The organism is Shewanella marinintestina, from assembly GCF_023283845.1.
In the GTDB taxonomy this organism is placed as follows: Bacteria; Pseudomonadota; Gammaproteobacteria; order Enterobacterales; family Shewanellaceae; genus Shewanella; species Shewanella marinintestina.
This window is the reverse complement of the sequence record NZ_JAKILC010000019.1, coordinates 1-57,671: the sequence shown is the minus strand read 5'-3', so window position 1 is coordinate 57,671 and position 57,671 is coordinate 1. Positions and strand designations below refer to the sequence as shown.

General features: G+C 42.6%; 43 protein-coding genes (1 of these 43 running past the window's edge). 27 read left to right on the top strand and 16 right to left on the bottom strand.

The features are described 5' to 3' along the window. On the top strand, positions 1–957 hold the final stretch of the coding sequence (locus tag L2747_RS17820; protein ID WP_249000356.1) for an efflux RND transporter permease subunit. Its footprint begins 2,190 nt before the window's first position; the window shows 957 of its 3,147 coding nt (coding positions 2,191–3,147); its start codon lies beyond the left edge, outside the window; it ends in the stop codon at positions 955–957. Positions 958–1,725: 768 nt separating this feature from the next. On the opposite strand, the gene yiaY is transcribed toward L2747_RS17820, so the two are convergent. From yiaY to ettA, 8 genes are all read right to left on the bottom strand, one after another. Continuing rightward, positions 1,726–2,874, bottom strand: a complete 1,149-nt coding sequence (gene yiaY / locus L2747_RS17815; protein ID WP_249000355.1) for an L-threonine dehydrogenase — start codon at positions 2,872–2,874, stop codon at positions 1,726–1,728. A 779-nt stretch (positions 2,875–3,653) separates the two neighbouring features. Beyond that, positions 3,654–4,127 (bottom strand): LabA-like NYN domain-containing protein, encoded by a 474-nt coding sequence (locus L2747_RS17810; protein ID WP_249000354.1) that lies wholly within the window; start codon positions 4,125–4,127, stop codon positions 3,654–3,656. A 281-nt stretch (positions 4,128–4,408) separates the two neighbouring features. Further along, on the bottom strand, positions 4,409–4,618 hold the full coding sequence (locus tag L2747_RS17805) for a hypothetical protein (protein ID WP_249000353.1): 210 nt from the start codon (positions 4,616–4,618) through the stop codon (positions 4,409–4,411). Positions 4,619–4,862: 244 nt separating this feature from the next. Beyond that, entirely contained in the window at positions 4,863–7,976 is a 3,114-nt protein-coding gene (locus tag L2747_RS17800; RefSeq protein ID WP_249000352.1) for a multidrug efflux RND transporter permease subunit, read from the bottom strand. Next, the gene (locus L2747_RS17795) at positions 7,977–9,089 is read right to left on the bottom strand and encodes an efflux RND transporter periplasmic adaptor subunit (protein ID WP_249000351.1); all 1,113 of its coding nucleotides are present in this window, start codon (positions 9,087–9,089) and stop codon (positions 7,977–7,979) included. Between the two features lie 422 nt (positions 9,090–9,511). After that, positions 9,512–10,606: a metallophosphoesterase gene (locus tag L2747_RS17790; RefSeq protein ID WP_249000350.1), complete on the bottom strand. Its 1,095-nt coding sequence runs from the start codon at positions 10,604–10,606 to the stop codon at positions 9,512–9,514. Positions 10,607–10,662: 56 nt separating this feature from the next. After that, entirely contained in the window at positions 10,663–11,814 is a 1,152-nt protein-coding gene (locus L2747_RS17785) for an acyltransferase family protein (protein ID WP_249000349.1), read from the bottom strand. Positions 11,815–12,096: 282 nt separating this feature from the next. Further along, on the bottom strand, positions 12,097–13,764 hold the full coding sequence (gene ettA / locus L2747_RS17780; protein WP_249000348.1) for an energy-dependent translational throttle protein EttA: 1,668 nt from the start codon (positions 13,762–13,764) through the stop codon (positions 12,097–12,099). 280 nt (positions 13,765–14,044) lie between these two features. Here ettA and glyA point away from each other — a divergent pair, with 280 nt between their 5' ends. The 9 genes from glyA to L2747_RS17735 all read left to right on the top strand — a co-directional run bounded on the left by glyA (position 14,045) and on the right by L2747_RS17735 (position 21,697). Further along, positions 14,045–15,301: a serine hydroxymethyltransferase gene (glyA, locus tag L2747_RS17775; protein ID WP_220781093.1), complete on the top strand. Its 1,257-nt coding sequence runs from the start codon at positions 14,045–14,047 to the stop codon at positions 15,299–15,301. A 148-nt stretch (positions 15,302–15,449) separates the two neighbouring features. Further along, positions 15,450–15,899 carry a transcriptional regulator NrdR gene (gene nrdR, locus L2747_RS17770; protein WP_249000347.1) on the top strand — a complete coding sequence of 150 codons (450 nt, stop codon included), beginning with the start codon at positions 15,450–15,452 and terminating at the stop codon, positions 15,897–15,899. A gap of 80 nt (positions 15,900–15,979) precedes the next feature. Continuing rightward, the gene (ribD, locus tag L2747_RS17765) at positions 15,980–17,101 is read left to right on the top strand and encodes a bifunctional diaminohydroxyphosphoribosylaminopyrimidine deaminase/5-amino-6-(5-phosphoribosylamino)uracil reductase RibD (protein WP_249000346.1); all 1,122 of its coding nucleotides are present in this window, start codon (positions 15,980–15,982) and stop codon (positions 17,099–17,101) included. Between the two features lie 3 nt (positions 17,102–17,104). Next, positions 17,105–17,770 (top strand): riboflavin synthase, encoded by a 666-nt coding sequence (locus L2747_RS17760; protein ID WP_249000345.1) that lies wholly within the window; start codon positions 17,105–17,107, stop codon positions 17,768–17,770. Between the two features lie 153 nt (positions 17,771–17,923). Beyond that, positions 17,924–19,027, top strand: coding sequence for a bifunctional 3,4-dihydroxy-2-butanone-4-phosphate synthase/GTP cyclohydrolase II (gene ribBA, locus L2747_RS17755; RefSeq protein ID WP_249000344.1), 1,104 nt, complete (start codon positions 17,924–17,926; stop codon positions 19,025–19,027). A 145-nt stretch (positions 19,028–19,172) separates the two neighbouring features. Then, the gene (gene ribH / locus L2747_RS17750) at positions 19,173–19,649 is read left to right on the top strand and encodes a 6,7-dimethyl-8-ribityllumazine synthase (protein ID WP_012154420.1); all 477 of its coding nucleotides are present in this window, start codon (positions 19,173–19,175) and stop codon (positions 19,647–19,649) included. 14 nt (positions 19,650–19,663) lie between these two features. Beyond that, positions 19,664–20,071, top strand: a complete 408-nt coding sequence (nusB, locus tag L2747_RS17745) for a transcription antitermination factor NusB (protein ID WP_012154421.1) — start codon at positions 19,664–19,666, stop codon at positions 20,069–20,071. Positions 20,072–20,243: 172 nt separating this feature from the next. Beyond that, positions 20,244–21,203 (top strand): thiamine-phosphate kinase, encoded by a 960-nt coding sequence (thiL, locus tag L2747_RS17740; protein ID WP_249000343.1) that lies wholly within the window; start codon positions 20,244–20,246, stop codon positions 21,201–21,203. Further along, positions 21,203–21,697 (top strand): phosphatidylglycerophosphatase A family protein, encoded by a 495-nt coding sequence (locus L2747_RS17735; RefSeq protein ID WP_249000342.1) that lies wholly within the window; start codon positions 21,203–21,205, stop codon positions 21,695–21,697. Before thiL ends, L2747_RS17735 begins: the two co-directional genes overlap by 1 nt. Positions 21,698–21,803: 106 nt before the next feature. Here the strand turns inward: L2747_RS17735 and recN are convergent, their stop codons facing one another. The 4 genes from recN to L2747_RS17715 all read right to left on the bottom strand — a co-directional run bounded on the left by recN (position 21,804) and on the right by L2747_RS17715 (position 30,527). Then, positions 21,804–23,465, bottom strand: a complete 1,662-nt coding sequence (gene recN, locus L2747_RS17730; RefSeq protein ID WP_249000341.1) for a DNA repair protein RecN — start codon at positions 23,463–23,465, stop codon at positions 21,804–21,806. Positions 23,466–23,975: 510 nt separating this feature from the next. Next, positions 23,976–25,598, bottom strand: coding sequence for a tetratricopeptide repeat-containing response regulator (locus L2747_RS17725; RefSeq protein ID WP_249000340.1), 1,623 nt, complete (start codon positions 25,596–25,598; stop codon positions 23,976–23,978). Between the two features lie 168 nt (positions 25,599–25,766). Further along, positions 25,767–29,354, bottom strand: a complete 3,588-nt coding sequence (locus L2747_RS17720) for an ATP-binding protein (RefSeq protein ID WP_249000339.1) — start codon at positions 29,352–29,354, stop codon at positions 25,767–25,769. Between the two features lie 216 nt (positions 29,355–29,570). Beyond that, a complete protein-coding gene (locus L2747_RS17715; RefSeq protein WP_249000338.1) occupies positions 29,571–30,527 on the bottom strand; it encodes an AEC family transporter in 957 nt (318 codons plus the stop codon). Between the two features lie 140 nt (positions 30,528–30,667). Between L2747_RS17715 and L2747_RS17710 the strand changes: the two genes are divergently transcribed. Beyond that, a complete protein-coding gene (locus L2747_RS17710) occupies positions 30,668–31,570 on the top strand; it encodes a LysR family transcriptional regulator (RefSeq protein ID WP_249000337.1) in 903 nt (300 codons plus the stop codon). 170 nt (positions 31,571–31,740) lie between these two features. Here L2747_RS17710 and L2747_RS17705 read toward each other — a convergent pair whose 3' ends face one another. From L2747_RS17705 to barA, 3 genes are all read right to left on the bottom strand, one after another. Then, positions 31,741–31,929, bottom strand: a complete 189-nt coding sequence (locus tag L2747_RS17705; protein ID WP_249000336.1) for a hypothetical protein — start codon at positions 31,927–31,929, stop codon at positions 31,741–31,743. A 69-nt stretch (positions 31,930–31,998) separates the two neighbouring features. Further along, positions 31,999–32,604, bottom strand: a complete 606-nt coding sequence (locus L2747_RS17700; RefSeq protein WP_249000335.1) for a YjaG family protein — start codon at positions 32,602–32,604, stop codon at positions 31,999–32,001. Between the two features lies 1 nt (position 32,605). Continuing rightward, the gene (barA, locus tag L2747_RS17695) at positions 32,606–35,377 is read right to left on the bottom strand and encodes a two-component sensor histidine kinase BarA (protein WP_428848536.1); all 2,772 of its coding nucleotides are present in this window, start codon (positions 35,375–35,377) and stop codon (positions 32,606–32,608) included. A 115-nt stretch (positions 35,378–35,492) separates the two neighbouring features. Between barA and rlmD the strand changes: the two genes are divergently transcribed. From rlmD to rpoS, 13 genes are all read left to right on the top strand, one after another. After that, entirely contained in the window at positions 35,493–36,830 is a 1,338-nt protein-coding gene (gene rlmD, locus L2747_RS17690; protein WP_249000333.1) for a 23S rRNA (uracil(1939)-C(5))-methyltransferase RlmD, read from the top strand. A gap of 216 nt (positions 36,831–37,046) precedes the next feature. Beyond that, entirely contained in the window at positions 37,047–39,254 is a 2,208-nt protein-coding gene (gene relA / locus L2747_RS17685; RefSeq protein WP_249000332.1) for a GTP diphosphokinase, read from the top strand. A gap of 125 nt (positions 39,255–39,379) precedes the next feature. Next, positions 39,380–40,183 (top strand): nucleoside triphosphate pyrophosphohydrolase, encoded by an 804-nt coding sequence (gene mazG / locus L2747_RS17680; protein ID WP_249000331.1) that lies wholly within the window; start codon positions 39,380–39,382, stop codon positions 40,181–40,183. A gap of 115 nt (positions 40,184–40,298) precedes the next feature. Next, positions 40,299–41,939: a CTP synthase gene (gene pyrG, locus L2747_RS17675; protein ID WP_249000330.1), complete on the top strand. Its 1,641-nt coding sequence runs from the start codon at positions 40,299–40,301 to the stop codon at positions 41,937–41,939. Positions 41,940–42,063: 124 nt separating this feature from the next. Next, entirely contained in the window at positions 42,064–43,359 is a 1,296-nt protein-coding gene (eno, locus tag L2747_RS17670) for a phosphopyruvate hydratase (protein WP_249000329.1), read from the top strand. A gap of 90 nt (positions 43,360–43,449) precedes the next feature. Then, complete coding sequence (ftsB, locus tag L2747_RS17665) at positions 43,450–43,746, top strand: cell division protein FtsB (RefSeq protein ID WP_249000328.1); 297 nt, start codon at positions 43,450–43,452, stop codon at positions 43,744–43,746. Positions 43,747–43,819: 73 nt separating this feature from the next. Continuing rightward, entirely contained in the window at positions 43,820–44,515 is a 696-nt protein-coding gene (gene ispD / locus L2747_RS17660) for a 2-C-methyl-D-erythritol 4-phosphate cytidylyltransferase (RefSeq protein WP_249000327.1), read from the top strand. Positions 44,516–44,571: 56 nt separating this feature from the next. After that, on the top strand, positions 44,572–45,051 hold the full coding sequence (gene ispF, locus L2747_RS17655; RefSeq protein ID WP_249000326.1) for a 2-C-methyl-D-erythritol 2,4-cyclodiphosphate synthase: 480 nt from the start codon (positions 44,572–44,574) through the stop codon (positions 45,049–45,051). 86 nt (positions 45,052–45,137) lie between these two features. Further along, a complete protein-coding gene (truD, locus tag L2747_RS17650; protein WP_249000325.1) occupies positions 45,138–46,205 on the top strand; it encodes a tRNA pseudouridine(13) synthase TruD in 1,068 nt (355 codons plus the stop codon). Next, positions 46,202–46,954 (top strand): 5'/3'-nucleotidase SurE, encoded by a 753-nt coding sequence (gene surE / locus L2747_RS17645; protein ID WP_249000324.1) that lies wholly within the window; start codon positions 46,202–46,204, stop codon positions 46,952–46,954. Before truD ends, surE begins: the two co-directional genes overlap by 4 nt. A 76-nt stretch (positions 46,955–47,030) precedes the next feature. Continuing rightward, positions 47,031–47,666 (top strand): protein-L-isoaspartate(D-aspartate) O-methyltransferase, encoded by a 636-nt coding sequence (locus L2747_RS17640; protein WP_249000323.1) that lies wholly within the window; start codon positions 47,031–47,033, stop codon positions 47,664–47,666. A gap of 51 nt (positions 47,667–47,717) precedes the next feature. Further along, complete coding sequence (locus L2747_RS17635) at positions 47,718–48,614, top strand: peptidoglycan DD-metalloendopeptidase family protein (RefSeq protein ID WP_428848537.1); 897 nt, start codon at positions 47,718–47,720, stop codon at positions 48,612–48,614. A 76-nt stretch (positions 48,615–48,690) separates the two neighbouring features. Next, a complete protein-coding gene (gene rpoS / locus L2747_RS17630) occupies positions 48,691–49,653 on the top strand; it encodes an RNA polymerase sigma factor RpoS (protein WP_249000321.1) in 963 nt (320 codons plus the stop codon). Positions 49,654–49,733: 80 nt separating this feature from the next. Here rpoS and mutS read toward each other — a convergent pair whose 3' ends face one another. After that, positions 49,734–52,313: a DNA mismatch repair protein MutS gene (gene mutS, locus L2747_RS17625; RefSeq protein WP_249000320.1), complete on the bottom strand. Its 2,580-nt coding sequence runs from the start codon at positions 52,311–52,313 to the stop codon at positions 49,734–49,736. A gap of 320 nt (positions 52,314–52,633) precedes the next feature. Here mutS and recA point away from each other — a divergent pair, with 320 nt between their 5' ends. From recA to csrA, 3 genes are all read left to right on the top strand, one after another. Further along, on the top strand, positions 52,634–53,710 hold the full coding sequence (recA, locus tag L2747_RS17620; RefSeq protein ID WP_249000319.1) for a recombinase RecA: 1,077 nt from the start codon (positions 52,634–52,636) through the stop codon (positions 53,708–53,710). A gap of 363 nt (positions 53,711–54,073) precedes the next feature. Further along, positions 54,074–56,701, top strand: a complete 2,628-nt coding sequence (alaS, locus tag L2747_RS17615; RefSeq protein WP_249000318.1) for an alanine--tRNA ligase — start codon at positions 54,074–54,076, stop codon at positions 56,699–56,701. Positions 56,702–57,215: 514 nt separating this feature from the next. Further along, positions 57,216–57,413 carry a carbon storage regulator CsrA gene (gene csrA, locus L2747_RS17610; protein WP_006082602.1) on the top strand — a complete coding sequence of 66 codons (198 nt, stop codon included), beginning with the start codon at positions 57,216–57,218 and terminating at the stop codon, positions 57,411–57,413. The last annotated feature ends 258 nt before the right edge of the window (positions 57,414–57,671 follow it).

The following is a 57,671-nucleotide window of genomic DNA, read 5'->3' as shown; positions in this document are numbered from 1 at the left end:
AAAGCCAAGGCGTTAGGTATTTCACTTAATGAGATCTTCTCAACCATGCAAACCATGCTCGGCTCTATGTACGTTAATGATTTTAACCGTTATGGCAAAGTCTTTAGAGTTATCTTGCAGGCTGAGACTGAGTATCGTGATTCAGACAAAGACATCTCGCGCTTTTATGTGCGCTCTAATACTGGCGAAATGGTGCCGCTAAGTACCTTAGTGACTGTGACGCCGATTCTAGGCCCTGACGTGATGAACAACTACAACATGTTCAGCTCGACGACCATTAACGGTTTCCCGGCGCCGGGCTTTAGCTCGGGTGATGCGATTACTGCCATGGAGCGCGCCGCCAATGAATCGTTGCCAACCGGCTATACGTTTGAGTGGACAGGGCAAACTTACCAAGAGATTAAGGCGGGTAATTTAGCGCCATTGATTTTCTCGTTAGCGTTAGTGTTTACTTACTTATTTTTGGTGGCGCAGTACGAGAGCTGGACCATTCCGTTTGCGGTTATCCTCGCGGTGCCGATTGCGGTGTTAGGTGCGTTCTTAAATATCCTCTTGGTCGGTTCAGATCTAAACCTTTATGCGCAGATTGGTCTGGTACTGCTGATTGGCCTCGCCTGTAAAAATGCGATTTTGATTGTCGAGTTTGCTAAGCAGTTACGAGAAGAAGGAAAAAGCATATTAGAGGCGGGTGAAACTGCGGCAAGATTGCGTTTTCGTGCGGTATTGATGACGGCATTCTCCTTCCTGTTAGGGGTATTGCCTTTAGTTATCGCTTCAGGTGCTGGTGCCGGTAGTCGCCGCGCATTAGGCTACTCAGTGTTTGGTGGTATGTTAGCGGCCACTATCGTTGGTACCTTATTAGTGCCCGTATTTTACGTGATGATGCAAAAGATGCGCGAAAAGGCTAAAGGCTTACCTAGTGATGTTGAGCCGGCTGCAACTAAAGAGCCAAGCTAAGAGCGTAAACTAACAGAGGTTATGAATTAAGTGCTTAAAATTATTGCATAAACCTAGTTCATAAACATAGTTCATAAACATAGAGCTGCTAATGAGTAAAACAAAAGGCCTGTTGTAATAGCAGGCCTTTTTAATGCTTGAAAAACAACCAATACCTAGGGCGTTATTTTTGATAGCGATACCGATAAAATGTATGGCTTTGTTTAGATATAGATAATAAGGAGTAAACCACTCGACTTTTTTGATGTGCATTGAGGCTGGGGCTTTCAAGATAAGTGTTGGAGTTTAGCGATGTTTATCATAACGCAGAAAGGGAAAAGCCCACTCCGTAGAGTGGGCTTTAAAGCTTGCTTTAACTTTTGCAGGGAAAAAGCGAACTAGTCGATTATATCAACTATGTAACCTTTTGTATCGCTTAAACCCAATTAAATTGGACTGTAGGTATTAATAGGGTGGTTTAGAGGCAAAAAAGTTCACAAAGATGCTGATTAGAATAATAATCGCTTAGTAAGCTTTTTGACTGGTGACTAGGATATTTTAGATTAGTGACTAGGTTACTTTTGTTTATGAAACAGTATGCCTATTTGGTGAAGCCGGTTTGGTAAAATCTGTTTGCTAAAGCGTGTTGTAATGAAATGACGCTGATAGCTAAGAATAAAAAACGATTGACCGATATACCAGTCAATCGTTTTAGGCTAATCAATTTGAATAAGTTACTTTAGATAAGTCGCTTACCCATTAAAGCTAATGCCTATGCACTTGCAGAATTTAAAGTGCGTTAGTGAAGATCTGGCAGATCTCTTCATGGGTTGCTTGTTTAGGATTAGTGAAACCACAAGCATCTTTAAGTGCATTATCTGCAAGCGTTGGAATATCTTCAGCTTTAACACCTAGTTTAGTGAGATTCTCTGGAATATTCACTGCAACAGATAGTTGCTTAATGGCTGTTAACGCGGCTTCTGCGCCTTGCTCATCAGTCATTGCTGCTACATCAACGCCCATAGCTTTAGCGACATCTTTTAGGCGTCCAGGCACAACTTGGGCGTTGTAAGCTTGAACATGCGGTAGTAACAGTGCGTTACATACACCATGCGGTAGGTCATAGAAGCCACCCAATTGGTGAGCCATTGCATGAACATAACCAAGGCTTGCGTTGTTAAATGCCATACCGGCAAGGAACTGGGCATAGGCCATTTGGTCGCGTGCTTCGATGCTTTGGCCATTCTCAACCGCTTCAACTAAGTTGCCTTGAATAAGCTCAATGGCTTTAATTGCACAGGCATCAGTGATTGGGTTAGCCGCAATTGATACATATGCCTCAATGGCGTGAGTGAGCGCGTCCATACCGGTTGCAGCGGTTAGCCCTGCTGGCTTAAGTAGCATAAGTTCTGGGTCGTTCACTGATAAAATTGGCGTGGTGTTCTTATCTACAATCGCCATTTTTATGTGACGCTGTTCGTCGGTAATAATACAAAAACGTGTCATCTCACTTGCAGTACCGGCTGTGGTGTTTATGGCTACAAGTGGTAGTTGTGGCTTAGTTGATACATCTAAGCCTTCGTAATCTTTGATGCTGCCGCCATTTGTTGCAACCAGTGCAATACCTTTAGCGCAATCATGTGGAGAGCCACCACCTAAAGAAATGACAAAGTCACATTTGTTGGCAGTTAATATTTCAAGTCCGGCTTCAACGTTGCCCACAGTCGGGTTTGGTTGCACGCCATCGAAGACGACTGAACGGATATCATTGCTGGCAAGCTTATCGGTAACTTGGCCAACAAGACCAATATCAACCAGCGGCTTATCTGTAACAATTAATGCATTTTTAAAGCCTAGAGACTTAATGTCGCCAATTGCTTCGGTAACAGCATCTTGCCCTAAGATATTGACAGATGGGATAAAAAATTTAGCAGCCATAAGAATCACCTATTACGCTTAATGTTAAAAGTTGTTATCTTTTCTGGTAATTAAAGTACCAATACTACCGCAATAAAGGTGTGATCAATCTCTAATAAAACACCGGATTAAACAAAATCAGCCCGAAAATCGGATCTGCCTTACTAATTTTGTAATTTTATGACACAAACAAAGGTTTTAATGACTTTAAGCTCACTAAAACTCGGTAAATAGTGAAATAAACTCCTAAATTAACTTATAACTAGCGTAAAATAATACTTTCGACGTAGCCGTTTTAAGACCATAGCCGAGCTTATAAGCTGATTTGTACTAATACTAATCAGTATAAGAAGTTGATCTACTCAGAGCGTTTTTTGGCAAACTAATTCAAGGCGAATCGCGGAAGTAATGGCTATTCCCTTGCGAGGCTATTCAACGCAGAAGTAGGCAGCCAAAAACGCTCCAGAATGGCGAGTTTTAGCGATTCTGAAGCTGTGACTCTTAATAAATAAAAAGGGAGCTTGAACCTCGTTCAGCTATGCTCTTCACTCGCTGCAAACCACATGGATGTGGTGAATGTCATTAATGCAGGAGCATTTAATGACCTTGCCTCAGAAGCGCTAAATTCTCGCTGAGCGACCAAATCTTTATACTGATTGGTATTAAGCTACCGCTCGAAGGTAGAAGTGATGAGGGGTGGCTGATTTAGCTAATTAGTGGCTATTTAAAATAGCCTTAGCAAGGCGTCTATGCTGCAGATAGGCGCCTTAATTGTTGCAAACCTATATTCATGTGTAAGCTTAAAGCAAAAGGCTATTATCTATTTCGTGGAACTGGCTGACGGAATCAATCAGTGATTTGGCTGTTAGCGTTGGTACGCCGTAGACTTGTGTTTCAACGCCATATTTTTGTTGGATTCTGTGCATGAGTAAGTCAAAGTCACCATCGCCAGAAAGTAAAATAATACAGTCGACTTCACTAGCGGCTTCCATAATGTCGATGGTGATCCCCACATCCCAATCACCTTTAGCTGAGCCATCACTGCGCTGAATAAAGGGCTTTAACTTCACGTCAAAACCAATGTGTTTTAAGGCGTCTTGGAATTTGAGTTGGCCGTCATCTCCGCGGTGTATTGCGTAAGCGGTTGCTTGCACAATATCTCCCTCATAGCCTAAGTGTTGCCACAATTTTCGATAATTAAATTGCTTGCCATAAGCTTGGCGGCAGGTGTAATAAATATTTTGGACATCAACGAATAGGGCTATTTTTTTCACTTATGGCTCATTTGGCATGTAGCTAGAGAAAATATCGTTATCTTGGCTTAATCTAGCTAACTGAATAACAAACGTTACTATCTCACAGTTCTATGGTTTACGCACTCATGTCTTATATTTGTGACTGTGTCTGCCGGGTATTTAAGGCAAGCATTTTAGTCTGCATTGTGGAATATGATCTTGGTGAATAGTGAACGGTTCGAGTTTAGATATTGGGCTAGCGGCTAGGTTAAAGCTTTAACCCAGTATCTAAAACTAAATGGTTAAACAAAGGGCATTAGCTAGATATAGATATCGACTTCAGCAAAGTGGGAGTATGTTGATTGGCGACGGTCATAAGCGCGCAGTTTTGCATTGCTTCGGCTGTCACCGTTTTGACGGCGCTCCACTATAAATTGGCCATTTACATTAATGGTTTCATAAACATCTGTGGTTGTGCGTTGTTCTGTTAAATCTTGTTCTTCTTTTGAGCAAAAGTCAGTTTCATCCATAAGCGTGACCTCTAATTAGCAAATTGACTAGCAGTTAACAACGCTAGTGGCTTAACTATGAGTATAGAAAAGACTCAAGCAATTGCCGTTTTATATTAGTTACACGCTTATATACAGCAAACCTAGACCTACAAAAAAGGAGCGGCTTATATTAATAAGGCCGCTCCTTTTTGTGCTCAGTTCGAATATTAAGTACCAGTATTAAGTGCGAATATTACCGCTATTCAACAGTCTAATTGAGGCACTAGCTTTGCTTGTTCGCCGGTTGTTGATGCTCAACAATTGCAAGCTCTAGCTGCGACTCTACATAGCCTGGGGACTTCGTTGCTACCGAAATCAAGCGATACATGGCTGGGATAACCAGTAAGGTTACAAAAGTAGCAAAGGCCATACCAAAGAACACCACTGTACCGACGGAAATGCGGCTTTCTGCGCCTGCTCCTGTAGATAGGATTAGCGGTATTGCGCCAATAAGGGTGGTGAACGCAGTCATCAAGATAGGGCGTAAACGTCGAGTCGATGCGTCGATAATCGCTTGCTCAATCTCAAGACCTTTATCCCGCAGTTGGTTAGCAAATTCTACAATCAAAATGCCGTTCTTAGTCACCATACCAATCAGCATGATCATACCAATTTGGCTGTAGATATTCAGTCCTTGGCCAGTTAGATATAAACCTAAGAAACCACCAAACACGCCCATAGGTACGGTAAACATCACTACTAATGGGTTAATAAAGCTCTCAAACTGCGCGGCTAACACTAAGTAAGCCACCAGAAGCGCTAAGCCAAATACAATAAAGATACTGCTTTGGTTTTCTTTAAAGTCTTTAGACTCGCCAGTGTAAGCAACACTAATGTCACTAGGCAGCATCTCAATCGCTTTTTGATCTAAGAAGTCGAGTGCTTCGCCTAAGGTGTAACCTTCGCCTAAGTTCGCTTTTAAGGTGATCGATTTTTGCTTGTTGTTGTGACTCAGTTTTAGCGCCGAGGCCACCTCTTCAATATGGGTAATGGTATCTAAGGTGATTAGATCACCTTTGCTCGAACGCATATAGATTTGACTAAGATCGGCCACGTTACTAAAACTGCTTTCATCACCGCGCAGGTAAACATCGTACTCTTCACCACGCTCAACAAAGGTGGTTTCGCTGCGACCGCCGAGCATGATCTCTAAGGTTTCAGACACTTCGGCAACACTTATTCCAAGCTCGGCTGCACGCTCTTTATCAACGGTGACGACCAGCTCAGGTGAAGTCTCTTTATAGTCGATTTCAGGGCTTTCAAATATCGGGCTATATAGCGCTTCTTCCTCAAGCATTGTTGCCCATTTAAATAGCTCTTGGTAATCAGAGCCGCCTAAAACGAATTGCACAGGCTCACTTGAGCCACCTCTAAAGCCAGGTAATAGCGGCCTTACCATAACATCAGGAATGCCTTTTAATGCATTTGAAATCACGCCAAGGGCTTGCTGGGCGTTAATGGTTCTTTCGTTCCAGTCTTCTAGCTGAATAATCACAAAGCCGGTTTGATCGCCAGCGCGGCCACCAAAAGCAGGCGCTTGAATACTAAAAGATTTGACTACGCCTTGCCCTAAAAGCGGCATGAGTTTGTCTTCGGCTATTTCCATATTGGCAGCCATACGGTTATAGCTGGTACCTTCAGCGCCTTTAATAAAGGCAAAAATCACCCCGCGATCTTCTTGTGGCGCAAGCTGAGCTGGTACCTGTTGCATTAGCCAGCCACTGCCTAAGATACAGGCAATAATCACTAATGGCGCAGCTAAGCGCAGTGATACGGCTTTGGTCACCATTTTACGATAACCGTCTTCCAGACGTCTAAAAGCGCTATCAACGATCAAGTTAAAGCGATTCGGTTTAACGTTTGCTTTCAGAATCTTGCTGCCAAGTACTGGAGTCAAGGTCAGTGCGATTAGCGACGAGAACAGCACTGAAACCGCGAGCATAACTGAAAATTCTGTAAACAGCAGACCTACCATGCCTTCCATAAATGAGATCGGCAAGAAGACCATCACCAGCACCGCGGTGGTTGCCATTACGGCAAAGCCAACTTCACGAGTACCATTGTAGGCAGCTAAAATAGACGGCTCGCCTTTCTCGATATGGTGGAAGATGTTTTCTACCACCACGATGGCATCATCAACCACGAGGCCAATTGATAAAATCAATGCCATTAGGGTTAAAAGGTTAATCGAGTAGCCAAACATGTTAGCGGCGATAAACGCTGAAATTAGCGATACGGGTACCGTTACCGCAGGGATCAACGTCGCCCTTGCTTGGCCGATAAAGATGTACAGCACTAAAATAACCAATAGGGCGGTAACGGCTAGTGTGCTGAAGACTTCATCAATCGAGCGGTCGATAAATACCGTGGAGTCATAGTCAACAATCAGCTTAGTACCGTCCGGCAAAAACTTTTGGATGAGATCAACTTCTTTATGCACATCTTGCGCAACTTCCAGCGGATTAGCGTCAGATTGCGCAACAATACCTAGTGAGATGTTAACTACGCCATCACTTTTAAAGGTTGAGTTCTCGTTTTCTGCACCAATAAATACCTTAGCGACATCTTTTAGATAGATAGGCGAACCATCACCTGCTGTGCGGATAACCAGATATTCAAAGTCTTCAGGGCTTTGGTATAAACGCGCGGTACGAACAGCCATAACGGTGGTGTCGTTACGTACTTCACCGCCGGGTGTTTCAACGTTTTCTTTATTGAGTACTTTCACGATATCGGCGGCAGTAACATTACGACCAGCCATTAACTCTGGACTAAGCTGTACGTACATGACCTTGTACAAGCCACCAGAGATATCCACACTACTCACGCCTGATATTAGGCTGAACCTGTCTTCAAGTACCCGCTGCGCGTAGTCCGTTAGCTGTGTTCTGTCCATTACAGACGAGCTTAAATTGACATATACCGATGGCTCACCAGTACCGTTGTCTTTAGACACAATAGGATCGTTTGCTTCATCGGGCAGACGGCGCTGTGCGCGGGCAACTGCGTCACGTACATCACTGACACCTTCAGTTAGGTTCCAACCTAATAGAAAAGTGACCGTAATTCGTGACATGCCGTTACGGGTAACAGACTGAATCTGGTCAACACCACTAATACCGGTTAGCTCACTTTCCAATGCGGTGGTGATTTGGCTTTCCATGATGGTGGCAGAGGCACCTTCATAGGTGGTCATTACGGTAACCACAGGGCTCTCAACGTCCGGCATTTCACGAACAGCAAGTTTAGTGAAAGAGACTGCGCCAAAAACGCAGAGTAATAAACTCAGTACTATGGCAACAACCGGGCGTTTTACTGAAACATCAGACAACCACATTTAGATGCTTCCTCTTGCTTGTTGTTCTTCTTTCGCTTCATTGGCTGGTTTTTTAGCGAGGGCTGATTCGGCTAAATCATCCACACGCAGACCATCACGCATATTCACTAAACCTTGAACCACCACTTTATCGCCAATGCTAAGTCCTTCAGTGATTAGTACTTCATTATCAATACGTGCGCCCAAAGTAACTTTAGTGCGCTTAGCAATACCATCAGTGCCAATAACATAAACAAAGCGGTTAGTCCCTGAGTATTCTAGCGCTTGTACTGGGATCACAGGCTCAGAAACGCTCGGGAATAACATGGTTGCAGACATCATCATGCCTGGCTTTAATTGATGTAGAGGGTTATCAAACTGCACTCTGACTTTGAGGTTTAGGGTGTCTTGGTTGACGCGAGAATCGATGGCGATGACTTTACCGATAAAGGCTTGATCTGGCCAAGCACGACTCTTAGCACTAACGGCCATGCCAACACTTAACTGTGACAGGTAGTTTTCAGGCACTTGTAAATCAAGTCGCATGCTTGACAGATCATCAAGTGATAATAGCTCTGTACCCGCAGTGACCATTTTGCCTTGGCTAAAATCTATAAGGCCTGCAGTACCTGAAAATGGTGCGCTTAAGTAATGGTAATCAAGGTCGGCTTGCGCCGCTGCAAGGCGAGCGAGTGCCATATCCACACTGGCGGTTTGGGCATCGATTTCAGTTTTAGTGATGGCGTTTTTATCAATGAGTTTAAGGAATTCTTTAAGTTTACGCTTTTCATCGGCGAGGTAAGCATTGGCTTCTGCAAGGGCTGCTTGTGCTTTGGCGTCATCAAGTTGTACTAAAATCTGGCCTTGACTGATTTCTTGGTCAGTATTGATTTGAATAGACTTAATCTTGCCTGCAATTTGCGGTGCAATATATACCGATTGCTCAGCATCGAGCTTACCAATCAAGGACAGTGACTGAGATAAGTCATGCTGTTCGACCAATCCAGTTACAACCGGGACGGTGCGCACAGGACGATCTTTAGTGTCGGTGCGTTTAGCTTCTGAGTAGCTGCTATACGAAACAGCACCCGCGACAATCAAGATTAAAGGAATTAAAAAATAAGATGGTTTCATGAATGATTACTTACCCTACCAAAGTTGGGATTATTTTAGATAAAAAACGGCCTTTGTAGAGTAAAGCAATGTAAAGTAAGGAAAAGTATAAGTTAATGTTTTACATGGTTTTATCTTAAATGGATCAAAGTTAACCTTTCGTTATCAATATTATCATCTTGGTTTCATCGGCAAAGGAGGGAACTGAATCATTTAGCGTAATGAGCCTAGGAGGAGGTTGTTCGTGTGTGCTTGCCGATACAAGTTGTTTTGATGAGGCAAAGCTTATTAAATCGCAACTGTTAAGCCTGTAATAGAAATGGGGTTAGTTGTTAATGCCTCAGAGGGTAAGCTCAGATACGACTATAAGAGCCAACCTTGTTGGTCGGCTCTATTTTTAGTGCTTAGTGTTTAACTAGCTGTACTGGGGCAAATTAAGACTGTTACAGCGCTTGTCGCGAACCATCGAATAACCCACGACTAAATTGGTTATTTTCAATCAGTAATAACTCGCCCTGTTTGCCTAGTTTTATGCTGCTGTCAATGGCTATCACCTTATTATTAAACAGGCCTAGCACCTGTTTTTGTGAGGTGTGGCCGACGGTAATATGGTTAACCTTGAAATAAGCGAGAATTTTATCAAGCTCGGTTTCAGTAAAATTATCTTTAAAGTAGCCACGATACCAAGTGGGTCCGTTGCCATAAAACAGGAAGTTTAATAACTCATCCTGTTTAAGCTCGCTTTTGGGTCTACCAATATTGTCTCTAAATAGTCTATTGGCTTGCGCGATTGTCAGCCCGCGATCTAACCATTCACTGCTAATTCCACCATGCATGTAAAGTACATCATTGATTTTCACTAAGGTGTGTTTGCTTCTAAGCCACTGACCGATTTCGGTGTCGGCGCCATAAAGCTCATCGTTACTTTTTGCCATTAATTCACTGGCCAGATCATAGCGCTCATGCACGTATCTTAAGTCGCCGCCAAGTACCATCTGTTCATGGTTGCCCATGAGTAGATGTAGCATGCCACCTGCTGCTTTTGCCTGTTTATCCAGTTGATAAACAAACCACAAGACTTCGTTTATCTTGTCGCCGCGGTCAAACATATCGCCGGTAATAACCATATGACCATCACCGAAAGCCCAGTTATTATCAGCATCGATGATTTTTTGGTTTTTAAGCAGGCTGATTAAAACATCGTATTGACCATGAACATCGCTGAGGGCAACGATATTATTAACACCGCTGTAGCTATCAGGCATCACTTGTTTAATGGCATCGCTGAGCAGCGGCTCAGGTAATTGACCACAGTTATCAGGGCGCTTAAGGCTATTATTGCTGATTACAGTGGACTGTAGCTTAGCATTACAAATCCAATAAGCGGTTTGTGATTGATTGCCATTAGTGACTGTCTGCGATTCTGCCAAATTATCGATTACATAAGGGCCGTCAAATTGATAAGCAACAGGCTCTGATGCCTGCAGTTGCCAAGTGGTAGTCAGTAAACTGACCGCTAATAATAAAGATTTAGTCATTGTTGTACTTCTTATTTTTGTGTCTTTAAATCAAGTTTTTCAAGGTAATAAGTTATTTACCAGCCAATTAAATAACGGCTGCGCTTACTCAGTAACTTCTTGATGATGATTGCAATAACGTAGGAAATCGCAATCACGCCCAAGGTAACTAATAAGGTGGTAAACACATTTCCTTTACCGGCAAGGCCAAATAGATCTGGACTGTCATAGAGCATCCACCATGGAGTGGTGATCCAAGGGTGAATAAAGTAAATGGCAAAGCTGACCTCAGCTAACTTTTGCAGTGGTGCAATCGAGATATGCTCAAACTTGTTTAAAATCGCCAATATTACTAGCGTGAGCAAGATTTTTTGCGGCAACATTAAGTCAGGCACTGTCATTTCAAATGGGGCTTTATTTAGTGTTCCCGCACCAAAGTATTGCGCTTGTATAAGGGCTAGGGCAATACCTGTTATTAGCATAGCGAGCCAATATTTATCGATAAAAGGGAACAGTTTATCGCGATGGGCTGAGCCCCAAACTCCAAGTAAATAGACGGGCAAGAAGTAGACTAAAGATTGAATCGCATTTAGGTTTGAAATGGGTCTATGTACCATGATCGCAATGACTAACAGAGGAATAGCGTAGTAGAGGACTTGCTGTTTTTTAATGAGATACATGACCCAAGGCGACAAGGCGAATAACATCATTCCCATGGGGATATACCAATATGCAGTCAGGGTACGACCGGTTATGACATACCAGCTTGCAGCCGCGGCAGGGCCTGTAATATCTGCCATCTCCTTGTGCATCATCGGGTCGGTCCCTACAGTAAGGTGCCAAACAATCCAAGGTAAAGACAAAATTAAGTAGGGGAGGAAAACAAATTTAGTTTTGCTTTTCATATACTTTTTGTAGTCCCAGCGGTGATAGAACACATGGTGGAACAAAAAGCCTGAGATAAACACAAAAAAGACCGTGCCGTTCATCATCAAGTTAAACCAAGCTTTGTCGGCAAAGGTTTCCACTTCCCAGCCCGCAGGGCGGTAACAATGCGCCATCACAATAAAGATAATCGCAATACCGCGAAAATGGTTAATGCTGTTTAAAAAGCCGGTTGATTTTTTGGCTGGAATAGCAGGCTCTTGAGTGGTTATTGAGGGGGCACTAGTGGCACTGCTGTTAGCCTGAGATAAGCGAGTTTTATCGTCCATTGCATTCTTGTCCATTAATTGCAGCCTTACTGATGTAAATGCATTTTTATTATTTTAGAGACAGGGAAACTGCTGCCGTTTTAATTGGTTAATTTATACCAATTGGCATTTTGGCATATTTAATAAGGATTTTGTTGCCGAAATGCAAAATATTTGTGCTTCTCGAGTGGAGGATCTTTGGCTTAATAAAAGAGCGCTTGTTATATTTGTACTGGAAATTGGGGCTGCAGGCGGATTGATTGTTTTAGAACAATAAAAAAGGAGGCTTAAGCCTCCTTTGAATATGTACGATGAGTGTTACTTAACCATACGCTTGTACTTTAAGCGATGCGGCTCAACAACGTCTGTACCCATGGTTTCTTTCAACCATGTTGAGTACTCAGTGTAGTTACCTTCATAGAAGTTAACTTTACCTTCGTCGCGGTAGTCTAGGATGTGAGTTGCGATTCTATCTAAGAACCAACGGTCGTGTGAAATCACCATGGCACAACCTGGGAACTCAAGTAGTGCTTCTTCAAGTGCACGCAATGTTTCAACGTCTAAGTCGTTGGTTGGCTCATCCAGTAACAGTACGTTACCGCCAGCTTGTAGAAGCTTAGCTAAATGCACTCGGTTACGTTCACCACCTGACAATGTACCGATGATCTTTTGCTGATCGCCACCACGGAAGTTAAAGCGGCCTACATAAGCGCGGCTTGGAATTTCAGTGTTGTTGATACGCATAATGTCTTGGCCGTCAGAGATCTCTTGCCAAACCGTGTTCTTATCGTTCATTGAATCACGGAACTGTTCAACCGATGCGATTTGAACAGACTCACCGAGCTCTACGGTGCCGCTATCTGGCTGCTCAACGCCGGAAATCATCTTAAATAATGTTGATTTACCCGCACCGTTAGCACCGATAATACCGACGATTGCGCCTTTTGGTACTGAGAAGCTCAAGTTATCAATCAGTACGCGGTCGCCATAAGATTTTGTCAGGTTATTGATTTCGATAACCTTGTCACCTAAGCGCGGTCCTGGCGGAATAAAGAGTTCGTTGGTTTCGTTACGCTTTTGGTAGTCGTTAGTATTAAGCTCTTCGAAGCGAGCCATACGTGCTTTACCTTTAGACTGACGGCCTTTAGCGCCTTGACGTACCCATTCAAGCTCTTTGGCGATAGTCTTTTGACGTGCGCTTTCAGTGGCAGATTCTTGCGTTAGACGGGCATCTTTCTGCTCAAGCCAAGAAGAGTAGTTTCCTTCCCATGGAATACCTTCACCACGGTCAAGTTCTAAGATCCAGCCTGCTGCGTTATCAAGGAAGTATCTATCGTGGGTAATTGCCACAACAGTACCCGTGTACTCTTGTAAGAAACGTTCTAACCATGCAACCGATTCCGCATCCAAGTGGTTGGTTGGTTCGTCAAGTAACAGCATGTCAGGCTTTTCTAGTAGCAGACGACAAATCGCTACACGGCGACGTTCACCACCTGATAGCACTTCAATCTTCTCATCCCAATCAGGAAGACGCAGTGCGTTAGCTGCACGGTCTAAAACCACATCTAGATTGTGCGCATCTTGAGATTGGATTATTGACTCTAATTCACCTTGCTCTTTTGCAAGTGCGTCAAAATCTGCATCAGGCTCAGCATAAAGTGCATAGACTTCATCTAAACGTACTAGGGCGTTTTTGGCGTCTGCAACGGCTTCTTCAACGGCTTCACGAACTGTTTGGTTTGGATCTAGCTTTGGTTCCTGCGGTAGGTAACCAATTTTAAGATCTTGCATTGGGCGAGCTTCACCCTCAATTTCAGTATCAAGACCCGCCATGATGCGAAGTAGGGTAGACTTACCAGAGCCGTTAAGACCCAAAACACCGATTTTAGCGCCAGGGAAAAAGCTTAATGAGATGTCTTTTAAGATCTGTTTTTTAGGTGGGACAATCTTGCCCACTCTAAGCATGCTATATACAAATTGAGCCATGTTTAATTCTCTTTGATTGTATTTTTTCTATGTTGATTGCTGGCAATTCTACTCGATTCAATGCAGAACTTAAATCTGAATTCGCGCAGTTTCAGTGTGTGTCAGCTTGATATCGGTCATAACAATATTTACTTGTTGTTAGCTGCTATTAGTGCTTTTTACAAAACTCACTCATCTAGAATTGCAAGTAATTTCATGTTGTAAATACTGGGATTGTGATCGAATGCGCTGTATCATACCGCGCAACCCTACTAGAACAATTTTACAGCTGGAGTGAGTAATGCTGAAAAAAGATATGAATATCGCGGATTACGATCCACAACTATTTGCAGCAATTGAAGATGAAACGCGCCGCCAAGAAGAGCACATCGAACTCATTGCTTCAGAAAACTACACTAGTCCTCGTGTTATCGAAGCGCAAGGTACACAGCTAACTAACAAATATGCTGAAGGTTACCCTGGTAAGCGTTACTACGGTGGTTGTGAGCATGTAGATATTGTTGAAGAGCTTGCTATTTCTCGTGCAAAAGAGCTATTCGGCGCGACTTACGCAAACGTGCAGCCACACTCTGGTTCACAAGCTAATGCGGCCGTATTTATGGCACTGCTTCAAGGCGGCGATACCGTTCTTGGTATGAGCCTAGCGCACGGTGGTCACTTGACTCACGGTTCTCATGTAAGCTTCTCTGGTAAGCTATACAATGCAGTTCAGTACGGTATTGACGAAACAACAGGTAAGATTGATTACGCTGAAGTGGAACGTCTTGCTGTTGAGCATCAACCAAAGATGATTATTGCGGGCTTCAGCGCTTACTCTGGCATCATTGATTGGGGCAAGTTCCGCGAAATCGCTGACAAAGTTGGCGCATATTTATTTGTTGATATGGCTCACGTTGCCGGTCTAGTTGCAGCAGGTATCTACCCAAGCCCAATGCCACACGCACACGTTGTCACTACAACAACCCATAAGACGCTTGCAGGTCCTCGTGGTGGTTTGATTCTTTCTGCTATCAACGATGAAGATATCTACAAGAAGCTAAACTCTGCGGTATTCCCTGGCGGTCAAGGTGGTCCTTTAATGCACGTTATCGCTGCTAAAGCGGTTGCATTTAAAGAAGCACTAGACCCAGAGTTCACCACTTACCAAGAGCAAGTTGTTGTTAACGCTAAAGCAATGGCACGTACTTTCATCGAGCGTGGCTACGATGTGGTATCTGGCGGTACTGACAACCATCTGTTCTTGCTTGATTTAATCAGCAAAGATATCACTGGTAAAGATGCTGACGCTGCCCTAGGTAACGCTAACATCACAGTAAACAAAAACTCAGTGCCAAACGATCCTCGTTCACCATTTGTGACATCTGGTCTACGTATTGGTTCTCCAGCAATCACTCGTCGTGGTTTTGGTGAAGAAGAGTCAGTGTTACTGACTAACTGGATGTGTGACATCTTAGACGACATTTCAGATCTAGCCGTTAGCGAGCGCGTTAAGGCTCAGGTTCTAGAATTGTGCGCTAAGTTCCCTGTTTACGGTTAACCTTAAGGGTTAAATCAGGTAGACTCCAATGGCCGCATTTATGCGGCCATTTTTGTTTGTATTCAAGCATACTTTTGATTCGAGTCTACTTTCTGAGGTTTAGCTAAATCCAGTGAGTGAAACGACCTAATTTCTAACCGGAGGCTAAATGCATTGTCCATTTTGTAGCGCAACTGACACAAAAGTGATTGATTCGCGATTAGTCGCTGACGGCCACCAGGTGCGTCGACGTAGAGAGTGTGTTCAGTGTCACGAACGTTTTACTACTTTTGAAGGCGCGGAGTTAGTGATGCCGCGTGTGGTAAAGCAAGACGGTAGTCGCCAGCCTTTTGATGAAGAAAAGCTGCGTGGTGGCATGTTAAGAGCCGTAGAGAAAAGACCTGTATCAATGGATCAAATTGAGCAGGCATTGACTAAGATTAAATCGACTTTGCGCGCCACAGGTGAACGTGAAGTGAAATCTGAAATGATCGGTAACTTGATGATGGAACAGTTGGTTAACTTAGATAAAGTTGCCTATATTCGTTTTGCTTCAGTTTATCGCGCTTTTGAAGATGTTTCAGAGTTTGGCGACGCTATCGCTAAGCTACAAAAATAACCTAGAAAGTAATCTAAGTGACAAGGGCGCAGTTCACGACTGGGCTCTCCATCAAATCAACAATCGGAATTGCCGCCATTATGTGGTCTAGCGAAGATAGTCAAATGATGAGCCTTGCCATTCAGTTGGCACAAAAAGGCATGTACACCACCCGTCCAAATCCTAGTGTAGGTAGCGTTATCGTTAAAGATGGCGTAATCGTCGGTGAAGGTTATCATATCCGTGCTGGTGGTCCTCATGCTGAAGTCTATGCGTTAAACATGGCAGGGGATGATGCTAAAGACGCTACTGCTTATGTCACGCTTGAGCCATGCAGCCATTATGGCCGCACTCCGCCTTGTGCTAAAGCATTAATAGAGCATGGTGTTAGTCGGGTGGTTATTGCTGTAACCGACCCTAATCCTGAGGTGTCTGGCCGCGGTATTGCTATGCTACGCGATGCAGGGATTCAAGTGGATGTTGGCTTGCTGACTGAAGAGGCAAAGCAGGTTAACTTGGGCTTTTTAAAACGCATGCAAATGGGGTTGCCTTGGGTAACAGTAAAGCTTGCAGCAAGTCTTGATGGCAAGACTGCATTATCAAATGGTGTGTCTAAGTGGATAACAGGCCCTGAAGCACGCAGCGATGTACAGCGACTTCGTGCGCGGCATTGTGCATTGGTTACTGGCGTTGAAACTATTCTCGCTGATGACCCAAGTCTTAATGTGCGTCATAGCGAGTTAGGCTGGTTGGCAAATCAACTCGCACCTGCTGAAATCCATCAACCGTTGCGTGTTGTCGTCGATACGCAAGCGCGTCTTGGTGCTGAGCTAAACTTATTTAAGCAAGCTTCGCCAGTGTTATTGGTGAGTAGCAAACCTTACCCTTCAAATGTTCAAGCTGCTTGGCCTGCACATGTGTCGCAACAAGTATTACCAACCGTTAATGACCGCATAGACTTGCAGGCTTTGTTAACTCTACTGGGTAAAACGTGTAATTCTGTATTGATAGAAGCGGGAGCAACCTTGGCTGGCGCAGTGTTGAACCAAGGCTTGGCTGATGAATTGGTATTGTATCAAGCGATGAAGATTTTAGGCGGGCATGGGCGTAATTTACTTACGCTAGATGATTTCCAAACGATGTCAGACATCCCGCGAATCAACCTAATCGATGAACGTAAAGTGGGCAAAGATACCCGCTTAACGTTAAGAGTGAGTAATTAATCTATGTTTACTGGGATTATTGAGTCTGTTGGTCATTTAAGAAAAGTAGAACGTCGCGGTGACGACATTCGCTTAACCGTTGCCAGCGGCAAATTAGATTTATCAGACGTTAAACTGGGTGACAGTATTGCCACTAACGGCGTATGTCTAACCGTAGTCGAACTCATGAGCGATGGTTATGTAGCAGATATCTCTGCCGAAACCGTAACTTTGACGGGTTTCTCTCATTATCAAGTAGGAAAAGCCGTTAACCTTGAAAAAGCGGTGACACCAACGACTCGTTTAGGCGGGCATATGGTAAGTGGCCACGTGGACGGTATTGCTCATGTGGACGATAGGCAATTTCGCGGTCAAGCTATTGAGTTTTGGTTATCTCCACCATCAGAGCTGGGGCGTTATATCGCTCATAAAGGCTCAATAACTATTGATGGTGTCAGCTTAACGGTTAACGAGGTGCAAGGGCATAAGTTTAGACTGACTATTGTGCCGCATACAGCTGGTGAAACTACATTAGTGGATCTTAAAGCTGGTGATAGCGTTAACATTGAAGTGGACTTAATTGCAAGACATTTAGAGCGTTTGATGAGCTATGGCAGTCAAGCGCAAGACAGTAAACCTAAGTCTGAAGTGACTATGGAACTGTTAGCTCGCTCAGGATTTTTAAGATAAATACTGGCTTAAGGCTATTTTGGCGATTAAATTTGTCTTAATCAGCTTATATTAAGCGGAAGATACAAGAATAATCATTAATAACTCACTACAAGAGAGCATTGACCTCGATGCAAGTTGTTCATTGTAGTGGCAAAAAATAAAGGTCTGAACATGGCGTTACATAGTATAGAAGAGATCATCGAAGATATTCGTCTAGGTAAGATGGTCATCTTGATGGATGACGAAGACAGAGAAAATGAAGGCGACCTAATTATGGCTGCTGACATGGTGACGCCAGAAGCGGTGAACTTTATGGCTACTTTTGGTCGCGGCCTTATCTGCCAAACACTAACTAAAGCACGTTGTCAGCAATTGAACTTGCCGTTAATGGTAACTAACAATAACGCCCAGTTCTCGACGAACTTTACTGTTTCTATTGAAGCGGCTGAAGGGGTCACTACAGGTATCTCAGCGCAAGATCGTGCAGTAACTGTGCTTGCCGCTGTTGGTAAAGATGCTAAGCCTGCTGATATCGTGCAGCCAGGCCATATCTTCCCGTTGATGGCGCAAGAAGGCGGGGTACTTATCCGTGCAGGCCATACAGAAGCAGGTTGTGATTTAGCGCGTCTTGCTGGTTTTGAGCCATCATCAGTGATTGTTGAAATTTTAAATGACGACGGCACTATGGCGCGTCGTCCAGATCTAGAGATCTTCGCTGAGAAGCACGGTTTGAAGATGGGCACTATTGCTGACCTAATCGAATACCGCAACACAAAAGAGACCAGTGTTGTTCGTGAAGCAAAATGTAAGCTACCTACTCGCTTTGGTGAGTTTGAGATGCTGACTTATCGCGACACTATCGATAACCAATTGCATTATGTATTGGTTAAAGGTGAAGTGACCGAAAACACATTAGTGCGCGTTCACCTGCAAAACACCTTTAATGATCTATTGCACTCAGAGCGTGATCAGCAACGTAGCTGGCCGTTAGAAAAAGCAATGGAACGCATTAGTAATGAAGGCGGTGTACTTGTGTTATTGGGCAACCATGAACACAGCAGCGACATTCTTGCGAAAGTAAAAGCTTTTGAAGCGGAAGATAACGGTAGTACACCAGCTGCAGCACCTTGGAAAGGAACGTCTCGCCAAGTGGGTGTCGGCTCACAAATTTTGGCTGATGTTGGTGTGACGACTATGCGACTATTGAGCTCGCCAAAGCGTTACCACTCTCTTTCAGGCTTTGGCTTAGAAGTAACTGATTATATAGCAGAATAAATACTTGCCTCAGGTTGACTGTCAACTTGGGGCTTAAATTCACACTTTTCTTATTAATTGCATAGAGATCAGCGCGGAGTGCTGTGGTATCATACCGCCTCTTCCGTCCCTATGCAGGGTAATTAAGCTAATTTAGGTAAGATAAATGAACGTAGTTCAAGGTAATATCGAATCGAAAAACGCCAAAGTTGCGATCGTAGTTTCACGTTTTAACAGCTTTGTTGTTGATAGTTTGCTCGATGGCGCGGTTGACACTCTTAAGCGTTTTGGCCAAGTTGCAGATGAAAATATCACTGTAGTTAAAGTGCCTGGCGCTGTTGAACTGCCTCTTGCTGCGCGTCGTGTTGCGGCTAGCGGAAAATTTGACGGAATCATCGCACTAGGTGCGGTAATCCGTGGTGGTACACCTCATTTCGATTTTGTTGCAGGCGAATGTAATAAAGGTTTAGCTCAAGTTGCACTTGAGTTTGATATTCCTGTTTCATTCGGCGTTTTAACCACAGATACCATTGAACAAGCTATTGAGCGTTCGGGTACTAAAGCAGGTAACAAAGGCGGCGAAGCTGCACTTGGTCTGCTAGAAATGGTTAACGTTCTGCAAGCACTTGAAGAACAGCTGTAATTTAGGACAATTTAATGAAGCCTTCAGAGCGCCGTAAGGCCCGCCGTTTAGCCGTTCAGGCCATTTACTCATGGCAGCTAAGTGGTAACAATATTGCTGATGTTGAGCATGAGTTTCTAACTGAACAAGATGTTGCTGGCGTTGATATCGCTTACTTTCGTGAGCTTTTAGGCGGCGTTGCAACAAAGAAGAGTCAATTGGATGAGCTAATTACTCCATTCGTGACTCGTCCACTTGATGAAGTGGATCCAGTTGAAAAAGCGATTGTACGTATCGCAACTTATGAACTGACATTCCGCAAGGATGTGCCTTATAAGGTAGCGATTAACGAAGCTATCGAGCTTGCAAAAGCATTCGGCGCAGAAGATGGACATAAGTTTGTTAACGGCATTCTAGATAAGCTGGTAGCACGCAATAAATAATTGAAACGGCATCTTCGGATGCCGTTTTTGTTATCTCTGGCTGGGAACTTATAATCGTCCGCGCATTAGCGCTTTGAGCAAAGCATGTGGTTTTCTTTATCTTTGCTAAAGCAACGGTCTGGTTTCTTACCGCAACCTCCTTGAACTCTCTCTTATATTTGTGATTGGTATTGTGAAAGAATTTCAATTAATCGAAAGTTTCTTTACTGGGCGCGCTCAGTCGCGCAAAGATGTTGTAATTGGTATTGGTGATGACTGCGCTATTGTGCAGCCAAATGCTAGTAAGTCTATAGCTATCTCTTGCGACACCTTAGTCGAGAATGTGCACTTTTTCCCCAATATGCCCGCCAAGGATCTTGGTTATAAATCATTAGCAGTAAACTTGTCAGATCTTGCATCAATGGGGGCTGAACCTGCGTGGATGACATTAGCGTTAACGCTACCAGATGTCGATGAGGGCTGGTTAGCTGAATTTAGTGAAGGCCTATTTGAAATCGCTGAATATTATGGTGTGGCGCTTATTGGCGGCGATACAACTCGTGGTCCGCGCGCAATTACCATTACTATCAATGGCCAATTACCAAAAGATGTTGGCTTAACCCGCCAAGGTGCTAAGAATGGTGATTGGATTTATGTTACAGGCAGTTTAGGTGACTCGGCGCTTGGCTTAGATATCTTGCGTAATAAAGCCACTGTAGATATTGAAGACAGTGCTTACCTCGTTAATCGTCATTATAGGCCGACTCCACGAGTGCTTGCTGGCCAGTCGCTACGCACTATTGCATCAAGTGCGATTGATATCTCTGATGGCATAATGTCTGATATTCAGCATGTTATTAAAAGCTCACAAGTGGGGGCTGTAATTAATGTTGACCGTTTACCGCTTTCAGAGCAACTTAAACGCAATACCACTGCTGAAATGGCACTAAGCTACGCCCTAACCGGTGGCGAAGATTATGAGCTACTCTTTACCGTACCTGAGGCGCAAAAGGGCGCATTAGAGATAGCGTTGGCAGAAACAGGTGTACGCTTTACCCAAATAGGTCAGATCTGTACAGGTGGCCAGTTAACCTTATTAAACGACAACAAACCTTTTGAGCCAGTAAATTTAGGCTTTGAGCACTTTAATTAATGAACTTACTCTCTAAAGATGCAGCCTTAGCTAAGCTGTCATTAAAGAATCCTATTCACTTTTTAGCATTGGGATTTGGCACGGGGCTTGCTGCTAAAGCACCGGGTACTTTTGGAACTTTAGCTGCTATTCCGCTTTATCTATTAATGGCACCACTAAGTCTATCTTGGTATGTTACGTTGACTATGATTAGCGTGCTTGCGGGTTTTTATATTTGCGACAAAGCGTCTAAAGATATGGGTGTCCACGATCATGGCGCAATTGTTTGGGATGAAGTAGCTGGGCTATTGATAACCATGGTTGCCGCGCCTGCAGGTTGGCAATGGTTAGTCATTGGTTTTGCACTGTTTCGTTTTTTCGATATCTTAAAGCCGTGGCCGATTCGCTGGCTTGACGCTAAAGTTCATGGCGGTTTTGGTATTATGATTGATGACGTGCTTGCTGGTGTTTTCTCACTGTTATGCTTACAAGGTTTAGCTTACTACTTTGCTTAATCGAGTTAACTATCAGCATACAAAATGCAGAGCTAAGGCTCTGCATTTTTGTTTGAAGTTTATAAAATCATATTGTTGAATTTACTCATAGCACTCGCTTGCAGAATTAACTCAGAAGTAACTCTTTAGCGTTAGCTAAGGTATTGCTAGTAATAGTGTCGCCCCCGAGTAAGCGGGCTAACTCTTCAATACGTTGGGTCTTATCAAGCGCGATCATTGAAGTCTCGGTTTTACCGGCTTTACTGCTTTTATTGACAAACATATGCTGGTGACCATTACCGGCAACTTGTGGCAAATGGGTCACACAAAATACCTGCGTTGACTCGCCAAGGCTGCGCAGCATACGACCTACAACCGCAGCCGTTGGCCCTGAGATCCCCACATCCACTTCATCAAAAATTAGCGTCGGCGTAGAGACCTTTTTAGCAGTGATCACTTGAATACCTAAACCGATACGTGACAGCTCACCACCTGATGCAACCTTAGCAATAGGTTGTAATGGCTGCCCAGGGTTAGTTGAGACCATAAATTCAATGTTGTCACAGCCTGTTGGCGTAACGACAGCTTCGTTAAAGTTAACTGCAATGTTGAACTTACCTTTTGGCATGTTCAGCTCATGAATAGAATGAGTCACTTGTTTATCAAGTTCTTTAGCGTAGCGGCTACGGCTTTGGCTAAGCTTTTTTGCATGTTGTAAGTATGCATCTCGGCTAGCTTGTAACTCTTGCTTAATATCATCTAGCTTATCGTCGTCAGAGCCTAAATCGGCTAGTTCTTCTAATAAGGTTTGATGGTAACTATATAGCTCAATGCCGCTGACTTGATGCTTACGGGCTAACTGCATAGCTTTAGAGATCCGTTGCTCTAAGTGAGCAAAATATTCAGGATCGAGCTCTAAACCATCTAGATAGCGTTCGATTTCGCTACTGCTTTCTTGCACTTGAATTAGGGCATCGTTCAGCATTGACACCACATTGCCTAACTCTGGATCGTAATTTTCCAGATCTTGGCCTTGGCTAATACTGGTATTAAGCAGTGACTCAACGCTGCCTTCATCGCTTTCTTGCAGTATGTGTAGCTGGCTGCGACAAAGCTCAATTAACGCGGTGCTATTAGCAAGCTTTTTGTGTTCAGCCTCAATCGACTCAAATTCACCTTCAGTAATCGCAAATTCATTTAGTTCTTCAACTTGGTATTGCAAAAGTTGTTTACGAGCTAGGCGTTCTTGCTGTGACATCTGTAATTGGTGCAGGTGCTTCTCAATCGTCTTACATCTGTGATAGCTGGCAGTTACGCTATCGATAAGCATCTTATGGTTTGCATAGCTATCTAGCAGAGTCAGTTGATGCTCACTTTTAAGCATGGCATGGTGTGCATGCTGGCCGTGAATACCAATAAGTAGCTGTCCAAGTGCCTTGATTTGCGCAAGTGGTACTGGATTACCATTGATATAGGCTCGTGAACGTCCGTCGCTGCTTATTGTGCGACGTAAAATACATTCATCATCAAGTTCAAGATCGTTATCTTCAAGCCAGCGTTTAGCTGCTGGAGTATCATTTAATAAAAAACGGGCACTTACTTCGGCCTTAGTCGCATCAGGTCTAATAGCATTGGCGTCAGCACGATTACCTAAGCATAACCCGAGGGCATCGATAGCAATCGATTTACCCGCGCCTGTTTCACCAGTAATACTGGTCATGCCGGCTTTAAAATCTAGCTCTAGAAAACGCACAATAGCAAAGTTGTTGATACTGAGTTGGCAAAGCATAGTGATGTCCTTTTCAAAACACTGTATAACTACACAGTATATACTGTTTATCTATACAGTAAATACCTGGTTGATAAATCCATTGAGGTTTATCACGTTTTCATTTTTACATTGCTTGGGCTTTTAGGTGAATTTCGTTATGGCTATGTATTGCTATATTGTCGATTCAACCAAATTTTTATTGGCTATTTAAAGCTGTTTTATATCACGCTTTATGAGTGTAGGGATAAAAGATTGGATTTTCAAAAATTGAAAACTTGTGCTTAATTTTAATTAGAGAGGGATTGCCAAATAGCACTGCTGTGGTTAGTTTTTGAATGAAAGCACCAAGTATTTTTTGTTTGGTGCTACAAAATGACGTGCTCTAAGCGGTAGTTTCACAGTTACCAATCGCCAACCGCGGGTCTCAAGGCATGTGTCTACGGTGGGCAACGGGAACCACTTTTTTGGATATGACTTGTCGTTAAGAATAACGATGTTCTAAAGAAAAAAGTTCTTACCTATAAGCGCTTAATCAACTCGCCCTTTGCATTTATCTAATGCTGATTGATAATACTCTTGGTAGTTAATTGTTAAGAGCTCATCTTCCACGTAAAGCTGCCTCACCACATTGTCGCAACGCTGAATGATTTCTTTTACCTGAACAACGCCATAGCGCCTTGGCCAAACGTAAGTCAACGACTTGATAATGTTTAAGCATACCGTTTTTAGCAGTGGTGCAGTTTCGTTAATGGCCAAATAGGTTTCTAATAAAGTGACCTTATCAAGGTCGCCATTTTTAACCATAAGATACTGCTCTTTTAACCAGCTTTTTTTATCTTCATTATGGCTTTTTAAGCCTTCTAACATGGACACTTTGCTGGCAAAAATAATTTGGTTACTTTCATAGCCTAGGTTTTGACTGCACCAGCTTATAGCTTGGTTAAACTCATTTTCAACACTCATGATATTAAGCAACCAAGCGTAGTGATAGGTGGCGTAAAAGTGCTGAAAGCACTCTTTGTTGTGCAGGTTCTTAAGTAGGCTGATTGCTGAACGGTAAAAACCTAACTCCATTGAAATATGCGCTTTAATCAGCTCAATTTCGTGGGTAATAGCTTCATTTTCGGTGCCAATAACTGAGCGAAGGTGGTGTTTAGCTTCCTCTAATAGCGCCGCTTTATTCGTAGCAAAGCGTGCTTGATACAAGATCACACGGATTAAGCTGAGCTTACTGTAGTCATTATTGCGGTATGTATCTTTATTGATCTCAAGGTACAAACGATAACGTGCGAGTGCTTGTGCATAGTCTTCAACTGACAAGCATAAATTGACGATAATTAACTCTCGTTCTGAGTTGCCGGGTACAATTTGACTTGCGAGCTCTAAATGTGAAATGGCAGCAGGTATATCACTGTCTTTAAGCTTGATATAGGCAGCTTCAGTCTTTACCTGTGTATCGTTTGGAGAAGCGATTAACAGCTGGTTTATTATCTTTTCGGCTTCAGTAATTTGGCCTAAGTTCGCCAATGAGTTGGCTAAACCTACTTTGGCCCAATCTAAATCTTTTTTAGCTAGAGTTGACTGATAAACGGATTTTGCCTGTTCGTGGCGCTGTAAAATTGTTAAGAAAACACCACGAAATCGTTCAATCACAAAGTAGTATTCAGGATGAAATGGTGCCATTTCATCGCAAAGTTGTAAGCCTTGCTCTGCATCAAGTAATCGCTCTGCTGCATAAAGGCCTGCTAGTTTATGTCTGCGACGTATCGCCATCGATAAACGTTGCTTTAGCGTAATAGCATTAAACGGTTTTAAAAGGTATTCATCGGGTTTTAGCTCGATGATAGGCCGTACTGTGGCGGCTGAATTATCTCCGGTGACCAAAACAAATACTGATTCATCAGTAAGCAATTTCAGGTGCTTAAACTCTTCAAATAGCTGCTTACCATTCATCCCCGTACCAAAGTTAAAGTCACAAATGATCACATCAAATTGTTTGTTTGATGCAAGATCGAGTGCCAATTTGGCAGACTTAGCTGTGAGGACGTTAACTTCTAAGAATCCTAGTTTGACCAACATGCTCTTAATGGTGAACAAAAAAGTTGGTGCGTCATCGATAACTAGGAGTTTAAGAGTTTGAAAAGATTGCATCGCTATTTTGATCCAAACGAATAATGAGTTTGTTCGCTTAGCTATAGCTAAGCGAGAAAAGTGGATTGTTATTGGCAGAGATCTACGCCGCCAGCCATGGGTTTAGTCATAATCAGTTTTATTGTCATTTTCATGACTAAGCTGATAATTTTGATTAGCACAATATGTTCAATTGAGTTGTGTACTAAGCCAGCTATTGATGGCATTAACGACGTTATCTATTTCTTTATTAAGTGCTGAAATAGCTGTAGGTGTATTAATTTCGGTGACGGTTTCACAATGCTCTGCCGCTGCTGCAAGTTGGCTTAACCCAAGTGCATTTGCTGCGCCCTTAATGCGATGCCCTAATGCTTGCAGTGGTATTTCGGCTGTTGCAATTTGTTGCTTGTCAGCGAGTAACGAGTCTCTAACTATTGCTGACAGCTCTAACTGCTCTTCGTCGCTATACTCGCTTAACCATTCCAACTTGTCTTGATTTGCATCTGGGAAAACCTCAATGCAGTATCGACTAACCGTCTCTTTTAAAAGAGTGAAGGGATAGGGCTTATACATGACTTCGGTCATGCCAGCATCATTGGCTTTTTCAGCCACTAAGCGTGAGTCTTCAGCTGTGCAGCCTATTATAGGTAAGTCAGCAAAATCAGGCCTTGCACGTAATTTTCGTACGAGTTCATAGCCATTTAAATTAGGCATATGACAATCTGTTATAAGCATACTAACGCTGTTACGATTAGCTGATAAATACAGCAATGCTTCTATACCGTCATTAACAGTTACAACATCTACTCCCAGTTTTTTCAGCTGTTGTTGGAATAAAAATCGATTAATTGGATCGTCGTCAGCCACAACGACCGTGCCACTGTACTGGTTGCTGGCGGCGGAAGATTGTAAGGCTTGATTATTGTTTTTTAATAGCACTTGTCTTAACAGCAGATCGGGATAAATGTTGGTTGTAGACGAGGTTGATGAGATCTGATTATGACTCGTCTGTAGTTTGATCCCCCAAGCTTTTAACCAATTATTAATCATTTCATCATGACTCTGTGCATCAGCAATTAATACTTCAGTTAGCGTAGAGAACATTGTTGGCAGCTGCACATTAACTTGAGTGCCTTGGTTAAGCTTACTGTTTACTGTAATTTGGCCGTTCATAAGCTCCACTAAATGCTGCACAATTGACATGCCTAACCCTGTTCCGCCATATTTTCGGTTAATACTGGCATCGGCTTGAATAAATGGTTGAAACAATGTTTTTTGTTGCTCTGTGCTCATGCCACAGCCGCTGTCTTCAACGGTCAGCAGTAGCGCTTCTGGTGTATTGCTAACGATGACTTTAATAAAGCCTTGCTGGGTAAACTTAATCGAGTTACTCACTAAATTATTAATAACCTGACTTAAACGCATCCAGTCTAGTGTTGCGTAACATTGAGAGGTTGGTTGCCAATCAAGAATAAAATTGATTCTTTTGCTTTGAGCACTGGCTTCAAGCAACCTCAATGTAGTACCAATCTCGTTAAATATATTACCGGAATATAAATCGAGCTGTAGCTGATCTGCTTCCATTTTCGAGAAGTCTAAAATGTCGTTAACAAGCCCCTTTAATCTATCTGCAGAAGACAGCGCGTTACTCATTAACTCTTTGTTCTTTGCCGATTTTAATTCAGGATTCAATAGTTCCATTAAGCCAATCATAGCAGCGAGTGGTGTTCTTAGCTCGTGGCTAATAATCGCTAAAAATGACTCGCGTGCTTTTAATGCGTCGACGGCTTGTCGTTGTGATCGCTTAAGCTGCTCTTTACGTTGTTTTAGCTCTGTAAAGTCTGCAAATACAGTGATGTGATACTGGTGCCCGTCGTTGTAGTGAACGATTTCACGCGAAACACGATAGTATTTACCATCAATTGTGCAGTCATTTTTACCTATGTGTAGGATCTCGTTTTTGATGTCAGGGCCAGTAGAATTAATGACATCTAGAAACGAGCATGCAGTCCCGTTGGCAATACAGTTATTGTTCACACAACTCTTGAAACAATCGTTGTAAGCCTTGTTAGATAGTAGGGCTTTACCGTTTGAATCGGAGATCAGCACCATTCCCGGAAAACTATTTAATACGCTAGTTAGCCACTGCATTTGGTCGTGATTTTTTTTACTACTTGCGCGAGCTTCTGTTAAGTAGCCTTTTAGTTTTTTGTTCCATAACAGACCTGCCGATATCACAATTAAAATAAGTACGAGTAGGGATAAAACTGTGCTTTTAGTCTGCTTTTTATCATAGCCATATTGAGTATTAATCTTTTTATGATTCTGTACAGCAAGATCAATTTCATTTTTTGTGGTTACGTCGATAGCCACGTTAAGCATATTTCTTAGAGCATGAGACTCTGAGTTAAGTTTAATGCCTAGCTGACTTATTGGTGTGCTGTCATTATTAATCAGTTCAAAGTCTGTTTCATCACCGTAATATAAATAATGTTCAGCTATGCTGTCTGGAATATATGCATGGGTGATAACACCTTGCTCAATATCTTTTTTTAATACTGAAAAATCAGAATAAACTGCTAAATCAATACCTTTAAATTTGTCTGTTTCTAGAACGGATAAATGAGTCGTGCGGTCTAAAATAGCGATTTTAGGTTGTTTGTATTGTTGGGTCGTACGAATGTAGGACCATTTTATACTATGGAATGCATCGGTAGTTGTAAGCTTATTATAGGTATCATTCGCTGCGATAAAGCGTCCTGGAATAAGATCGACTTCAGCTTCTTCTAGCATCAAATCGACATCACGACCATTAGGATAGACATACTCGAGATTTAGCCCTGTTTTTAGAGCAAATATTTTCATGACATCATGTATGTAACCACTAATTTCACTGCTGCCTTCTTGTCTATAAGATAAAGGGTAGAGATCTTCTTCTATCGTATAGCGAATCGACTTTCTGCCGTATTGTTGATAAATACTTTCAATGGTCAACTCATTATGCAACATACTCAAGTTGCTAAAGTTAAATGGATTGATGACTTTAGCTTGCTGATACTGCAGTTGATATTGATTGAGGATCCCCATCAAAATCGCATTGTCTTTAGCTGTAATAAATGAGGACAAAATCGGTTTAGTATTTTCATTAAACACTATATCGCCTAGCCAATCGCCAACTGCAACGGTTTGATAGTAATGATGTACAGCGCCAAAGTGGATCATTGCACTGTCGGCTTTGCCTGTAGACAAGTGATGGATAAGGTTATCCAATGAATCGACTTTAGTTAGTTTTTTATAGCCGTTTTCAGCTGTCGCGGCACAGGAAAATGATCCATCAACACAAACCCAGTGCATGTCTTGCGCAGAGGTATTGCGATAGCTTGAATTGCGTAACCACTGTAGTTTGTAATTTTCAAAAACAGGCGTAGAAAAGAGCAAGTTTTTTTTACGCTGAGCTGTAGGTGTAAAACCTAAAGAAAGATCTGCTTCACCTGAAGATACAGCTTGATGCAGTGAACTTAAGCTATCGTAACCTTTGAATTCTATTGCAATATTTAAAACACGGCCGAGTTCTTGTAAGTATTGAGCATAGACGCCTTCTGTATCTGGCTCATCGATATTCCAGTGTGTGCGTAACCCGGTGTTAGGCATTGCGACAATGAGTGTTTTTTTCTGTTCGAGAAACGTCTTCTCTTGTGAATTAAGAGTAAAAGATTGCGCCATTGGTGAGATAAATAAAACGATGGTAAACAGCAGAAAAGAAACAAACTTTGTCATTTTTTGAGCAGTGAATAAAAAAAGGTGGCGAATAATAATCTACAAATTACTTTTTGACCAATTTATTTTTGTCATTCTTTGGGGTTGGTAAAATCTGATATATCGCCCTGATTATATTAGCGTAATAGAGGCTACATAAAGGTTGGGTTAGTTGTTTTTTAGGCGGATATTTGTTGCATAATTGCTGCTTAAAACAACACTTTTATAAGGCGATTCCTAATGTAGTAAAAAGCGTTCTAACAATGGCAATGTGATAAAGGTGATAATCGTGCCTAATAAGATCCCTTGCGCACTTGTTATCACTTGAGTTTGATAACGTTGAGCGAGTAAGTAAACACTTGCTGCTGTTGGTAACGCAGCCAAAATAACCCCCATAGCTATCAATTGCGCTTCAACATTTAAAGATAGCATCAATATGTAGGTAAAGGCTGGTTGAGCCACCAACTTAATAAGGTTAATACTACTGATATCGAATGCTTGTTTAGCGCTTATAAACTGTGGTGATGTTTGATACTGGCCCGACTTAGCTAACACCATACCAATAGCAAATAACGCACAGGGGCTGGATGTCATTCCTAATTGGCGGATCATTAACGCAAAGCTATCGGGTAAGGTGATGCCTATTGCTGAGATTGCGATCCCCAAAAGGCTACCGACAACAATCGGGTTTTTTACTAAAGCTAAGCTAATAATTTTGGCTGCGCTGCTTTGTTGAGTCTTATTGATCATTTCTAGTGATACTAAGGCAACGGCAAAGATTAACACCGAAAGCAAACTGGCGATGGCGGCAGCGGCAAGTGCAATTTGTTCGCCAGGAAATATCATCGCCATTAGAGGAATACCGATAAATGCGGTATTTCCAAATGTGGCGTTAAGGGCACGCATTGTTGCAATTGCAGTTTGCTGAGGGTTAAAGAGTAATGACACGATAAAGGTGACTACGTAGCTCATTAACATCGCTACACTGAACCCCGCTATATAACCCCAATGCAAAATATCATTGATAGGAGTTTGAGCTAAGGTGATCAACATGATGGCTGGAAAGGCAATATAATACACATATTGATTGAGTACTTGATCGGTTTCAGTTGGCAACAGTTTGGCTTTTTGCACTAGAGTGCCTAAAAGCATGATACCGAATACGGCAAGTAGTGGCGTTAGTATCGCTGGCATACGTCTATAAAATATCGATTTTTTTAGTAAAGGGATGCTAATAACATTGAGCTAGCACACTATCATAATTATGCTTTGGTATACTATAGAGGCTCTATTATTACTGGGTTTTATTGTTTTAACGCTAAGGTCAATTATTGATGAGTACCAACTTTGGTTTGGAATTACAGCTGATTTACCAATTTGTGCATCTAGTTAATGCGGGCAGCTTTTCTCAAGCAGCTAAAGAGCTTGATATGCCTATTGCGACAGTTAGTCGAAAATTGACCAAGTTAGAAACGGTATTAGATAAGCAACTGCTGATGAGGAATACTCGTAAATTGAGACTGACTGAAGAGGGGATTGCGTTGTTTCAGCAGTACCAGTCTATTGTTGCTCAATTTGACAGTATCAGTGGAGCAACGGTAGATAAGCCTGAAGGTACGCTACGTATTGCAGCGCCAGTATCTATTGTCTCAATGATTTTTATAAAAACATTAAATGAGTTTTGCGAAACTTACCCAGATATTCAATTGCATATTGCTCAGAACAATAACGTAATAGATTTAATTGATGAAGGCGTTGATGTCGCGATTGTTGGCGGAACTCAGCCAGATTCTTCTTGGATCTCAAGCTCTTTAGGTGTACTCAATTACGGCCTCTTTGCATCGCCGCAATATATTGCTAGGGCTGCTAAGTTAACGCATCCGAGTGAACTTGAGCTGCATGATTTAATAAAAGTGTGGCCTTTGTATAACTGGTCGTTAAAGCATCCTAATGGAGAGTCCTTCTATTACGATGGTAACGCTAAACTGACCTTAAGTGATTTACACGGTGCTGTAGAGGCAACTGTAGATAACGGCGGCATTCTTTACGGTCCGGAGTTATTTGTCAAAAAGCAGTTAGCGACTGGACAGCTGCAAATGTTGTTACCAGAGTGGATTGGTGAAAAAAGACGAATTTCAATTTTGTACCATCAGCGCAGTCATCAACCATTAAAAGTAAAACTGTTTATTGAGTTTATGCAGTCTAAGGCAGAAAGCTTGTTTTCAATGTATAGCTGAGTTATAGCAATCAGTATAAGAAGTTGATCTACTCAGAGCGTTTTTGGCAACTAATTCAAGGCGAATAGCGGAAGTAATGGCGATTCCCTTACGAGGCTATTTAACGCAGAAGTAGGCAGCCAAAAACGCTCCAGAATGGCGAGTTTTAGCGATTCTGATGCTGCGACTTTTTACAAACAAAGAGTGCGCTTAACCGTAGAATAACTATGCTCTTCACTCGCTGCGAGCGGCATGGATGCAGCGAATGTCATTAAAGCAGGAGCACTTAATGACCTTGCCTCAGAAGCGCTAAATTCTCGCTGAGCGACCAAATCTTTATACTGATTGGTATTATTACTTGTTTTGATTTTTACAGACATTAAAAAAGCGCATTGGATTAACCGCAATGCGCTTTAGTTTAAAATTAACTGTAGCTAACTGGCTTGAACTTATTTACTGGCTTCAATACCGATATTTGATACACCAATCTCTACGATTTCACGGCGTAACTCTTTAATAAAGTCAGCCTTCATATGGAGATTGTCTTCAATGATATCTAAAAGAGAGCTTTGCATCTCTTTTTCTTCTTGCATCACTTCATGAGCAAAGATGTAATCATCGAGTGCGTCTTCATTATCAAACTCTTGCTCACAGGTTGCTTCAATATAGTTTGCAACTGTGGCTGAAGAGAGTTTACTGATATTGACGATATCTTCTTCAACTTTACTTTGTAGCGCACTGATAAGTGAAGTGAGTGCGACAACGGCGTCCATCGCAGGGTAGACACCATATACATCAAAGTCAGCCGGTTCTGGTGTGTTAGCCTCAAGTCGTTCAAGGTAAATATCAATATTCAGTTTTAGCTTGTTGTCGTACATCGACTGCCAAAGTAGATTTAGCAAAGTGTCGAGTACTTTAGGATCGCCAAATTCGCATACTTCAGAGAAAAGCTGATAATTAGGCAGCATGCGTTGGCATAGGGCAACCGCAAAAAGCTTCTTCTGAGGCAACTCTAGTGCTTTTAGGCGTTTAAAAAATCCCTGTTTGTTTGTCATCTTATATATCCACTGATAGCTGGGAGATCACTTGATTAGCGGCAGATTCTACCTTAGTTAACTCATCAAGTAACTCTAGTATTTCCGGTTCTACATCTTCGACTGTATCGCCACGCTTAAGTCCTGACTCGATTTGCTGGCAAAGCATTTGCGTTGTTGGTACGCCGCAGTAACAGCAGGCACCGTGCAGTTTATGAATGCAGGCTAGCATTTTGTCGTTATCTGTTGTGTTGAGCGCGTGTTCTATGTGCTCTACGGTTTCAGGTAATGACTTTAATAACATCTTAAGCATATCCAGAGCTAAGTCTGGTTTGTTATTCGCCTGGGTCAAGCATAAATCCCAATTCAATGTGCGTTGGTCAAAATGGGTGAATTTAGGTCTTGTTTTCCAACGGGTGATTACGCCTTTTAGTGCTGCTTCATCTATTGGTTTTGGTAAGTAGCCATCCATGCCACTTGAAGATATACGCTCTCGCTCTTCTGCTATCGCATGTGCGGTAACGGCAATGATCGGTGTATTACGGTTCGCTGAGTTGCTACGGATCTGTTTGGTGGCGTTAATACCATCAGTTCCCGGCATTTGAATATCCATAAATATCAGGTCGTAACTGCGCTCTTTAGCCAGTTTTACGGCTAGATCACCATTGTTTGCTACTTGGACCTGTGTGACTAATTCTTTTAGTAGTGTGTCGATCAACTTGAGGTTGGCAGGATTATCGTCAACAGCAAGTACACTTAAGTTTTCTAAAGTTGCAGGTGCCGTTATTGGTGCTAAAGGCATAAGGTTGTCATGCATTGAAGCTGAATGTGGGTCGAGTAATGAACTCGATAGTAGCTTTTCACCAACCGGCATAGATATTTGTTTATCTACATGCGGCCTAAGTTGTGAGAAGACCTCTTCATGCTCGATACAATCAGAGATCAATAGCAAGTAATTCACCTTAGGTTTAACGAGCTTTAATAATCTTGCTGGTTCATCTGTTTTAGTAATGGCTTGGCAACTCATTAGCGCAAAGTCAAAAATGAAATTTGATTGAGTGCTGATAAATTCAAGTTGCTTAGTATTTTGAATCAAGGTGACTTTTAGCCCCCAACGCTGCAACATACGTTCGATAGCGTTTTGGGTAAGGTTATTTGCACCCATTAAGATAATACTCTTACCTTCTAGTGTTGCTAAAGGTAGAGCGTCATTAATTGGATATTGGCTAATATTCAGCGGCAAGGTAAACCAGAAGGTCGAGCCTTGGTTCGGTTCGGAGTAGCATCCAATTTGGCCACTCATACGATTAACCAATCTTTTAGTAATGACCAAGCCAAGTCCGGTTCCACCAAAACGACGCGATATTGAGGAGTCAGCTTGTCCAAAAGCTTGGAATAATGATGACTGTTGTTGTTCATCAATACCAATACCGCTATCTATGACTTCAAAGCGAAGATGAACTTTACCTTCTTTAATTTCTTCAAATTGTAGCTTGAGCTGCACGCTGCCTTTATCGGTAAATTTAATTGCATTACCGACTAAGTTAGTAATAATTTGGCTAAAGCGCATCGCATCGCCAGTGACGTCCTCTGGAATACGTGAATCAACATCTATAACGAGTTCCAGCTCTTTTTCTCGGGCGCTGCTTGATAATAAGGTTACGGTTTCTTCAATAGTTTCGCGCAGTGAGAATGGAATGTTTTCCAGTACCATTTTACCGGCTTCAAGTTTGGAGAAGTCGAGAATATCGTTAATGATACTCAGTAGGTTGGTGGCACTGCGCTCGATGGTACGAATATAATCTTGTTGACTAGAATGTAGCGGCGTCTTTAATAACTGCTTGGCAAAGCCTATCACCCCATTAAGCGGCGTTCTAAGTTCGTGGGACATATTCGCTAAGAACTCAGATTTGATCCGACTGGCTTCTTGAGCACGCTTTTTAGCCATATCCAGTTCAACGTTTTGGATTTCAATTTGCTCTAGCGTCTCCCGTAAGTCGGAGGTAGCCTGATCGATGTTTTGTTGCATCTCATCATGGTATTCTGACAACGACCCCGCCATGGCATTAATACCACGCTTCAGCAGGTCGAGCTCACCGATTAAGTTGCCTGTAAGGCGAGTATCCAGTTTACCTTCACGAATTTTAGCTACGACCCTGACCATTTCAGTAATTGGCTGGGTGACGTTTTTAACTAAACGGAAGGTGAAAAACAGATTTAGTTGTACGCCAATGAGTACAATAATAAATGCAGCAACAGCAGCTCGATGCTGCTGGAGTAAAGCATTTTCTTTATTAATAAGAATGGCAATGTAGCCAATTTTTATTACATCGGTACCAGCTTGTTGGCTGCCACCAAAACCTTGCACCGGCGCATTACTACTTTTGAAAATAGGGCTGCGTAAAATCATACTATCACCGACTTGCTCAAGCTGTGTCCGCAGCATTGAATCTAAGGGTTTATCAAAACGCATGACTTCGTGATTTTTATAGTGATGTGAGGTCACCACAACGCGGTTATCTTCATCAAAGATGGCAATAAACTGTACTAAAGAGGCTTTATTTAATTGTGCAGAGGTAATTAGACGTTTGGTGGTTTCAAAATCTTTGCTTTCAAGACCCACTTCAGCAGCGATGGCAAGGGGCTCAATGATATTACTTGCTTGCTCTATGAGCGTATCTTCGAGTTCATAGAATCTATTTATGGTAAAATAGCCACCCAATAAAATCCCCACTAAAATAGTTGGGGCTAACGCCAATACCAGAACCCATGATCTTAGGCTGTATTTGGTCATATTGTTGGCATCATTCATTCTGTGTATGGGTTACCATTAAATATAGTGTGAGTATTCGATAGACTGCCAGATGTTAACCTATTTTGGCCAGTTTTTTATCTACCTAGAGAGCAAAATGGCACAATTTTTTAAAGCAAAACCAAATAGATCTAAGCAATTATCGTCAAAGTTGTCTCTAAAGGTGACTCAACTTGATCATCTTGGGGCGGGGATTGCCCATCACGATGGCAAAATTGTTTTTATCAATGGTGCCTTACCTGGCGAAACCGTGTCGGTACAATTGACCGAGCAGAAAAAAAAGTTCTCTCGTGGCAAGTTACTAAAAATTGAGCAAGTATCAAGCGAACGAGTGCAACCTGATTGTCCACATTTTGCTAAGTGTGGTGGTTGTGACTTACAACATCTTGCCATTGATGCCCAACGGACTCATAAAGCGGCGACCTTAGTCGACTTAGTGAGCAAGTTTGCTCAAGCTGAAGCGAGTGAAATATGTGAAACCATTAGCGATAAAAATTGGCATTACCGCCGCCGTGCGCGCTTGGCTACTTGGTTTGATAAAAATACCAAACATATCAGTTTAGGTTTTAGAGCTAGTAGTAGCAGTGATGTGGTTGAGATCCAATCTTGTGCGGTATTAGCTGAGCAGTTATCGGCGTTGATCCCTGATCTAGCATTTGTACTTAATCAACTAAGCGGTAAAAAGGCGTTAGGTCATGTTGAGCTGACCCAAGCAGATAACGGCAATTTTGTCGTGTTGCGGGTAACTAAAATATTGTCGGATAAAGATAGGACTCGTCTAGCTGAATTTGCCGTTAAGCATGATGTCATTGTGTTATTACAAGATGATAATGGCGAATCTGAGCATCTGAATGGTACGGGTGAGCAACCTTTTTACGGTTTTGAAAATAGCCAAACGAAGCTTAATTTCTCGCCAGGTAATTTTATTCAAGTTAATGGCGCGGTTAATCAGGCGATGGTTAGCCAAGCGGTTGACTGGCTGTCGCCACAATCTGGTGAGCGTGTATTAGACTTATTTTGTGGGATCGGTAATTTCAGTTTGCCATTGGCTAAAAACGGCGCAGAGGTGATTGGCGTAGAAGGGGTGCCAGCTATGGTTGCCCAAGCACGTGAAAACGCTAAAAACAGCGGCTTAGAAAACGTGTCTTTTTATCATGCGGATTTAAGTGCCGATCTGTCGAAAGAGCCTTGGCTAGGTAAAGTTGACAAAATGTTGATTGATCCTGCTCGTGCTGGTGCCTATGAAAGCATGCTGTCACTTAAGAAACTTAAGCCCAAAGCGTTAGTGTATGTTTCTTGCAATCCGGCAAGCCTTGCGCGCGATAGCGAAGTGATTTTAAAACAGGGATATCAGCTTAAAAAAATCGGTTTAATTGATATGTTTCCACAAACTCATCACTTAGAGTCGATGGCTTTATTTGAGTTAGCAAAATAGACAAAAAGACACAAAAAGATACATTTAGTGAAACCTTTTGCTTAAATATAACTCATACACATCAAAGTCTGCTGTTAACAGCGTTTTTAGGTGCATTTGTCAGCTTTTGTTGATTGACAATAACCGCTGAATGCTGAAGATAGAGCGTATGAATTAAAACGGTGAGGTTAAGTGAGTGTTAACCTCTAACTGTAGTATGTAAAGGAATTAAATAAAATGGTATCTGTTCGTGAAGCACATTTTAGCGATCCTGACTTTCAACTTGAAGAGTGGGTACAACGTTATCTAAGTGATGCTTCGGAAGCTCAAATTCTTTTGACCCTAATCGAGCAGGTCGAATTGCTCGTGGGACAGAAGAAAGAGGCGAGCGTTGCTGTCTTACAGCGTGCGCGTGAGATGATTGAAATTCTCGCGCCGCTGAATATGGATATTGAAACCTTACAAGCCGCTATCTTATTTGTGGTCTTTGACGCTGATTTGATTACTCAAGAAGATATTGAGGAGAAATTTGGCAAAAAGCTTTCAGTTTTAGTGTCTAGCGTTGAAACCATGAATGCTATTGGCGCGTTAAAAATAGATAATCAAACCCGTAATGGCGAACCTCAAATCGACAACATTCGTAAGATGTTACTGGCGATGGTTGAAGATGTGCGAGCGGTAGTGATTAAGCTTGCCGAGCGTATTTGCCTACTGCGTGAAATCAAGAATGCAGATGAAGAAGTTAAGGTGCTTATTGCGCGAGAGATTGCTGACATCTACGCACCATTGGCTAACCGCTTAGGTATTGGTCAATTAAAGTGGGAACTTGAAGATATCTCGTTTCGTTACTTGCACCCGCAAACTTATAAAGATATTGCAAAGCAGCTTGATGGTAAGCGCCTTGACAGAGAAACCTTTATTGACGACTTCGTCAGTCAATTACAAGCGCGTTTAGATAAAGACCATATTCGGGCCAAGGTATATGGTAGACCTAAGCATATCTACAGCATATGGAAGAAGATGAAAGGTAAACAGCTTAAGTTTGATGAGCTGTTTGATGTGCGTGCGGTACGTATTGTCACCGATCGTCTTCAAGACTGTTATGGTGCATTAGGCGTAGTGCATACCCTTTGGCAACATATTCCACGTGAATTTGATGATTACGTTGCCAATCCTAAGCCTAATGGTTATCAGTCTATTCATACTGTTGTCGTCGGGCCAGAAGATAAGACGGTTGAAATTCAAATCCGTACCGAGCAGATGCATGAAGATGCTGAGCTTGGCGTGGCTGCGCACTGGAAGTATAAAGAAGGCAGTGCTAGCGGTAAGCAAAGCGGTTATGAAGAGAAGATTAATTGGCTACGTAAAATCTTGCAGTGGCAAGAAGATGTGGCTGAAAGCGGCAATTTAGTCGATGAAGTTCGTAGCCAAGTATTTGAAGACAGGGTCTATGTATTTACCCCTAGCGGTGAAGTGGTCGACTTACCATTAGGTTCAACAGTGCTTGATTTTGCCTACTATATTCATTCCCACGTGGGGCATAAATGTATTGGTGCAAAAGTCGACGGCCGCATTGTGCAGTTTACTTATCAAGTAGAAACAGGGCAGCGTATTGAGATTATTACCTCTAAGCACCCGAACCCTAAACGCGATTGGTTAAATCCAAATTTAGGCTATATCCGAACATCACGAGCACGTTCAAAAATTCTGCATTGGTTTAAGCAGCAAGATAGAGATAAGAATATCGTTGCTGGTAAAGAGATGCTTGAGGCTGAACTTGCTAAGAGCCAACTTATACTTAAAGACGCGCAATCAGCGGTTGAACGTTTTAATCTTGTGAGTATGGACGATCTGCTAGCAGGGATCGGCGGTGGTGACGTACGCCTTAACCAAGTTGTTAATCACGTCCAAAGTCGGTTACGCACTAAAGACTTAAGCGACGAAGCCGCGGTTGAAGACTTAGTTAAGAAGAGCCAAAGTAAATCGATTAAAAAAGGTAAAGGTCAAGTTGAAGTTAACGGCGTCGGTAACTTGATGAGCCATATCGCTAAATGTTGTCAGCCTGTGCCTGGTGATGAAATATTTGGCTTTATCACTAAAGGCCGCGGTATTTCGGTTCACAGAGCCGATTGCGATCAAGTTAAAGAACTTGTGCGCGCCTCACCTGAACGCTCTGTTGAAGTGGTATGGGGTGAGAATTACTCAGGCGGTTATAAAATTCGTTTAAGTATCTTAGCTAATGACCGTTCTGGTTTATTGCGAGATTTAACTTCGGTACTTGCTGCAGAAAAGACCCATGTGATGGCATTGAGCTCAACTTCAGATGTCAAAACTCAAACCGCTACAATTGAACTTGAGCTAGAGCTTTATAATCTTGAAGGAGTATCGAAAGTCCTGTCCAAGATTAATCAAGTTGACGGTGTTATGCAGGCCCGCAGAGTATAATGGGGCGCAGCTTGATAAAACGGCAACTTAAGGTTGCCGTTTTTGTTTGTTGTACCATCAGTCATATTTACATTGATAATATGCCGCGTAACAGTAACTTTAATAGATAAATTAGGATCCTTTAAATGACGAAGCATATAGGTGATACCCAACCTTTGTTAGCAATTATGCAAAAGTTGCGTGACCCTGAAACCGGTTGCCCTTGGGATTTGGCACAGAGCTTTAAGACAATAGTGCCTTTTACTATAGAGGAGGCTTACGAAGTGGCGGACGCTATTGAACGTATGGCGATGGAAGAGCTGCCCGATGAGCTAGGTGATTTGTTATTTCAAGTGGTTTTTTATTGCCAGTTAGGAAAAGAGCAAGGCTTATTTGATTTTGATACTGTGGTTGAGCGGATCTGTAATAAGCTGACAAGACGCCATCCGCATGTATTTGATGGCTTAAAGACAAGTAGTACTGCTGAGATAAAGCAAAATTGGGAGCAATTGAAAGAGACTGAACGTAGTGAGCGTGAGCTTAATTCGGTTTTAGATGATATTCCTCAAAGTTTACCAGCCTTGTCTCGTTCAATTAAAATTCAAAAGCGAGTCGCTAGAGTGGGTTTTGACTGGGCAGAGCTTGAACCTGTCGTTGCAAAAATCCATGAAGAGATTGATGAAGTGCTTTACGAAGTAAAGCAAGAATCTGTCGATGAAAATAAAGTACAAGACGAGATGGGGGATTTATTGTTCGCTGTCGTGAACCTTGCAAGGCATTTAGGCGTTGAGCCTGAACAGGCATTAAGGCAAGCAAATCATAAGTTTGAAAGGCGTTTTCGTGGTGTTGAAGCTTACGCTCAAGCCGATGGTCGTTTGATGACAGAACACACATTAACAGAGCTTGATGGCTACTGGGATAAGGTTAAACTGGATGAAGCAAATAAATAACTTAGCTTTTAGGTTAATTGTAGTTTGTCGAATCAAGCTTGCTTTGGTATAATATTGCCCCGTCCTAGTGCTTTCTTACAAGCACATATTTCCAACTCATTTTCTCAGGTTCAGCATGACTACAAGGTATATCTTCGTTACTGGTGGCGTGGTTTCATCACTAGGTAAAGGCATTGCAGCAGCTTCTTTGGCTGCAATATTAGAGGCTCGCGGCCTAAACGTAACCATTATGAAGCTGGATCCATACATTAACGTAGATCCAGGTACCATGAGTCCGACACAGCACGGTGAAGTGTTTGTGACAGAAGACGGCGCTGAAACCGATCTAGACTTAGGTCACTATGAGCGTTTCATCCGCACTAAGATGAACCGTCGTAATAACTTTACTACGGGTCGTATTTATGAAGAAGTACTTCGTAAAGAACGTCGTGGTGACTATTTAGGTGCAACCATTCAGGTTATCCCACATATCACTAACGCTATTAAAGAGAAAGTGCTTGCAGGTGGTGAAGGTCATGATGTGGCTATCGTTGAAATTGGTGGTACGGTAGGTGATATTGAATCACTACCATTCCTAGAATCTATCCGTCAGTTAGGCGTTGAGCTTGGCCGTGATAGAACCCTATTTATGCATTTAACGCTTGTTCCTTTCCTCGGTGCAGCAGGCGAAGTGAAAACTAAACCAACGCAGCACTCTGTTAAAGAGCTACGTTCAATTGGTATCGCTCCTGATGTATTGGTTTGTCGTGGTGATCGTGCGATCCCTGCAAACGAAAAAGCGAAGATCTCTCTATTCTGTAACGTAGAAGAACGTGCAGTTATCTCACTAAAAGACGTAGACAGTATCTATAAGATCCCTGCGTTACTAAAAGCACAAGGTTTAGACCAACTTGTGACTAAGCGTTTTGGCATCGATTGTAAAGAAGCTGATTTGGCTGAGTGGGAAAAAGTGATTTACCAAGAAGCTAACCCAACGGGTGAAGTGACTATTGGTATGGTAGGTAAGTACATTGAACTACCAGACGCTTATAAGTCAGTTAACGAAGCACTAAAGCACGCAGGTTTATTTAACCGCGTATCTGTGAATATAAAGTACATTGATTCACAAAATGTTGAAGCTAAGGGCGATGAAGTGCTTCAAGGTTTAGACGGTATCTTAGTTCCTGGTGGTTTCGGTGAACGTGGTGTTGAAGGTAAGATCATGGCGGCTAAGTTTGCCCGTGAAAACAACCTTCCATACTTTGGTATCTGTCTAGGTATGCAGGTTGCACTGATTGAGTTCGCTCGTCATGTTGCTGGTCTTGAAGGTGCACATTCAACTGAATTTATGCCTGAGACTCCACATCCAGTCGTTGGTTTGATCACTGAGTGGATCAACGAAGATGGTCAAGTTGAAGAGCGCCATGAAGAATCAGATCTAGGTGGCACTATGCGTCTAGGTGCTCAACTTTGTCACCTTGAAGAAGGCACTAAAGCGGCTGCAGCTTATAAAGGTAGCACTTGTGTAGAACGTCACCGTCACCGTTACGAAGTGAACAACAACTACAAAGAGCGCCTAGAGAAGGCAGGCCTTATCTTCAGCGGTCTATCATCAGACCGTTCATTGGTTGAAATGATTGAGCTACCAAACCACCCATGGTTCGTAGCGGGTCAATTCCACCCTGAATTTACATCGACTCCTCGTGATGGTCAGCCGTTATTTGAAGGGTTTGTTGCCGCGGCAGCAGCCTACCAAAAACGTGATTTAGAAGACTAATTACGCCAAAACCGCTTCCATGCTATGGGGGCGGTTTTTTTGTTTCTAGCGATGTAATAACTGCACAGAATTTCGTTTTACTTTTATCTTTAAATTTATCTTTAAAACTTAAATCGAGGGCATTATGGCTAAGATTATTAACATTATCGGTCGCGAAATCATGGATTCTCGCGGTAACCCAACTGTTGAAGCTGAAGTTCATTTAGAAGGCGGATTCATGGGGATGGCTGCGGCACCATCTGGCGCATCAACAGGTAGCCGTGAAGCACTAGAACTACGTGACGGCGACAAAGCACGTTACTTAGGTAAAGGTGTATTAAAAGCGGTTGAAAACATCAACGGACTTATCCGTGATGCGTTAATGGGTAAAGATGCGACAGCTCAAGCTGAGCTTGATCAAATCATGATCGACGTTGACGGCACTGAAAACAAAGATAAGCTAGGCGCTAATGCGATCCTAGCCGTATCTTTGGCAGCAGCTAAAGCGGCAGCAGCATTTAAAGGTATTCCTTTATACGCACATATTGCTGATTTAAATGGCACGCCAGGCCAGTACTCTATGCCAGTTCCAATGATGAACATCTTGAACGGCGGTGAGCATGCTGATAACAACGTTGATATCCAAGAATTTATGGTTCAACCTGTTGGTGCTAAGAGCTTCCGTGAAGCGCTACGCATGGGCGCTGAAATATTCCACAGCCTAAAGAGTGTACTTAAGTCTAAAGGCCTAAGCACTTCAGTAGGTGATGAAGGCGGTTTTGCACCAGATTTGGCATCAAATGCTGACGCACTAGCGATCATCAAGGTTGCTGTTGAGAAAGCCGGTTACGCACTAGGTACTGACGTAACGTTAGCACTTGATTGCGCCGCATCTGAGTTTTACAAGGATGGTCAATACGATCTATCTGGTGAAGGCAAAGTATTCTCTGCAAACGGTTTCTCTGACTTCCTTAAGTCACTAACTGAGCAGTACCCAATTGCTTCTATTGAAGATGGTTTAGACGAGTCAGATTGGGATGGTTGGGCCTACCAAACTCAAATCATGGGCGACAAGATCCAACTTGTTGGTGACGATTTATTCGTAACTAACACTAAGATCCTAAAACGCGGTATTGATAACAATATTGCTAACTCAATATTGATTAAGTTTAACCAAATCGGTTCTTTAACTGAGACGCTTGCTGCAATTCGCATGGCGAAAGAAGCGGGCTACACTGTTGTGATTTCACACCGCAGTGGTGAAACTGAAGATGCAACGATTGCAGATCTAGCTGTTGCAACTTCAGCTGGCCAAATCAAGACGGGTTCACTATGTCGTAGTGACCGTGTTGCTAAGTACAACCAACTACTTCGTATTGAAGAACAGTTAGGCGAAAAAGCACCTTATAACGGTCTTAAAGAGATCAAAGGACAAGCATAAAACGCTATAAACTTTAAAAAGGCCACCACTCGGTGGCCTTTTTTGTTGTACTATCTGTCTACTATTCTCAATTTCTTTCTATTTTGAATCATGAAACGCCTTCTTTTTGTATTAATTGCTTTACTTGCCATGCTTCAGTATCGCCTTTGGTTAGGAGAGAAAAGCTTAGCTGAGTCTTTTCATCTGCAAGAACAAATCAAGTTGCAGCAGCAAAGTAATGCGCAATTAGTCGCTCGTAACCAAGTGTTAAGAGAAGAAATTAATGATCTTCGAAGTGGTACAGAAGCACTAGAAGAGCGAGCTAGAAATGAACTCGGCATGGTTAAAGATGGCGAGACATTTTTCCGAGTCGTTGGAGGAGAGCGTAGCAGCCTCCCTGAAAACTAGTTTTGTTATTTCTTCTCCGCTTTATTTTCTTTATTGGTCATAGCTAAATGCCAGCATTTTATGGAGCTCGAATATGAGCCAAACTCCTCAGCAAATTATTGCTATTGTTCCCGCTGCCGGCATAGGTAGCCGTATGGGAGCTGAGCTTCCAAAGCAGTATTTGGCGCTTAATGAGCAAACCATTCTAGGCCACACCCTAGATTGCTTACTGTCTCATCCTAAAATCACTAAGGTGATTGTCGCCCTTAATCCACATGATGAGTATTTCGTTAAGCTACCACAAGCTACGGACCCTAAACTTCAGGCTATCGTTGGTGGTAAAGAGCGAGCAGACTCAGTTTTAGCTGGTCTCGAAGTTGCTAAAAAAGATGCTTGGGTGTTAGTTCACGATGCTGCACGCCCTTGTTTAACCCATTTTGATATTGATAAGCTTATTGAATCTGCAGCTGTATTCCCCCAAGGGGCCATTTTAGCTACACCGGTGCGAGATACGATGAAGCGTACCAATGCACAAGGTATAATTACAGAAACAGTCTGCCGTGAGCAGTTATGGCATGCACTGACACCACAATTTTTCCCAGTGGTTAGTTTGAAGAAAAACTTAACCGATGCTTTAGCGGCCGGGGCATCAATTACTGACGAAGCTTCTGCAATGGAATGGGCTGGAATTATGCCTGCTGTTGTTACTGGACGAGCCGATAATATAAAAGTCACTCACCCTGATGATTTACAGTTAGCGTCGCTGTTTCTAAAAAGCAATGAACAGTGAGTTTTGGTTGAAAACTAATAGAGACATCAACGGGTTTCGCATTAACAGGATAAGCAATGAAAATTAGAATCGGTCATGGGTTTGATGTGCATAAGTTTGGTGGTGAGCCACCATTAATTTTAGGTGGTATTGAAGTACCTTATGATGTGGGTTTAGTTGCACACTCTGACGGTGACGTAGTACTGCATGCTATATCTGATGCGATTTTGGGGGCTATGGCCCTTGGCGACATTGGTAAGCACTTCCCTGATACAGATCCTGATTTTAAAGGCGCCGATAGCCGTGTGCTATTGAGACATTGTTATAAGTTAGCTACGGATCTGGGCTTTATTATATCTAACCTAGATGTGACTGTAATTGCTCAGGCACCTAAAATGGCGCCACATATTGAATCGATAAGAGCAGTGCTTGCGAGTGACTTAGCCACTGATATTGGCGATATTAACGTCAAAGCGACTACCACTGAAAAACTAGGCTTTACCGGCAGAAAAGAAGGCATAGCCGTTGAAGCTGTAGTGTTGATGATTAAATCCTAGTGTTTTATGCCCGCTTATAGGGCTGGCCAGAATAACTGTAACCTCACGGTTGCATGCAAGATAGATTAGTGAGACAAGTAAGCGATATGAGCGAATTACATTATTTATACGGCAAGCCGACATCTACGGCGGATCTACGTACCCATAACAGTGACTTTCAAGTAAAAGAAATCTTGCCTTTTTCACCAACAGGTGAGGGGGAGCACCATCTGCTGCACATCCGTAAGGAAGGACTAAATACGGTTGAAGTCGCCAAAATGTTATCGAGTTTTGCTCATGTGCACCCTAAAGAGGTGACTTATGCTGGACAAAAAGATAAGCATGCCGTTACAGAGCAATGGTTTGGAGTTCGCATTCCTGGCAAAGAAACGCCAGACTGGCAACAATTAAATAGCGATAAAATTACCGTGTTAAGTGCTTCTCGCCACGCAAAAAAATTACGCATAGGCGCACTAGCGGGCAATCGTTTTACCTTAACACTGCGCAATGTAAGTGATATGAGTGATGTTATTAAACGTATTGAACTTGTGACAGAGCAAGGTGTGCCGAATTACTTTGGTGAGCAGCGTTTTGGGCATGATGGCAAGAACCTTATATTTGGCCGCCAGATGTTTACTGGTCGCAAAGTAAAAGATAGAAACAAGCGTAGTATGTATTTATCTGCAGTTCGCTCAAACCTATTTAATATGGCGGTATCAGGGCGCTTAGCCCTGCACGGTACAACAACGCTTACAGGTGACTGCGTGATGCTTGCGGGCAGTAAGAGCTATTTTGTGGCAGAGCAATGGGATGACATCTTAATTGAGCGTTTGGCCAAAAAAGATATCCAGTTATCTGCGCCGTTATGGGGGCGTGGTTTACCGCTTGCACAGGCTGAGGCTGCAGAATGTGAGGCACAAGCACTTGAAGCGCTAACAATCGATAAAGATGGTTTAGAGCAAGCAGGACTTAACCAGGAAAGGCGCGCATTGTTACTTGAGCCACAACATCTGCAATATCAAGTAGATGAAGATACCATTACCTTAAAATTTGCATTACCATCAGGCTCTTATGCGACATCGTTACTTCGTGAGCTGTTTGTTTATCAAGATGTTCAAGAAGTCGCGCGCCAAAAGATGCTCGCTGAGCAAAGAAGTGCAGAGGCGCAGCAATGAAGATTTTGATCAGTAATGACGATGGAGTGAACGCTGAAGGTATTGCTGCACTAACTGCTGCGTTAAATCAAATTGCTGAGACGCTGACTGTTGGGCCTGATAGAAACTGTTCGGGTGCAAGTAACTCGTTAACCTTGACCAATCCATTACGACTCAATACCTTAGACAATGGTTTTATCTCAGTCAGTGGTACACCTACCGATTGTGTGCACCTTGCAATTAGAGAACTTTATCAAGATGAGCCAGATATGGTGGTATCAGGCATTAATGCTGGCGCGAATATGGGTGATGATACCTTGTATTCAGGGACTGTAGCAGCGGCGATGGAAGGGCGCTTTCTTGGTTTTCCTGCCATTGCTATATCTTTAGCAGGTCGCGAGTTAAAGCACTATGACACCGCTGCACATTACGCGTTAAAAATTGTTAAAGCACTGCAAGATAAGCCAATTGCTCAAGACAAAATTTTGAATATCAATGTGCCGGACTTACCGATAGATGAGGTTAAAGGTATTAAGATTACTCGCTTGGGAGCACGTCATAGAGCAGAAGGTATGGTCAGAACTCAAGATCCAGCAGGTAGAGAAATTTTTTGGTTAGGCCCTCCGGGTGATGAGCAAGATGCAAGTCAGGGAACCGATTTCTACGCGGTAGCTAATGGTTACGTGTCTATTACGCCGCTAACTGTTGACCTAACTGCATTTGAGCAGATAAGTGCTTTAGAAGGTTGGTTAACACAAGTCGCTGATTAAATACGCCGCTAACGAGTTAGCGTTTGTATTGTTTTAATTTATGTATGTTTATTTTGAAATATTGGAAAACTGATTTATGAATCCTGTTGCCTCAACATCAGCATTGAACTTAGCAAGAAAATTGTATGAGGCTGGGATCCGTAATGAGCCAGTGTTAAAAGCGGTGGCAAATACGCCAAGGGAGCAGTTTCTTGATCCCGCTCTTGGGCATAAGGCTTATGAAAATACGGCTCTTCCTATAGGTCAAGGGCAAACTATTTCTCAACCTTATATTGTTGCGCGTATGACGGAAATCCTGTTGCAAGATAATCCTCTTAAGGTATTGGAGATTGGAACGGGCTCAGGTTATCAAGCTGCCATATTGGCACAGTTAGTACCGCAGCTCTGTACAGTTGAGCGGATTAAAAGCTTACAAATTCAGGCTCGTCAGCGCTTAAAAAGACTGGATCTACATAATATTTCGTTTAAATATGGTGACGGATGGCAAGGCTGGCCAAGCAAAGGGCCTTATGATGCGATTATGGTTACGGCTGCCGCAAGTTCAATACCTGAAGCACTATTAGCGCAGTTAGCCGACGGTGGTGTGTTAGTTATCCCTGTTGGGGGGGAAACTCAGCAGCTATTAAAAGTGACCCGTATTGCAGGGAAATACTCATCAGAAGTGATTGAGATGGTTCGTTTTGTGCCATTGGTAAATGGCGAACTTGCCTAATATTCGTTTTAAGTATAATTAACTATTTTAGATTATTGAGGTGATAAGTAAATAATGAGGTTGTCTTGCTTTTTATGCGTTTACTTATCGCTACTATTATCAGGTTGTAGTTTTCAGGCTGATCGCCCAGCACCTGTAGAATCGTTAAACGGTCCATCAACCCCATCGATCAGTAAAGGATCAATAACGGGGACTCGTTATATCGTAAAACAAGGTGATACGCTTTATTCTATTGCATGGGGAGCTAATAAAGATTTTGCTGCTATTGCAAAAGCTAATCGCTTACCAACCCCTTATACCATCTACCCTGGACAGGTATTGAGTCTTAGCTCTAAACGATCTGTTACAAATACCTCTGTTGCAAAAAAAGCACCTGTAAAAGTGACTAAAACCACACCAAAACCAAGTAAAAGTGCACAAAAACAGAGTGTTGTAGCCAAGGCGTCAAACGAAAGTAGTAAAAAAGATTGGTCAAAAAAACCGCTTGATCCAAATTCAAAGGCTGCGTATTCTGTAACAACCAGTCAACAAGAAGTTAACCAAGTTATCCACAGGCAAGCCACACTTCCAAAGACGGTGAGCAAGTGGTCTTGGCCTGTTAACGGTAAAGTAATTGGTACATTCTCAGCCAAAGAGCAGGGAAATAAAGGGATAAAGATCGCTGGCAACAGAGGTGATGCTATCAGAGCTGCAGCTAACGGTAGAGTCGTTTATGCAGGTAGCGCACTTCGTGGCTATGGTAACTTGGTCATTATTAAACATAGTGATGACTATTTAAGTGCTTATGCTCATGCTGACAAGATCTTAGTTAAAGAAAAGCAAGTTGTTAATGTTGGACAGACAGTTGCGAAAATGGGAAGTACAGGCACAAATAGAGTGATGCTGCATTTTGAGATCAGATATCACGGAAAGTCAGTTAACCCAATTAAATTTTTACCTAAAAAATAGTTTTTAGGTCGCCAAATTTGGCAAATCGGAGGATAGAGACGTGCAGTAATTAATGGAAAAATTCGGGAGAGATATTATGAGCAGAACCAATAATGCCGTAGTAGCAGAGCAAGTAAAAAGCGACTCCGTAAATGAGTCAATCGATACTAAACAGGACGTCAAAGAAGCAGAATTAGAACAACAAGTACAAGATGATTTACAAAAAAACTTAGATGCCACACAGCTGTATCTAGGTGAGATAGGATTTTCCCCACTCCTCAGTGCTGAGGAAGAAGTGTATTTTTCACGTAAGTCCCTCAAAGGGTGTGAGAAATCACGTAACCGTATGATCGAAAGTAACCTTAGATTGGTCGTAAAAATTGCCCGCAGATATAATAATCGTGGCTTAGCGCTGCTTGATTTAATCGAAGAGGGTAATTTAGGTTTGATTCGCGCTGTAGAAAAATTTGACCCAGAGCGCGGTTTTCGTTTTTCAACTTATGCGACATGGTGGATTAGACAAACGATTGAACGAGCAATTATGAATCAGACTCGCACAATTCGATTACCTATTCATGTAGTTAAAGAACTCAATGTTTATTTGCGTACAGCAAGAGAGCTAGCACATAAGCTAGATCATGAGCCTACAGCGGAAGAGATCGCCGATCAACTCGATCTACCTAGTGGCGATGTAAGTCGTATGCTCAAGCTTAATGAGAGAATAACTTCAGTTGATACACCGCTTGGTGGCGAGAGTGATAAAGCACTTCTGGACGTGCTAGCGGATGATGATAATGTTGGTCCAGACTATAAAGTCCAAGATGAAGACATGTCTAAGTCAGTAGTCAAATGGTTAGATGAACTTAATACTAAGCAACGTGAAGTGCTAGCGCGCCGATTTGGTTTGCTTGGTTATGAGCCATCGACCTTAGAAAATGTCGGTAAAGAGATTGGTTTAACCCGTGAAAGAGTTCGTCAAATTCAAGTTGAGGCGCTTAAGCGTCTGAAAGACTTACTAGGTGCACAGGGTTTATCGGTAGAGGCCATCTTTAAAGCATAAAATACCGTCTCGCTCTGAGATTAGATAAATAAAAAGCGCAGTATAAGCTGCGCTTTTTTTGTGCCTATTATTCAGCCATTTTAAAGCGCTAACTTCTTAAGGTTATACAAGTAATCCAGTGCTTGTCTTGGCGTTAGCTCATCGGGATTGAGTTTTTGCAGTGCTTCTAGAGCTGGAGATGGGGCACTAGGGGCAAAACTTATGCTCTGTTGGGTATTTTGCTGCTCGCTATTTTGCTGTACATCATGATCACGGCTTTCAAGCTGGTGTAGCTTATGTTTAGCAGCGCTAATCACACAGTTAGGCACACCAGCCAGCGCCGCAACCTGTAAGCCATAACTACGGCTCGCTGCACCTTCTTGAACGGCATGCATAAACACAATGCTATCGCCGTGTTCTACCGCATCTAAGTGCACGTTTTCAACATTTTCTAACTGTTCAGGCAGTTGCGTCAGCTCAAAATAGTGCGTGGCAAATAGTGTCATCGCTTGCAAGTGTTTGGCTAAATACTCTGCTGCAGACCAAGCAAGAGAAAGGCCGTCATAGGTCGATGTACCGCGGCCGATCTCATCCATCAATACCAAACTATTAGGTGTGGCATTATGTAAGATATTGGCTGTTTCCGTCATTTCTACCATGAAAGTTGAGCGACCAGATGCAAGATCATCTGATGCACCAATACGGGTGAAGATCCGATCGACTGGGCCAATGACAGCGTGTCCAGCTGGTACGTAGCAGCCAATATGTGCCATCAAAGTAATTAAAGCGACTTGACGCATATAAGTTGATTTACCGCCCATGTTTGGACCTGTAACCACAAGCATTCTACGCGCATTGTTCAGAGTTACTGGGTTAGCAATAAATGGGCTCTTACTTACTTGCTCGACAACTGGATGACGACCGGCTTCTATTTGAATTCCCGGCGTGGCAGTTAACTCTGGGCAATGGTAATTAAAGCTTTCAGCACGCTCAGCAAAGTTACACAGTACGTCTAATTCTGCGGCTGCTTGAGCGAAGTCTTGTAACTCATGTAGTTTTGGTAAGATAAGATCAAACAACTCTTCCCAGAGCTGCTTTTCAAGCGCGAGTGCTTTGCCTTGGCTTGATAATACTTTTTCTTCGTGTTCTTTCAGCTCAGGAATAATATAGCGTTCGGTATTTTTCAGGGTTTGTCGACGTTGGTAACTTAGCGGCACTAAGTCAGATTCGCGACGGCTCACTTCTATGTAGTAACCGTGCACGCGATTATAACCGACTTTTAACGTCGAGATCCCTGTCTGCTCTTTTTCACGCGCTTCAAGTTCGTGTAGGTAATCTGTGGCGCCTTCACTTAATTTACGCCATTCATCTAACTCTTGATTGTAGCCTTCACGGATAACGCCACCATCTCGGATCAGCATTGGTGGGTTATCAACAACGGCATTAGATAATAGCTCAAGTTCTAGTGGAAACTCGCCAATGACCTGAGATAAGTATTGAAGGTGCGGTGCATTTGCCTGAGTTAATGTTTGCTGCAGTTGCGGTAATAACGCCAGTGCCTGACGTAAACGAGCAAAATCACGAGGGCGTGCATTACGTAATGCAATACGTGCGGTTATACGTTCAATATCGCCTAGGGCTTTTAAATCTTCGGCAAGAATTTCATGATTGCCGTTACCCAATAACTCTTTAATTGAGGCTTGTCTTGCACGAATGATTTCATGGTTACGCAGTGGTTGGTGGATCCAGCGCTGCAACATACGGCTGCCCATAGGGGTAACAGTGTTATCAAGCACAGAAGCAAGAGTATTATCGCGGCCACCTTGGAGGTTTACGGTGAGCTCAAGGTTGCGACGGGTCGCAGCATCTAAAACGATACTGTCTGACTGATTAAAACGTACAATCGAGTTGATATGCGGCAGTGCAGTGCGTTGAGTGTCTTTAACGTATTGCATTAAGCAGCCAGCTGCTTGCAGCGATAGTCTTGCGTCTTCGATGCCAAAGCCGCGTAAGTCTTTAGTGCCAAACTGGTTCAATAAAAGGCGATGGCAGGTATCATAGTCGAACTCCCACTCTGGGCGACGGCGAGTACCGTTCATACCTGCAATCAGGCTCATTTGCGAGAAGTCTTCGCTGTATAGTAGCTCTGCAGGGTTAGTGCGCTGTAGCTCAGCTTCTAAGGCTTCGGTATTGGCAAGTTCTGTAATTACAAAACGTCCAGATGCCACGTCTAAAGTGGCATAACCATAACCTGTTTTACCTTGATAAAGTGCAGCAAGAAGGTTGTCTTGACGCTCTTGTAATAGTGCTTCATCAGTTAAAGTGCCAGGGGTCACGATACGAACGACTTTACGTTCGACCGGGCCCTTTGATGTGGCAGGGTCGCCGACTTGTTCGCAAATTGCCACTGAAACGCGTAGTTGCACTAATTTAGCTAAATAGCCCTCAACTGCATGGTAAGGCAAACCAGCCATAGGAATAGGGTCACCACCGCTCTTGCCTCGAGCTGTAAGAGAGATCCCAAGTAACTCTGATGCACGTTTGGCGTCTTCATAAAAGAGTTCATAGAAATCACCCATACGGTAAAAGAGCAACATATCAGGATGCTGAGCTTTTAGAGTGAGATACTGACGCATCATTGGGGTATGTTTTTCTAAACCTTGAGGATCAATAGCAGTCATCGATTTTATTTGCCTGTCATTTTACTGCGGCGTCTAGTAGCGCCTTACACAATCTTGGCGCTAATCTTAACAATATTTTGTGAGCTTTAGGCGTAATTCTTACAGTGTTTGGTGAATAAAATACTGTGCATTACTATTTAATATTAGTAAGCGGTTGATTCATATGTATTTGTAAAATATTTTTACACAGTACTTGATACTGTATGATTGTACAGTATACTAGTTTCATATTGAGGCTCTAGCCAAGGCTTAACGAGTCGTCACCGAATAGATAATACAGTGCCAATATCAGATCGCACTGTGCTCCAGAGGATATAGGAATGAAGACAGATCCAAATAAAGAGAAAGCACTGAACGCCGTTCTAGGTCAGATTGAGAAGCAGTTTGGTAAAGGCTCAATCATGAAGTTAGGTGAAGACCGTTCAATGGATGTAGAAACTATTTCTACAGGTTCGCTTGCTTTGGATGTTGCTTTAGGTGCTGGCGGATTACCAATGGGTCGTATCGTAGAGATCTACGGTCCCGAATCATCTGGTAAAACAACACTGACATTGGAAGTGATTGCTGCAGCTCAAAAGCAAGGTAAAACTTGTGCCTTTATTGATGCTGAACACGCACTTGACCCTATCTATGCTAAAAAGCTTGGCGTGGATATTGATAACTTACTTTGTTCTCAACCTGATACTGGTGAGCAAGCGCTTGAGATCTGTGATGCTCTAACTCGCAGTGGTGCGGTTGACGTTATTATTGTCGACTCAGTAGCAGCATTGACACCAAAAGCTGAAATTGAAGGCGAAATTGGTGACTCTCACATGGGCTTAGCGGCACGTATGATGAGCCAAGCAATGCGTAAGCTTGCAGGTAACCTTAAGCAGTCAAATACTTTGCTTATCTTCATTAACCAAATCCGTATGAAAATTGGTGTAATGTTCGGTAATCCAGAAACAACAACCGGTGGTAACGCACTTAAGTTTTACGCTTCTGTTCGTCTAGATATCCGTCGTACTGGTGCTATTAAAGACCGTGAAGAAGTGATTGGTAACGAAACTCGCGTTAAAGTTGTGAAAAACAAGATTGCAGCACCATTTAAGCAAGCTGAATTCCAAATCCTATACGGTCAAGGTATCAACAGCACTGGTGAGTTAGTTGACTTAGGTGTTGTACACAAGTTAATTGAAAAGTCAGGTGCTTGGTATAGCTACAAAGGTGACAAGATTGGCCAAGGCCGCGCTAACGCTGGTAAGTACCTTATCGAAAACCCAGCAATTTCAAATGAAATTGAAACAACATTGCGCGCTATGCTTTTAGGCAATGGTGAGAAAGATACTGCTGATGCTGGTAATGCGGCAGACACTGCTGGTGACAATGTGGATTTAGAAACGGGTGAAGTTTTCTAAGACCGATATTACTAGTGGATGAACCACTTAGCTTGTTGTAAGCATTAATATTGCTTATTGACTAGTCAACTTAATCATCGCGGAGCTGCTGTTTGCAATCCGCGATTTTTTTATGGTGTTTATAAAGCTATTGACGCAGGCTAATTTAGTGGCTGATTGGTTATAGTACATGAGTAACATTGAGCTAATAAATCTATTTAGTTGCCTAGCAACTCTCCTCTAGCTGTAATTTCTTTATTAGCGAAGCAGTTTTGTATCAACAGGGCTGGTTGTTAGCCATGACTCTGCTTATAATGCTATCCATAAAAATTTATCTCTCAGCTCGTTAAGGGCTATTTGCACAACCTAATTCAGGACGGTTTCATGTATCAAACCACTGCAGCACTGCGAAGTGCTTTTTTGGAATATTTCCGCACAAATGGTCACCAGGTAGTAGATAGTAGTTCTCTCGTTCCAGCGAACGACCCAACACTGCTTTTTACTAATGCGGGTATGAACCAGTTTAAAGATGTGTTTTTGGGTGCAGATAAGCGTAGCTATTCTCGTGCAACGTCTTCACAGCGCTGTGTACGTGCAGGTGGTAAGCACAACGATTTAGATAACGTTGGTTACACTGCTCGTCACCACACATTCTTTGAAATGTTAGGTAACTTTAGTTTCGGCGATTACTTTAAAGAAGAAGCTATTCATTTCGCATGGACATTCCTTACAGAAGAATTAAAACTGCCAAAAGAGCGCCTATGCGTCACTATCTATGAAACAGATGACGAAGCATTCGAGATCTGGAATAAGAAGATAGGTGTTGCAGCTGAAAATATTATCCGTATCGGCGACAATAAAGGCGCTGCTTACGCATCAGATAACTTCTGGCAGATGGGTGACACTGGTCCATGTGGTCCATGTTCTGAAATTTTCTATGATCATGGCGATCACATTTGGGGGGGCCGCCCAGGTACTCCAGAAGAAGATGGCGATCGTTTCATTGAAATTTGGAACATCGTATTTATGCAATACAACCGCCTGGCTGACGGTGAAATGTTACCGCTACCTAAGCCATCTGTTGATACTGGTATGGGTATTGAGCGTATCGCTGCGATTATGCAGGGTGTACATTCAAACTATGAAATCGATATTTTCCAAGCATTAATCAAGAAAACAGCGGAAATACTAGGCGTTACAGATCTTGAGAATAAGTCTCTACGCGTTATTGCTGACCATATTCGTTCATGTGCATTCCTAATTGCCGATGGTGTAATGCCGTCAAATGAAGGTCGGGGTTATGTGCTTCGTCGTATTATTCGTCGCGCAGTGCGTCATGGTAACAAGCTAGGTGCGACTGCAAGCTTCTTCTACAAGCTGGTTCCAACTCTTATTGAAGTGATGGGCGCTGATGCTGCAAAAGGTTTACAAGAAACCCAAGCGATTGTTGAGAAATCACTGAAAGCTGAAGAAGAGCAATTTGCTCGTACTCTAGAGCGCGGCTTAGGTATTTTGGATGCAGCGCTAAACGAGTTAACGACTAAGGTGCTAGATGGCGAAACAGCATTCAAACTTTATGATACTTATGGCTTCCCAGTAGATTTAACTGCTGACGTATGTCGTGAACGTGATATTACTGTTGATGAAGCAGGGTTTGAAGCTGCAATGGCTGAGCAGCGCAGCCGTGCACAAGCTGCAGGTCAATTCGAGACAGACTATAACGAAGGTCTGAAAATTGAAGAGCAAAGCTGTTTTACTGGTTACACTGAGCTAAATAACCAAGCGATTGTAACTGCAATTTTTAAAGCGGGTGAGTCAGTTGATAGCACTATTGCTGGCGATGATGTTGTTATCGTATTAGACAACACACCGTTTTACGGTGAGTCTGGTGGTCAGTGTGGCGATAAAGGCGTATTGATTGCTGATGGTGCTGAATTCACAGTTACTGATACACAAAAGTACGCTCAAGCAATTGGTCATATCGGCCGTGTAGCAGCGGGGTCTATCAAGGTTGGTCAAGTTGTAGCGGCTAATGTTGATAAAAAACTACGTCATAGAACTGAACTAAACCACTCAGTGACTCACCTTCTACATGCGGCTCTACGTCAGGTACTTGGTACTCACGTAAGCCAGAAAGGTTCTTTAGTTGACCCTGAACGTTTACGTTTTGACTTCTCTCACTTTGAAGGCGTAAAAGCTCACGAACTAAAAGAAGTTGAAGAGCTAGTGAATACGCAAATTCGTCGTAACCACGAGCTAACAGCTGAAGTAATGGACATTGAAACCGCTAAAGAAAAAGGTGCAATGGCACTGTTCGGCGAAAAGTACGATGCTGAAGTACGTGTTGTGACTATGGGCGACTTCTCTATCGAACTATGTGGTGGTACTCACGTCGGTCGTACTGGTGATATCGGACTATTCAAGATCACATCAGAAGGCGGTATTGCTGCTGGTGTACGTCGTATTGAAGCGGTTACCGGTGCTGCAGCTATGGCTTATGTTGCTAAGCAACAGGCTGAGCTTGAAGAAGCGGCTGTATTATTGAAAGGTGATAGTGCATCGGTTGTTGCTAAGCTTAAAGCACAGCTTGATAAAACAAAGCAGCTTGAAAAAGAACTTTCGCAGTTAAAAGATAAATTAGCTGCAGCAACAAGTGCTGACCTTGCTGGTGAAGCCGTTGATGTAAACGGTGCTAAAGTGCTTGTTAAAAAGCTTGAAGGTGTCGATGCTGGTGCGCTTCGCGGCTTACAAGATGAGCTTAAGCAAAAGCTACAATCAGGTATTGTAGTATTAGCTATTGCGGGTGAAGACAAGGTTAACCTGATTGTAGGTGTAACTAAGGATCTAACTGGCAAAGTTAAAGCGGGTGAATTGGTTGCATCAATTGCTGTTCAGGTTGGCGGTAAGGGCGGTGGACGTCCTGATATGGCTCAGGCTGGCGGTAGCCAACCTGAAAACCTAGATACAGCTTTAGAGCAAGTGCTACCGTGGATCACCGCTAAGCTTGCTTAACCATTAAATTTTAAGCTTAAAAACGCCCCTTGAGGGCGTTTTTTTATAGCTGTAAAGTAGTTCTTTCCATTTCTATAAGGCAGTTTATGGACTATTTGCCTAAATTTGGTCGAATTAGTTTTTATCTACCATGATTTCGAAGAATGACCATTTTTGAGTATAAAAAACGGCATTGGCGTTAATTGGCTTATGTTGAATGTAGTTGCACTTTTTATCAGCACTATTAGGGAGTTGTTTGTATAAAGTTTGAATAATGTGGGCTTTGATTTGGGGAATGTATTAATTCATGCTAGTTTAATGTTAACGCTTGATAATAGCCGCAAGGGATAAAAGTTATTCTTAAAGTGGTTAAAAAGGTTTCAACTGAAAAACTGTGATTAAATACCCGAAAAGGTGTAATTATTTGACGCTTTTCCAATAGAATACTGTTAATTTGTACTAAGCTAACCTTATAATACAAATATAACGGAATAATGCCGTATAAAGCAGAATTAGGAACTAAAGGAGCAAAGTAATGCTGATATTGACTCGTCGTGTTGGTGAAACACTGATGATTGGTGACGAAGTAACAGTCACTGTATTAGGCGTTAAAGGTAACCAAGTAAGAATTGGTGTAAATGCACCTAAAGAAGTCTCTGTACATCGTGAAGAGATTTACCAGCGCATTCAGTCTGAAAAGTCAGGCACGCCATCTGAAGGCGGCAACTTCTGATCTGTATCAGAATGATTTAAGAATTCTAGAAGCCAGTTGTTAAGCAACTGGCTTTTTTATTAGCTTAACTCTGCTTTAGTTGATTGTATAAACGAATAGCAGAAGTCTCTTCTACGTAATGAACCTAACGTGAAGAGATTTACCAGTGCATTCAGTCTGAAAAGTCAGGCACGCCAATCGACGACGGCAACTTCTGATCTGTATCAGAATGATTTAAGAATTCTAGAAGCCAGTTGTTAAGCAACTGGCTTTTTTATT

What these genes read in the sequence shown, in the direction of transcription:
- yiaY (WP_249000355.1), bottom strand. Translation starts at nt 2,874, where the DNA reads ATGGCTGCTAAATTTTTTATCCCATCTGTCAATATCTTAGGGCAAGAT.
- mutS (WP_249000320.1), bottom strand. Translation starts at nt 52,313, where the DNA reads ATGACTGCTATTGATCCTCAAGGTTTAGAAAAACATACCCCAATGATG.
- L2747_RS17705 (WP_249000336.1), bottom strand. Translation starts at nt 31,929, where the DNA reads ATGTCTGTAAAAATCAAAACAAGTAATAATACCAATCAGTATAAAGAT.
- L2747_RS17720 (WP_249000339.1), bottom strand. Translation starts at nt 29,354, where the DNA reads ATGACAAAGTTTGTTTCTTTTCTGCTGTTTACCATCGTTTTATTTATC.
- surE (WP_249000324.1), top strand. Translation starts at nt 46,202, where the DNA reads ATGAAGATTTTGATCAGTAATGACGATGGAGTGAACGCTGAAGGTATT.
- L2747_RS17785 (WP_249000349.1), bottom strand. Translation starts at nt 11,814, where the DNA reads ATGGACAAGAATGCAATGGACGATAAAACTCGCTTATCTCAGGCTAAC.
- ettA (WP_249000348.1), bottom strand. Translation starts at nt 13,764, where the DNA reads ATGGCTCAATTTGTATATAGCATGCTTAGAGTGGGCAAGATTGTCCCA.
- alaS (WP_249000318.1), top strand. Translation starts at nt 54,074, where the DNA reads ATGTATCAAACCACTGCAGCACTGCGAAGTGCTTTTTTGGAATATTTC.
- csrA (WP_006082602.1), top strand. Translation starts at nt 57,216, where the DNA reads ATGCTGATATTGACTCGTCGTGTTGGTGAAACACTGATGATTGGTGAC.
- nrdR (WP_249000347.1), top strand. Translation starts at nt 15,450, where the DNA reads ATGCATTGTCCATTTTGTAGCGCAACTGACACAAAAGTGATTGATTCG.
- ftsB (WP_249000328.1), top strand. Translation starts at nt 43,450, where the DNA reads ATGAAACGCCTTCTTTTTGTATTAATTGCTTTACTTGCCATGCTTCAG.
- ribBA (WP_249000344.1), top strand. Translation starts at nt 17,924, where the DNA reads ATGGCGTTACATAGTATAGAAGAGATCATCGAAGATATTCGTCTAGGT.
- ribD (WP_249000346.1), top strand. Translation starts at nt 15,980, where the DNA reads ATGTGGTCTAGCGAAGATAGTCAAATGATGAGCCTTGCCATTCAGTTG.
- L2747_RS17795 (WP_249000351.1), bottom strand. Translation starts at nt 9,089, where the DNA reads ATGAAACCATCTTATTTTTTAATTCCTTTAATCTTGATTGTCGCGGGT.
- mazG (WP_249000331.1), top strand. Translation starts at nt 39,380, where the DNA reads ATGACGAAGCATATAGGTGATACCCAACCTTTGTTAGCAATTATGCAA.
- L2747_RS17790 (WP_249000350.1), bottom strand. Translation starts at nt 10,606, where the DNA reads ATGACTAAATCTTTATTATTAGCGGTCAGTTTACTGACTACCACTTGG.
- truD (WP_249000325.1), top strand. Translation starts at nt 45,138, where the DNA reads ATGAGCGAATTACATTATTTATACGGCAAGCCGACATCTACGGCGGAT.
- L2747_RS17805 (WP_249000353.1), bottom strand. Translation starts at nt 4,618, where the DNA reads ATGGATGAAACTGACTTTTGCTCAAAAGAAGAACAAGATTTAACAGAA.
- L2747_RS17735 (WP_249000342.1), top strand. Translation starts at nt 21,203, where the DNA reads ATGAACTTACTCTCTAAAGATGCAGCCTTAGCTAAGCTGTCATTAAAG.
- L2747_RS17640 (WP_249000323.1), top strand. Translation starts at nt 47,031, where the DNA reads ATGAATCCTGTTGCCTCAACATCAGCATTGAACTTAGCAAGAAAATTG.
- ispF (WP_249000326.1), top strand. Translation starts at nt 44,572, where the DNA reads ATGAAAATTAGAATCGGTCATGGGTTTGATGTGCATAAGTTTGGTGGT.
- recN (WP_249000341.1), bottom strand. Translation starts at nt 23,465, where the DNA reads ATGCTTTGCCAACTCAGTATCAACAACTTTGCTATTGTGCGTTTTCTA.
- eno (WP_249000329.1), top strand. Translation starts at nt 42,064, where the DNA reads ATGGCTAAGATTATTAACATTATCGGTCGCGAAATCATGGATTCTCGC.
- glyA (WP_220781093.1), top strand. Translation starts at nt 14,045, where the DNA reads ATGCTGAAAAAAGATATGAATATCGCGGATTACGATCCACAACTATTT.
- L2747_RS17725 (WP_249000340.1), bottom strand. Translation starts at nt 25,598, where the DNA reads ATGCAATCTTTTCAAACTCTTAAACTCCTAGTTATCGATGACGCACCA.
- L2747_RS17710 (WP_249000337.1), top strand. Translation starts at nt 30,668, where the DNA reads ATGAGTACCAACTTTGGTTTGGAATTACAGCTGATTTACCAATTTGTG.
- rlmD (WP_249000333.1), top strand. Translation starts at nt 35,493, where the DNA reads ATGGCACAATTTTTTAAAGCAAAACCAAATAGATCTAAGCAATTATCG.
- rpoS (WP_249000321.1), top strand. Translation starts at nt 48,691, where the DNA reads ATGAGCAGAACCAATAATGCCGTAGTAGCAGAGCAAGTAAAAAGCGAC.
- L2747_RS17715 (WP_249000338.1), bottom strand. Translation starts at nt 30,527, where the DNA reads ATGCCAGCGATACTAACGCCACTACTTGCCGTATTCGGTATCATGCTT.
- L2747_RS17700 (WP_249000335.1), bottom strand. Translation starts at nt 32,604, where the DNA reads ATGACAAACAAACAGGGATTTTTTAAACGCCTAAAAGCACTAGAGTTG.
- barA (WP_428848536.1), bottom strand. Translation starts at nt 35,377, where the DNA reads ATGACCAAATACAGCCTAAGATCATGGGTTCTGGTATTGGCGTTAGCC.
- pyrG (WP_249000330.1), top strand. Translation starts at nt 40,299, where the DNA reads ATGACTACAAGGTATATCTTCGTTACTGGTGGCGTGGTTTCATCACTA.
- ispD (WP_249000327.1), top strand. Translation starts at nt 43,820, where the DNA reads ATGAGCCAAACTCCTCAGCAAATTATTGCTATTGTTCCCGCTGCCGGC.
- nusB (WP_012154421.1), top strand. Translation starts at nt 19,664, where the DNA reads ATGAAGCCTTCAGAGCGCCGTAAGGCCCGCCGTTTAGCCGTTCAGGCC.
- L2747_RS17800 (WP_249000352.1), bottom strand. Translation starts at nt 7,976, where the DNA reads ATGTGGTTGTCTGATGTTTCAGTAAAACGCCCGGTTGTTGCCATAGTA.
- L2747_RS17760 (WP_249000345.1), top strand. Translation starts at nt 17,105, where the DNA reads ATGTTTACTGGGATTATTGAGTCTGTTGGTCATTTAAGAAAAGTAGAA.
- recA (WP_249000319.1), top strand. Translation starts at nt 52,634, where the DNA reads ATGAAGACAGATCCAAATAAAGAGAAAGCACTGAACGCCGTTCTAGGT.
- ribH (WP_012154420.1), top strand. Translation starts at nt 19,173, where the DNA reads ATGAACGTAGTTCAAGGTAATATCGAATCGAAAAACGCCAAAGTTGCG.
- relA (WP_249000332.1), top strand. Translation starts at nt 37,047, where the DNA reads ATGGTATCTGTTCGTGAAGCACATTTTAGCGATCCTGACTTTCAACTT.